This is a genomic window from Streptomyces sp. NBC_00466, assembly GCF_041433995.1.
In the GTDB taxonomy this organism is placed as follows: Bacteria; Actinomycetota; Actinomycetes; order Streptomycetales; family Streptomycetaceae; genus Streptomyces.
In genome coordinates, this window is sequence record NZ_CP107896.1 from 7,141,740 (window position 1) to 7,199,410 (window position 57,671).

Consider the following 57,671-nt stretch of genomic DNA (forward strand, 5'->3'; position numbering starts at 1 on the left):
CGCCGAGCACTTCGGCGCCCTCGCTGAGCTGCGCGAGGCCGGCCTGGTCCGCCACCTCGGGCTCTCCGGTGTCCTCCCTGAGCACGTGGCCGAGGCCCAAACGATCGCGCCGGTGGTCTGCGTGCAGAACTCCTACGGCCTGGACTGGCGCCGCGCTGACGAGAGCGGCCTGGTGGACCTGTGCGGGGAGCAGGGCATCGCCTTCGTTCCGTTCTTCGCGGTCTCTGGCCTGCGGCGTGAGGCAGCCGCAGGCCAGGAGCACGACACGCGAGTCCATTCCGTCGCCCGCGCCCACAATGCGACACCGGCTCAGGTGCGGCTCGCCTGGACCCTCCACCGCGGTCCACACGTGCTGGCCATTCCCGGCACTACGAACCCGGCACATCTGGCAGAGAACATCGCCGCCGGAACCCTGCGTCTGACCGAGGAGGAATTGGCCGTCCTCGACAAGCCGGTCAGCCCCGCGACTTCACCGCGAACCCACGGATAAAACCGGAACTCGTGGGGTGGCTGTGCGACATCCCGCGAGTTCCTCTGAGCCCCGTCGAGTCCCCAACCTCGTGGCCAGTGGGTTCTTCCTCCTTCGGGTGTTACGTGGCTCCATGACCGGCCTCGGGAGCATCGGTACAGCGGTTGGCGCTGAGAACGATCACGACCCGGTCGGTGTGAGCGTGCTGACGCGGTTCTCGTACTCGCGGCGCGCCTTGCGCTGCGCCGGGATCGCGGGGAGGCCGTGGCCGCCGTCGAGCGGCTGGCAGCGGGTGAGGAACTGTCGGTGCAAGGAGAGGACGGCGGTGACGCGCAGGGTGTAGCCCTGGCCGCGTCGTACGGTCACCCCCTGGTCGAGCGCGGCCCGCGCGACGGAGTCCAGTTCGGCGGTGCGGAGGAAGTCGGCGATCTTGCCCGGCATGTCGAGGGTGACCGGCAGCTCCGGCGCCGGGGAGTCCTCCTCAATGCCGGTGTGGTCGGGCAGGAGGTCGGCGACTGCCGTGCGGATCGCGCCGCGGCTGACGCAGTGGTCGCGGGCGAGGGCGGCGATCGAGCGGCCCTCCAGGTACGCGGTGCGTACGTCGCCGGTCTTCGCGGCCGCCACGGCGGGGCGGCGTCCGCCCTTGTTGCCCTTGGCCACGGCGGTGCGCAGTCCGTCGTAGGTCAGTTCCCGCTGGAGGTCGCGTTGGAGTTCGCCGGCGGCGGCGAGGGTCTGCACCATGAACTTCAGGGTGGACAGCAGTTCGCCGAACTTCGGGCGCTGGAGCGGGTGGAGGCGGCTGGAGGTGCCCGCCTCCTCCTCGAAGACGACCGGGTCCTCGATCTGGGCCTCGGCGAGGACGAGGTCCTGCCGGGCGGTCGACTGCTGGTCGGTCGACACCCTTTTGTAGACGAGATTGGCCACGCTGTTCCCCGCTTCTGCCGTCGCATCGGACCTGGGGTGTCATCTGACCCTGTCGTCAGCCGTCATCGGATCTCATTGGATCCGAGGCGCCGTCAGGCCCGGGAAAACCTGGGTCGATTGGACGCCGGGAAGCCCTGTCGTCATTCGATCGTTTGACGACAGGCGCCCACGATGAGCGATGGCAGTCTCAGGCCGCGCGGAGGCAGAAGGGATGTCCGGCGGGACTGGCGTACACGCGGCTGCCGGTGCTGGCGTCTGAGCTGGACTCCTCTGTGGGGCGCAGGCGGGTGGCGCCGGCGTCGATGGCGGCGCGGTCGGCGGTCGCGAGGTCTTCGACGCCGAAGTCGAGGTGCATCTGCTGGGGGGCGCCGTTCGGCCAGCCCGGGGCGGTGTGGCTGGGGGCGGACTGGACGACGATCACGGGCAGGCCGGGGGCCTGGATGAAGTGGTGGGTGGGGGTGGTGGTGGTCGAACCGCCGAGCAGGCGGTGCCAGAAGGAACCTTCCGTCTCGATGTCGGCGGCGTCGATGATCACGGAGGTCAGGGTGAGGGGCATGGTGGTGGACCTGTTCTTGGTGCCGGCTGGTGTTCAGACGGTGGGGAGGATGCCTCCGTCGACGCGGAACTGTGCTCCGGTGAGCCATTTCGCGCGGCTGGAGGCGAGGAAAGCGATCATCTCGGCGACGTCCTCGGGGTCTCCGGGGCGGTCCATGGGGATTTTCAGGTGGTCCACGATCTGGCGGGTGATCTCGTCCGTGGTCACGCCCTGCTGCTCGGCCATGTGCCGCAGGTGGGCGGTGGCGCCGTCGGTGACGACGAAGCCGGGAAGAACGCAGACCACGCGCACTCCGTGTTCGCCGACCTCGGTGGCCAGTTCGCGGCTGTAGGCGTTCAGTGCGGCCTTGGCTGCGGCGTAGGAGGCTTCCGTGCGCTGGGGCAGCTGGCTGGCGATCGAGGAGACGTGCACGACGACGCCGGAGCCCCGCTCGACCATGCCCGGCACCAGGGCCCGGTCCAGGCGCACGGCGCTCAGGAGGTTCATCCCCAGGTCCGCGTGCCAGGACTCGTCCGACCTGCTCAGGGTCGGCGCCGGGGGGCTCGCCGCGCCGGCGTTGTTCACGAGGACATCCACGCCGCCCATGTGGTCGATGACGCGGCGGCCGAGGTCGGCCACCCCCTCCGGGGTGGAGAGGTCCGCCGGCATGAAGGTGGCGCCGCTGTCCGCGGCGGGCCGACTGCGGGAGGCCGTCAGCACGGTCGCGCCCGCGGCAATGAACCGGCGCACGGTCGCCGCACCCAGGCCCCGACTGCCGCCGGTGACCAGGACCCGCAGGCCCTCCAGCCCCTCATCGGTGATCGGCAACGGATAGTCCTTCCGTAAGATGAACCTGACTCCGGAAACGATACAGATAAACGGAACCGGACTCATCTTATGGAGGTTCCTTGCCGTCACCACGCCCGCTGCGCGCCGACGCGCGCCGCAACCGTGAAGCCTTGCTGTCCGCTGCCCGCGAAGCATTCCTCGCCGGTGACACCGACGCGCACGTGGAAGAGATCGCCCGCAGCGCCGGAGTCGCCGTCGGAACGCTCTACCGGCACTTCGAGACCCGCGAGGCACTGATCGAGGAGGTCTACCGCAAGGAAGTCGACGACCTGTGCGCCGCACCCGAGCAGCTGCTGGAGCACCACGCCCCGCAGGAGGCCCTGCGCCGCTTCCTGCTCCTGCTGGTCGACCACGCGGCCGTGGGCAAGGGGATGTCCGTCGCGCTGGAGAGCATCATGGCGAGCGACTCACCGGTCTTCGACGACGCCCGCACCCGCATGGGCGACGCCCTCACCCGCCTCCTCGAGGCCGGATCCGCGGCCGGCACCGTCCGCGGCGATGTCACCGGCCCCACCCTGCTGCGGGCCCTGGGCGGTATCTGCGCCATGCGCGTGAGCGACGGGTGGCTCGACGAAGCCCGCCAGATCACCAACCTCCTCCTCGACGGCCTGCGCCACGGTGCCCCTCACGCGACGTGAGCCGAAGAGGGCGCGGCGTGCTACTCCTGCCCGCCGTCGTCCTCGTCCAGGTCCGGGGCGTCCGCATCACGCAGCGGCCGCAGGGTGCCGGCGACCGGGACGCTCGCGGTGAAGCTGTAGCGTCCGAGCAGGTTCAGGTTCCGGTGCTTGAGCGGGGAGAGCCGGGCGACATCTTCGACGCGGATCTCGTGGCCCTCGGCACGCAGCTGGGCGACGGCCGCGTCGATGTACTTCGTGGTCCACAGCACGATGGCGTTGAGTACCAGGCCGAGCGCGCCGAGCTGGTCCTCCATCCCGTCCCGGTACGCCTGGTGGATGGTGCCGCGCTTGCCGTGGCACACGTCGCGGGCGAGCTTGTGCCGGGACTCCTGCACGGTGAGCTGCCGGTTCATCTGGCGGCGGTAGGTGTCGTCCACCGGGTCGACCACGCGCAGCAGGTGCTCGGTCTTCGCGATCCGCCCGTACTCGGCGAACGCCGCCCCGAGCGGGTTGGGGCGGCCGTCGCGGCCGAACATGCGCAGCAGGTCGTAGGCGCGGACCTGGTTGGTGACCAGGGAACCGGCGACCTTCAGCATGTCCGGCCAGTGCGTGATCACCTTGTTCAGGTTGACCCGGTTACGGGCCAGCTCCTCCACCGGGCCGTACGTACCGGTCTCGACGCCGGGCATCGTGGCCCGCCAGAACCGCTGATCGTCCAGGTCGCGGAAGCGGGGGCTGAAGTTGTAGCCGAGGATCTTGAACAGGCCGAACACCATGTCGGAGTACGAGGCGTTGTCGGTGGCCACCATCTCCGGCTTGACGCCGCCATCGAGGTTCAGCAGGGCGTCCACGATGTGCAGGGAGTCACGCGGGGTGCCGGGCACGACCATCTGCCCGATGCCCGCGACCTGGTCGTTGACGGCGTTGAGCCAGGTGATGCCGTGCTTGAACCCGAAGTACTTCGGCGACGGGGCGGCGTTGATGGTGCGGACCGGCACCTGGAAGCGCAGCCCGGTCGCAAGCGCTGACGACGTACTTCATGTTCCTGGAGCCGCGCCTGCGAGCCCTTGTTCCTGCGCCCCTGGAAACCGAGCCTGAATCTTAAGCGTCAGATGTTCGGCCGGGCGGGCTTCCAACTCCTCCGGAAACGTGTCCTCATGGCCTGACACAGCGTGACCCCACCTATCACGGCACTGCTCCACATCAGTCATGGCAGCACGCATGGGCCGTAGCAACTGGCCTCGATGTCAGTGGCGCCTGTCAGGCTCGGCCCGACCTCGACCAGGAAGGCAGATGATGACCGGTACACCCGCACCCAGGCACTATGCACCTCGATGGACTGGTGACACCCGCTCCGCTCCACCTGCAGCGGGCAGTGAGCGAGAAACGCTGAGCGCGGTTCTGGAGTGGCACCGGACAACGTTCGATCTCAAGTGCGCCGGCCTGCAGAAGGACCACCTCTCTGAACGGTCGGTGCCTCCCTCCACGCTGTCCCTGCACGGCTTGGTGCGACACCTGGCTGGCTGCGAGCGCTGGTGGTTCCGCATCCAGTTCGCTGGCGAGGACGTTCCGATGCTCTACTACTCAGACGAGACCCCAATCAGGACTTCGACTGCCTGGACGGTGACGTTGATGAGGCCTTCGCCGTCTGGCGGGCAGAATGCGAACAATCACGGCACGTCGTCGCCGCCGCAACGTCGCTGGGTCAAACAGGTATCCGCAAGAGCACCGGCGAGCCGATCTCATTGCGAATGATCATGGTGGAAATGATTGCCGAGTACGCGCGGCACAACGGCCACGCTGACCTCCTGCGAGAACGCATCGACGGGTTGATTGGTATGTGACTCGACGCTCCAACCTGGATGATCGACCCGCGCAGACTTCTCCAACTCTGCCGAAACGCCACCCTGCCGGAGACGGCGTCGCCCGGTTTGTTCCGCGCGCCTGGCTCCACAGTGTTGGCGGGCCGCAGCGGGCAGGCCCAATGCTCGACAACGCTGGGCCAAGCCAGCTTCGCCAGGAGTTACCAGGTTCGGCGGTTCGACGCTGCAGCGCCAGGGTTCACCGTGGTGACGACGCTTTCCGGGCGGCGCTATGGCGGAGGTGTGAGATATGGGCGGGGTGGCGAGGTGGATGCCGTTGGCGCGGGCGCACCGCGCAGCCGGATCCGTGGCCCCATGACCATCGTGGATCAACGACTGCAGCTCCGACAGAGGATTGATCGCAGGGCTGGTCGCGGCCAGGTCCGGTGCACGTACCCACCCGGCTGCTCTACCGAATTTGCGTCCTCCGCGGGGCGCAAAGGTGAGCGCGAGAGCGTGTCCGAACGCGACTGCATCGGCCTGATCGGCGAGCCCACTAGCAGCTCAAAGCCCCGATTCTGTCGCACCGTGGCTACTGCTGATCCCACTGCTCCTTGGTGATCTCGTACCGCACGCCCCCGTGCTCGGAGCCCTCGACCATCTCCATGTCGGGGGGAGTGGCGATGGTGTCCGTGAGCGTCATTTCGAGCTTCTCCATGATGTTGCGCGAACCGTGGTTCACGGACATCGTCTCCGCCCAGACATTGCGCACACCGAGCTCCGTGAACGCCTTGCCCAGCAAGGCCCGCGATCCCTCGGTGGCATATCCCTTGCCCCAAGACGCCTGCCGCAGCCGGTAGCCGAGTTCGACTTCGTCCAGCGGGCCCTGTGGCTCGGGGCGCAGGATGAACCAGCCGATGAACGCGCCGCCGTTCTTCTCGTGCGCGGCGAACAGTCCGAGGTCGCCGCCCCACTTCTCGTAGCCGGCGAGGATGTTCGGCAGGTACCGCTCGCGGACCAGCTCCGGCGCGGTCGGATTGCCGCCGGTCAGGTAGCGCATCACCGCTGGGTCGCTGTCCAGCTCGATCAGCAGGTCCGCGTCATCGGCAGTGAAGCGGCGCAGGGCCAGGCGCTCGGTCTCCAGGTAGGTGTCCACGAGCCGATCATGCCTGAAGGCAGGTCGAGCGGCCCAACGGTTTTCCTCGGATGCCCCGGGCGGACCCTGGCCGTACGACATCGGATCGCCGGGCTCAATTCGTCTCCTGCGGCGTGCTGTTCGGCCCGGGTGCGGGCAAGTCGGGTGACACAGCCACGAGGTCCTGTCGTACGGGCATCCTGCCGTGTGGCTGTCCGGCCGGGAGTGTGCTCACCGAAGTTCCTCCCTCGGGGGCAGAGCTGTCACCGATATTCGCTGTGACGGGTGAGGGGTGTCCGTAGGGTTCGTACATGGCAGACGACAGCGAGCGGGCCGTTGAGGCGGCTATTGCGGCGGAGATGCGGCTTCTCGACCCCGATGTGCGTGCCGCGCCGGGGCTGGTCTCGGAGCTGCTGGACCCGGAGTTCACCGAAATCGGAGCGTCGGGACGACGCTGGGACGCAACGTCGATCCTCACGGTGACGAGTGCTGGTTCAGTGGTCCCGGAGTCGCCGGTGGTGGTCAGCGAGATGACGGGGGCCGTCCTGGCTCCCGGCATCGTTCATCTGACGTACTTCTCCGCCAACAGAGGGCGTCGTGCCTGGCGTAGCTCCCTGTGGCGTCTGACGGAAACGGGCTGGCGGATGTACTTCCACCAGGGCACCCTGGCGAGCTGAGCGATCGAGCCCGCCGCCCGTGGGGCAGGCCGCGGGCAGATGTCGGGCGTCCTGGGCCGGCGCTGCCCCCTCGGGAGGCGTCGACGGGCCGGGGCCCGGGTTTGCGCATGGTGTCCGATGCCGGGCGGCCTTCGATACCGGCCGCACCGGAGCTGTCGTGGCGGGCTTGGTGAGGCCGGACAAGCGGGTGGCATGAAAGAGCGAGGCAGCGGGCAGGTGGACGTTCACATGTTCGCCCGCACGGTCGCGAACGACCTGGTGTGCGACGGGCGGTGGATCAGCTTGGAGCGTGCTGCCCCTTGATGCGTGCCGAAGCGTTCGCGCGGTGGATTCGCAGCCGCGTCGGCGGTGTCGCCGGCAGAGTCGCCGTACCTGGCGAGCGCATCGCCACCCGTCATCGTGTCGTGACACCCGGTCACTCGCGGGTGCGGCCGGTGCCGCAGCTGACCCGCCCGTGACCCGCGGGAACAACCGAAGAGCACGAAAGGGCCCGCCCATGAGCACAGCTGCCGCGATTCCGCCGACACCCGCAGGACCCAGCCATCACACCCGCCGCTTTCTGCGCCGGCTGACCGTCGCTACAGGCGGCGGAATGTTCGTCGACGGCTTCGTCTTCGCCTCGGTGGCATCCGCCCTCGCCGGCAGCGCGATGGCTCGCGACATCGGCGTCACCTCGACGTGGAACTCACTGATTTCCTCTTCGACACTGATCGGTACGTTCTTCGGCGGTCTGCTGCTCGGCTATGTCACCGACCGGCTCGGCCGGCGCCCGATGTTCACGATCGATCTCTCGGTCTTCCTGGCGTCCGCCCTGCTGATGCTGTTCGTCACCTCCCCCTGGATGGTTTTCGCGCTCGGTCTCATCATGGGCGTCGCGGTGGGGGCGGACTATTCGATAGGCTCTCCGCTCCTTGCCGAGTTCGCACCCAGCGAGAAACGCGGTCACTATCTGGGGATCCTGGAGATCCTCTGGAACGTCGGCTATGTGGTCGCCTACCTCCTTGGCTACATCATCAACACCACCTGGCCGGGCGCCTGGCACATCACGCTGGCCGCCAGCGCCGTTCCCGCGGTGTTCTGCCTGCTGATCCGCCACGGCCTGCCCGAGTCACCGCGCTGGCTGATCTCCAAGGGCCGCAGGGACGAGGCGGTGGCCGTCATCGAGCGCGACCTCGGGACCACTCTGGACAGCGAGGACTTCGGCTCCGAAGAGATCGAACAGACGCGATACCGCGAGTTGTTCTCGGGCGCGTACCTGCGCCGCACCGTGTTCGTGTGCACATTCTGGATCTGCATCGTGCTGCCGTACTTCGCGCTCACGTTCTTCCAGCCGGCTGTCCTGCGTGCCATCGGCCTGGGCGGCAACGCGCTGGCCGGCGCGCTGATCGGGACGATCGTCGCCCTGACGGGCGCGGCCACCGGCTGGTGGCTCGTCGACCGCGTCGGCCGCCGCACGATCCTGGTCTGGCCGATGTTCGGCTGCGCGCTCGCCCTGTTCCTGGTGAGCCTGGGCCATGTGCTGCCGGTGTGGCTGGCCACCGTGTGCTTCTTCGGCTACCTGTTCTCGTACGGGATCATGAGCATCCTTCCCGGCATCTATCCGGACGAGGTCTTTCCCACCTCGATCCGCACCTCCGGGGTCGGTCTGGCTTCCGCCGCCAGCCGCATCGGCGCGGCGATCGGCACGTTCCTGCTTCCGGTCTCGCTGGACCACCTGGGCCTGAGCTGGTCCATGATCTTCATGGCGGCGGTGTCGCTTGTCGGCGGGATCACGGCCCTGATGTGGGCACCGGAGACGAACGGCCTCCAACTCACCGCCACGGGACACCGCGAGGCGGACACGGGCGGTTGGTGGTCGACCAAACCGGTGCTGGTCCAGGACAGTTGAGGCAGCAGGACTGCGGCACCCGCGACCCGTAGCGCTTGGCCGATCCGGTCTCGCAGTCGACACCCGCGGGCCGGGTCAGTTGCCCGGATGGGAGGCTGCCCAGCCGTGTTCGAGCAGGGCGAATACCTCGTCGGCGGCTCGGTGCGGTTCGGTGTGCCGCAGGATGAGACTGCGGGCCTCAAGGGCGAAACGGGCCAGGGCGGCGCAACTGACATCGTCCTCGGGTGCGCCTGCAGCCTCGGCGATGGCCCTCGCCAGGGCCGCTTCGTGGCGCGTCCACATGTGGTGGGCGTAGTCGCGCAGTGCGGGAGTCCCCTGCACCAGGCGCGTGAAATCGGCGAACCGCGGGTCCGCGGCATGGACGGCGAACTGGGTCTGCGCCAGCAGGAGGTGCTCGCGCAGCGCCTGGGGGATCGACTGGCTCGGGGCGCGCTCGCGCACGGCGGCGACGAGTGCTGCTTCCAGGTCGTCGTCCTGATCGAAGACCAGGGCTTCCTTGCCGGAGAAGTGCTTGAACAGGGTGGTCACCGAGACATCGGCGGAGTCGGCGATGTCTTTGACGCCGACCTGGTCGTAGCCGCGCTCGAGGAAGAGCTCAAGTGCGGCGTCGGCCAGGGACTGGCGGGTCTGGGCCTTCTTGCGCTCGCGGCGCCCGGTCGGTTCGGTCACCCGCACACCGTACCGCAAAGCACATTCGCTAAGAAAATGTAGTCATTGCACTTATTTAGTGAGTGTGCTTTCTTGGTGAGGCCGGGGCTCCCGGCGGCCCACCCACCTCCCGAGGGGCACTCCCATGAACTCTGCTCGTGATCCCCGTATCGCGATTGTCGGCGCCGGTCTCGGTGGCCTCGTCTGCGCGCGAGTCCTGCAGCAACACGGCCGCTCCGTCACCGTCTTCGAGCGCGAGGCATCCGCCGATGCCCGCCCGCAGGGCGGCTCCCTCGACATGCATGCCGAGACCGGTCAGGCCGCCCTGCGTTCGGCGGGGCTCCTCGACCGATTCCACGCACTCGCCCGCCCCGAAGGAGACGAGTGGCGCGTGCTCGACTTCGCCACCGCCGGCCTCCAGGCGCACCAGGGGCCTTCCGCCGCCGGCGGCCGACCGGAGATCGACCGGGGCCAACTGCGCGGTCTGCTTCTGGACTCGATCACCGAGGGCACGGTGCGGTGGGACCGCGCTGTCAGTGGGGTCACCCCACGGACGGACGGCACCTGCCGCCTGCTCTTCGGTGACGGCACCGCCGAGGACTTCGACCTGGTGGTCGGTGCCGACGGCGCCTGGTCACGCGTCCGTCCGGCCCTGTCGCACGCCGCACCCGGCTACACCGGGGTCACCTTCGTCGAGACCGGATTCGACCACTGCGACACCCGCCACCCCGCCCTCGCGCGACTGGTCGGCAACGGGTCGATGCTGGTGAAGGGCGCCGGCAGGTCCTTGGTCGCCCAGCGCAACAGCAACGGCCACATCCGTGCCTACATCGCGCTCCGCGCTCCGGAGGACTGGCACGTGGCGGCCGGTATCGACCTCGGTGACCAGCAAGCCCTGCGGACGCACCTGCTGAGGATGTTCGACGGCTGGGACGAGGGCCTGCGCTACATCCTGCGGAACGGCGACAACGAGTTCATCAACCGGTCCCTGTTCGTCCTGCCGGCCCCGCACACCTGGGAGCATGTTCCCGGCGTCACGCTGCTCGGCGACGCGGCGCACCTGATGCCGCCGGTCGGGCTGGGCGCCAACCTCGCGATGCTCGACGGCTCCGACCTCGCCCATGCCCTCGTCACCGAATCCAGCCTCGGCGACGCGGTCCGCGCCTACGAGGGCATCATGCTGCCGCGCTCGATCGAGGCCGCGACGGGCAGCGCGCAGGGACTCGACCACCTCGTTCCCGTGACGGCATCCTGAGCCGACTCCGTCGTCCCCAACCCCGCGCCCGCGCCCAGCGGCGCGGTGTTGTGGCTCCGGGTCTGGGACCGTCGTCAGGCTCGTAGTCCGGGGTGGACGCGGGGGCGGGCAGGGAGCGTCCGGCCGTGCGGTTCGGTGAAGAGTTCCGGGTGGTTCGCCTGAATCGTCCCGATGTCGTCGAAGACTCCCTGGAGATGTCCGCGCAGCGCCTTCTCCGCACTCGCGGCATCGCGCCGCTCCAGTGCGTCGACCACCGCTGTGTGCTCGGCGATGAGGTCCTCGATGCGGTGGGGGAGAGGGAGGCTGAGACGTCGGGCCCGGTCGAGATGGGCCTTGGCGGTGGTGACCGTGCGCCACAGCGTGCGGTGTCCGCTGGCTTCCATCAGGCGGCGGTGGAACGCCTCGTCCTCTTCGAAGAACGCGTCCGGGTCCGCGGCGGTGAGCGTCGCGCGCTGGGTGTCGAGGATGGTGCGCAGAGCCGCGATGTCCTCGGCGTCGGCGCGTTTCACCGTCTCGCGCAGTGCGGCCAGTTCGAGTGCTTCGCGCATGAACTGGGCTTCCAGTACGGCATCGACGCTGATGCGGGAGACGAACGTGCCGAGTTTCGGGAAGACATCGACCAGTGACTCCTCGCCGAGCAGGATCAGTGCCTCGCGTACAGGGGTGCGGCTGACGTCGAGTTCGGCCGCGAGTTCATTCTCGGAGAGCGGGGCGCCCGGCAGCAGTTCCAGGGAAGTGATCCGGGACCGCAGGAGTGCGTGCACACGGACGCGGACCGACTCCTTCGCGGGCGCCGCCGGGGTGCGGTGCGGGGTGGATCTCGTGGGTCGCTGCGGGGCTGCCATGACGTCACCTTCTCACTTTCAACTGCGGAAATTCTTACATACAAGGCTTGTATGTAAGCCGTCGGGGGAGTAGAAAATGTCGTCGGGAGTCCCCGCACCCCCTTTCGGTCCCCCCAGGCCGCAGCCCACCCCGCTCGTACATCCCGCCTGTACATCCGCCCGTACACCACCCCTGTCCCCGCACGAAGGAGTCGCCGTGTCCGATGTCCACGACGCCTTCGACCGGCCAAGGACGACCGGAGGTCCCCGATGACGACGCGCCCCGTCACCGAAACCGAGGCCACGCAGGCCCCACCAGGAACGGCCCACCCCACCCGGCCCCGGGGCCGGGGCAAGAACGTCCGCTGGAGCATCGCCCTGCTGTGCTTCGGCGGTCTCGCGGTCAACTACCTCGACCGTTCCACGCTCAGCGTCGCGCTGCCCACCATGTCGAAGGACCTGCACATAGGCCCCGAGACCCAGGGCTTCATCCTCAGCGCCTTCTTCCTCACCTACGCGCTGTGCCAACTGCCCGCCGGCGCGCTGCTCGACAGGTTCGGCGTCAAGAGGGTCTTTGCCATCGGCGCCATCTGGTGGTCGGTCGCCACCGTCGGCATGGGCCTGGTGCGCGGCGTCGGCACGCTGGTCGGGGCGCGCCTGCTGCTCGGCGCGGGCGAGGCCGCCGGCTATCCGGCCCCGGCCAAGGCGGTCTCGCGCTGGTTCCCGCGGCACGAGCGGACCCTCGCCAACAGTGTCTGGGACAACGGCGCCCGGGTCGGCACCGCCATCGCGCTGCCGCTCGTCACCCTGCTCGTCTCCGCCTTCCACTGGCGCGTCGCCTTCATCTCCTGCGGTCTGCTCGGCTTCCTGTGGATCATCGGCTGGTGGAGGCTGTACCACGAGCCCGCCGACCACCCGAAGCTGACCGGTGAGGAACGCGCCTACATCGAGGCGGGCGGCGCCCGCGTGGAGGAGACGCCCGCCGGGAGCGCGGTTGCTGCGCAGGTGCGCTGGCGCGACCTGTTCCGGTACCGGACGGTCTGGGGCATGATGCTCGGCTTCTTCTGCCTCAACTACGTCATCTACTTCTTCATCACCTGGTTCCCCAGCTACCTCGTCGACGAGCGCGGATTCGATCTCCTCAAGCTCGGCTTCTTCGGGACGGTCCCGGGTCTCGTCGCCATCGGCGGATCGCTGCTCGGCGGATTCACCGCCGACCGGCTGCTGCGCAAGGGCTGGTCCACCACCAAGGTCCGCAAGACCTGCCTGGTCTCCGGAACGCTGTGCTCATCGGTGATCGCGCTCGCGGTTGTCGTGCCGACCGCGGCCGGCGCCCTCGCACTGCTCTCGCTCAGCTACGCGTCGCTGACCTTCGCCACCGCGTCCGTCGCCTCGCTGCCCGCGGATGTCGCGCCCACCGCCGGGCACGTCGCTTCCCTCGCAGGCATCCAGAACTTCGCCTCGAACGTGGCGGGCGCCCTCGGCCCCATCGTCACCGGATACCTGCTGGTGTGGTCCGGCGGCTCGTACCTCGTGCCGCTGCTCGTCTCCGGCGCCCTGTCGATCGTCGGCGCCCTCACCTACGCGTTCGTGATCAAGAGCGTCGAACCGCTGCCGGCCCGTTAGTCCCGGCCCGCCCCCACCCCGTAGACAGAAAGGTTCGCCCCGTGGCCAGGACCACGCAACGCGCCGCCGTGCTGCACGGACCCAAAGACCTGCGCATCGAGGACCGCCCGGTGCCCGAGCCCGCGGCGGGTGAGGTCCTCGTCGCCGTCCGCGCGGTCGGGCTGTGCGGCTCGGACCTGCACTACTACGCCCACGGGCAGAACGGCCCGAACGTGCTGCGCCAGCCCACCGTGCTCGGTCACGAAGGCGCCGGAGTCGTCATCGGGCACGGCGCGGGCGTGGCCGCTCCGCCGTACGGCACAGCCGTCGCGGTCGAGCCCGCGCACCCCTGCGGACGCTGCGCCCTGTGCCGCGCCGGGCGCTACCACCTCTGCCCCCGGGGCACCTGCTTCGGCTCCCCGCCCACCGATGGCGCCCTCGCCGATTACGTATGCGTTCCGCAGGACTTCGTACACCCGCTGCCGGGGACCATGGACGTACGGCTCGGTGCGCTCGTCGAGCCGCTCGCCGTGGCCGTGCACGCCGTGCGGCGCAGCGGGCTCGAACCGGGCGCGCGGGTCCTGGTCACCGGGGCCGGGCCGATCGGCGCGCTGGTCGCGCAGGTCGCCGCCACGGCAGGGGCCGGATCCGTGACGGTGTCCGATGTGGCCGCCGCCCGGCGGGAGTTCGCCGCCCGGCATGGCGCCGCGACCGTGGATGCCGCCGACCTCACCCCCGACCCGGAGCGTGCATACGCGCTCGCCGACCCGGACGGATACGACCTCGTCCTGGACTGCTCCGGCGTCGGACCCGCCCTGGTCTCAGGGATCCGGGCCCTGCGCCCGGGAGGCACCGCTGTTGTCGTGGGCAACCCGGACCGGCCGCTCACCGACCTCCCGCTGGCCTGGATGCAGCGCCAGGAACTGTCCTTGGTCACCTCCTTCCGGTACGCCGCCGGGGACTTCCCGGCAGCTGTCCGGCTCGCCGCGTCGGGGCGGATCCAGCTGGCCGAACTGGTCACCGCCGCCTTCCCGCTGGAGCGGGCCGCCGAAGCCCTCGACACCGCACTCACTGACCGCACCCAGCTCAAAGTCCTGATCGAGCCGGGCGGGGAGGCCTGACCATGGACACCCGCACCCTGCCCCGCCTCTCCCGGGCACACCTGCCCGTCCCCGGTCTCGCGCTGCCGCCGGGCCCGCCCGAACCGGGCATCGTCCACCTCGGCCTCGGCAACTTCCACCGCGCCCACCAGGCCGTCCACACCGCCGACGCGCTGCGCCACACCGACGGGCCCTGGGGCATCACCGGGGTGTCCACGAGCCCCGGCCGCGGGCCCCGGCCGGTGATCACCGGCATGGCCGAACAGGGCGGCCTGTACACGGTGTTGACGTTGCGCCGCGACGGTGGCGTCGCGGCCGCAGTCCCCGGTGTGCACCGCGCCGGCCTCGCCGCCGACGGGCAGGGCGCCGAAGTCCTCGCCGCGATCGGCAGCACCACGACCCGCATCGTCTCCCTCACGGTGACCGAGAAGGGCTACACCTCCGGCCCCGGCGGACATCTCGACCTCGACGACCCGCTCGTCCGCGCCGACCTGGCAAACACCACCCCCCGAACCGTGCTTGGGATCATCGTGCGCGGACTGCAGCAGCGGCTCCGTACGGGCGCGGCACCCGTCACGGTCCTGTGCTGCGACAACCTGATGGACAACGGCCACCAACTACGCCGACTGCTGGGCGAGTTCATTGCCGCACTGCCCGCGCCCGAACGCGACGACCTCCAGGCCTACCTCGACGCGTCCGTGTCCACACCGAGCACCATGGTCGACCGGATCGCGCCCGCCACCACCGACGAGCACCGCGCCCTGGTCGCCCGCGCGTTCGGCATCCGCGACACCGTGCCGGTGCCCGCCGAGCCGTACAGCCTGTGGGTACTGCAGGACCACTTCCTCGCCGGCCGGCCCGCCTGGGAGGCCGCGGGCGCCGTCTTCACCGAAGACGTGGCCCCGTACGAACTGATGAAGCTGCGCCTGCTCAACGGCGCGCACTCGCTCCTCGCCTACCTGGGCCTGTTGCGCGGCCACCGCTCCATCGAGCAGGCCGTCACCGACGACCTGCTCGGCGCCGCCGTCGAGGCGGCCATGCGGGACGAGATCCTGCCGACCGTCACCGAACCGCAGGGCATGCCCGGCAAGGCGTACATCGCCGAACTCCTCGAACGGTTCGCCAACCCGGCGCTCGGCCACCGCACCGCCCAGGTGGCCTCCGACGGTTCCTCGAAGATCCCGGTGCGCTGGGCGGGTGTCATCGAGGAGTCCCTGGCCGCAGGGCGGGTGCCCCGGATACTCGCCGCCGGTGTCGCCGCGTACACGCGCATCGTCACCGGCGGCGCAGACGCCTACGACGAGCAGGCGCTCGGCACGGTCCACGACGCCGCACGGGCCCGCCTGGCCGAACTGACCCGGCGTACGTCCGAACCCGGCGAGGCAGCAAGACTGATCCTCGCCGATGGCCGACTGCTGCCCCAGCAAGTGGCGCAGCACGAGGCGTTCGTCAGCGCCGTCGCCGAGGCCGCGCGGACGCTGCACACTCACGGAGTCGAAGCCGCCCTGCGCTGGGCCCGCACCTGAACCCCGGTGCCGGCCGCCGAACCCGTGCGACGGCCGGCACCCTGCACCTCCCCACTGTGCACCTCCCCACCCTGCACCTCCCCACGCTGCGTCTTCCCACCAGGCAACTCCGTCCGCCCCACGAAGCGGCTTTCCCGTCCTACGAAGAGAACGGCAACCCATGGCCACGATCACCTCCGCCGAGGTCTCTGTCACCTGCCCCGGCCGCAACTACGTCACCCTGAGGATCACCACGTCCGACGGCGTCACCGGCATCGGCGACGCGACCCTCAACGGCCGCGAGCTGTCCGTCGCCTCCTACCTGCGCGACCACGTCTGCCCGACCCTCATCGGAAAGGACCCGGCCCGCATCGAGCACCTCTGGCAGTACCTGTACAAGGGTGCCTACTGGCGGCGCGGCCCGGTCACCATGACCGCCATCGCCGCCGTCGACGTAGCCCTGTGGGACATCAAGGGCAAGGTCGCGGGCCTGCCCGTGTATCAGCTGCTCGGCGGCGCGGCCCGCGACGGCGTCACCGTCTACGGCCACGCGAGCGGCAACACGATCCCCGAACTCCTCGACGACGTAAGGCGTTTCATCGACAAGGGCTTCCGCGCGGTGCGCGCGCAGGCGGCGGTGCCGGGCCTGGAGCGCGTCTACGGCATGCGCAAGGGAGACGGCGCGACGTACGAGCCTGCCGACGGCGCCCTCCCCACCGAGGAGGTCTGGGACACCGGCGCCTACTTGGACTTCGTGCCGACGTACATGGCCGCCGTCCGCGAGGAGTTCGGCTACGGCTTCCAGCTCCTGCACGACGTGCACCACCGGCTCACCCCGATCGAGGCCGGCAGGCTCGGCAAGTCCCTGGAGCCGTACCGGCTGTTCTGGATCGAGGACCCGACTCCGGCCGAGGACCAGGAGGCGTTCCGCCTGATCCGCCAGCACACCACGACACCGCTCGCGGTCGGCGAGATCTTCAACTCCATCTGGGACTGCCAGCACCTGATCACCAACCGGCTGATCGACTACGTCCGCACCTCCGTCTCCCACGCGGGCGGAATCACCCACCTCCGTAAGATCTTCTCTCTGGCCGAGCTGTACGGGGTGCGCTCCGGCTCGCACGGCGCGGGTGACCTCTCCCCGGCATCGCTCGCCGCCGCACTCCACGTCGACCTGTCCGTACCGAACTTCGGCATGCAGGAGTACATGGCCCATCTGCCCGGCTACGAGGAGGTGTTCCACACTTCCTGGACGTTCGAGGACGGCCTGATGCACCCCGGCGACCAGCCCGGCATCGGCGTCGATTTCGACGAGGCGGCAGCCGCGAAGTTTCCGTACGAGCGCAAGTACCTGCCGGTCAACCGCTTGCGGGACGGGTCCGTTCACGACTGGTGAGCCCCATCCTCTTCATCCAGGAGGGGATCAATGACGTGACGCCGGATCAGTCCGTGGTTCCCGGGTCGTTCGGATGAGCGGTGAGCGGTGTGACTGTGTCGTGTCGCCACACCCGCAGCGGCATCGACGCGAGCACCGTCTCCAGGTCCGCAGCGTCCTGCGCACTGAACAGCCCCCAGGTACGCCACTCGCCAGGGGCGAGGGGCGGGCGCCACAGCCGCCGCAGGTGCCCCTGTGCGGCGAGCTGGCGTGACCGATCCGCCTCCCGGGCCCGCATCTGTGACACGGCCTCGTCGGATGTGCCGTCCGGGACGCTAGTCACCATGTCCACCAGAAATTCCATGGACAGCTCTCCTCCGTGTCCGCATGACCACGCCTTGTGCTCATCTCCGTTCGTTCTGTCCCGCGACAGCCAACGTACGATTGTCGCGACGGCTCGGCATCTCGAGCGCGCATCGACCAGCCTGTGGCGTCGACGACCACCTCGTCCGGCGCGGCGACGGCACCGGCGGTGGCGCGCCACAGGTACAGGTGTGTTCTGGCGCTGCACACCGCTCCGGGCACCGACGCTGAACATCGCCACGGTGCGGGTCATGCGCCCGGCGGGTGATCCGACCGGCCTGTCCGGCTTCCACGCCGGTCAGCCCGCAGGGGTCAGACGGACCGTAAGGATCTGGAAGGGCTGCAGCGACAGAGCCACCCCGGTCCCCGCACAGGTGAGTGTGGGTTCGTCGTCGAGAGGACGCTCCAACAGGTCCGTGATCCGCGCCGCGGCGAGGGAGAAGCCTGCCGAGAGCGTGGTTCGTGCCCGCCCGCCGGCCGACTCGTAGAGCCGGACGACCACATCACCCGAGCGGTCGTCGGCGAGCTTGACCGCCTCGATGACGACACCCTCACCCTCGACCCGTACGAGCGGGTCGACGGCCGAGCTGCCGGGCACGGCACGCTCGGGCAGATTGAAGTGGTAGCCCTCACGGACCGCGTCCTGGATGTCCGCGCCGAGTACCAGTGCGTACCGCAGACGGTGCTCGCCCCGGTCGGAGTCCGGGTCGGGGAACAGCGGAGCACGCAGCAGGGAGATCCGTGCCGTGGTGGTGGTTCCGCCGTCGGGGCGTACGTCCCGGGTGACGTCATGGCCGTAACTGGAGTCGTTGACCAGGGCCGCGCCCCAGCCAGGCTCCGTGAGGTGCAGATAGCGGTGGGCGCAGATCTCGAACCGCGCGCTGTCCCAGCTGGTGTTGGTGTGCGTGGGCCGCCGGACATGGCCGAAGGGGATCTCGGCGCTGGACTCCGCCGCCCGGACGTCGAGCGGGAAGGCCACCTTCAGGATCTTCTCGCACTCCCGCCAGTCGATGACGGTGTCGACGTCGAGCCGGCGGCTGCCCTCGGTGAGGGTGAGCACCTGGGTGATGCGGGAGGCGTTGACGCTCCGTACGACCCTGATGCCGTCCGCTGTCGCGGCGACCTCGTCCGCCTCGGTGAGGTTGCGCACGGTGTTGCGGTAGAACTCGTCGACGTCCCAGGCGTCCCACTGGTTGGGGAAGTCCTGGTGGAGCTGGAGCAGATTGCCGACCGACCCGGGAGCGAGCGCCTCACGGCCGGCCGTCAGATCGCGGGCGGAGGTGACGAGACCGTGGGCGTCGACGGCGATCCGTACGAGTCCGTTGTCCAGGACGAGACCACCGTCCGGTCCGGTCTGTGGGGCGACGGGGCGGGCAGCCCGCCGGCGCGGTGACCCACCGAGCGCCGGGACACCGTCGCGGGCATGCGGTGCGGCGTTGAAGACGATCTCGCCCGCGCGTCCGTCCTGACCGCCCGCGAGGGCGCGCAGCGCCGTGTCGATGACGGCGCCGAGTTCCCTGGCGACCTCCGCGTACGTCTCCTCGGCTTCGCGGTGCACCCAGGCGATGGACGAGCCGGGCAGGATGTCGTGGAACTGATGGAGCAGCACCGTCTTCCACACCCGGTCCAGCAGTTCGTACGGGTAGGGCTCTCCGGTGCGCTGTGCGGCCGTCGCCGACCACAACTCGGCCTCCCGCAACAGGTGTTCACTTCGCCGGTTGCCCTGCTTGGTGGCGAGCTGGCTGGTGAGCGTGCCGCGGTGCAGCTCCAGATAGAGCTCGCCGACCCAGACGGGCGCGTCGGCGTACTCCTCCCGGGCCTTGGTGAAGAACTCGGACGGACCCTCCATCTCCAGGCGGGCTGAGCCCTCCAGATTTTCCAGCCGCTGCGCCCGGGCCAGCATCTCGCGAGTGGGTCCGCCGCCGCCGTCCCCGTAACCGAAGGGGACGAGAGACCGGTTGGCGGCGCCCTTGTCGCGAAAGTTCCGTTCGGTGTGACCGATGTCGGCGCCGGAGAGGTCGCCGTTGTAGGAGTCGACAGGCGGGAAGTGGCTGAAGATCCGGGTGCCGTCGATGCCCTCCCACCAGAAGGTGTGATGAGGGAAGGCGTTGGTGGTGTTCCAGGAGATCTTCTGGGTGAGGAACCACTTGATGCCGGCGAGTTTCATCAGCTGGGGCAGGGACGCGGTGTAGCCGAAGGTGTCCGGCAGCCACATGTCCTCGGTCTCCACCCCGAACTCATCGAGGTAGAAACGCTTCCCGTGGACGAACTGCCGGACCAGGGACTCCCCGCCGGAGAGATTGGTGTCGGGTTCGACCCACAGGCTCCCGGTCGGCAGGAACTGGCCGCTCTTCACCTTCTCCACCACGCGGGCGTACACCTCGGGCCGCTGCTCCTTGAGCCAGGCGAGTTGCTGTGCCTGGGACATCACGAAACGGAAGTCCGGGTGGTCGTCCATCAGCGCGGTGACATTGGAGACGGTGCGTGCGGCCTTGCGGACGGTTTCCCGTACGGGCCACAGCCACGCGGTGTCGATGTGCGCGTGGCCGACGGCGGAGATGCGATGGGCCCCGGCGTTCGCGGGCGAAGCGAGCGCGGGGGCGAGGATCTCACGCGCCGCGGCGGCCGTACGGCTGATGTCCTGGAGATCGACGGCGTCCAGGGCCCGGTCCACCGCGTGCACCAACTGCCAGCGCCTGGTGGAATCTTCGGGCAGCTGGTGCATCAGGCCCGAGAGGACGTCCAGGTCCTGTACGAGTTCCCAGACGGAGGAGTCGAAGACGGCAAGGTCCATCCGGTTCAGCCGGTACAGCGGCTCGCCGGGTGCCTCGCCGCCGCCGAGCCAGGGGGCGAGCCCGCCGGACCTGGTGGGGACGAAGGGGTTGCCCTCGCTGCCGGAGTCGAAGAGCACCGGATTGGCCGCAGCCTCGATGAAGTACGTGAACTCCTCCCCACCGGCGGCCTGTTCGGCGATCGGGAGCCAGGTGTTACGGGGGTTCAGCGCCTTCACCGGGGTGCCGTCCGCGCGGTACACGAGACCCTCGGCCGAGAAGCCGGGCTGGGCTGTGCCGAAGCCGAGGTCGAGAACGGCCTCGACACGCTGCCCTGCCCATTCGGCGGGGACGGTGCCGCTGATCCGGAACCAGCTGGTGGACCAGGCAGGTCCCCACAGCGCCCCGGTGCGGACCGTCTCGTACGGTGCGTCGAGCCCTTCGCGTACGGGCACGGGTTCGCCGGTGACGTTCCATACCGCCACGTCGAGAGGGACACTGCGGCCGTGAACGGCGGGCCGCAAACGCTGGTTGAGCACACGGTCGAGTCGGCGTTCGGTGACGGTGCGGTCGTGATGCATGGGTGCTCCGTGAGGAATTCCGGGAGGCGGAAAAGGGCAGGCCGGTGCTGTAGAAGGGAGCCGCGCACGGCTCTGGTCAGTGCGTCCCGTAGCGGATGACGTGGGTGGGGACGACGGTCCTGCGCGCGGGGATCGGCTCCGCGGACGCATGGTTGATCCGGTCGATGAGCATCTGGCCGGCCCGGCGGCCGATCTCGTCGGCGTCGTACGACACGATCGTCAGGGGCAGTCCGAGGACATCCGCCAGGTCGAAGTCGTCGAAACCGGCCAGGGCCACCGAGGTGTCGAGGGCGCGCACGGCGCGGATGGCGCCCTGGGTGAGGCGGTTGTTGGTGCAGAAGAGCGCGGTCGGGGCGTCAGGTGCCTGCAGGAGGGAGCGTGCGGCGCTTTCGGCGGTGGCCACGTCGGTCAGTCCGCGCCGCACATGGTTCTCGTCCGGTTCGATTCCGGCCGCTTCGTGGGCGGCCCAGTAGCCGCGGAACCGCTCGGCACCGGTGTAGAGCGCGGGCGGGTTGCCGAGGAAGCCGATCCTGCGGTGACCGTCGGCGACGAGTCGACCGGTGGCCTGTTCGGCTCCTCCGAAGTCGTCGACCAGGACACAGTCCGCATCCATGCCGGCCGGGGGACGGGAGGCCAGGACGATGGGCATGCCCCGCAGGGCGGCGGGCGCCAGGTGGCGGTGACTGCTGCCCGCGGGGACGACGATCACGCCGTCGACCTGACGGGACGCCAGGTCCTCCACAAGTCCTCTTTCCCGGTCGGCCTGTTCGCCCGTGTTGCTGAGAAGAACTCGCAGACCGTGCTCGGACGCCACCTCCTGCACACCGAGCGCCAGGCGTGAGTAGAACGGGTTGGCAAGGTTGGTGACGACCAGCCCGATCATCCCGCTGCCACCCAGACGGAGGCTGCGTGCCGTCTCGTTACGCCGGTAGCCCAGTGCCTCGACGGCGGCCAGGACACGCTCCCGGGTGGTGCCGCTGACCCGGGTGTCGTCCTTGAGCACCCGGGAGACGGTCATCGCACTCACCCCTGCGCGGGCGGCGACATCGCGCATCGTCGGCGCACCGGCGTCGCCCGCTCGGTGCTGCGCCATGGGCTTGCCTCCTGCGGAGTCGTCGTACGGCCGGTGGATCAAGGACGCCGTCATTCTAGGTCCGTACGGACGCGGCACCGGCTGACCGGTGCAGGATCCAGTGGGCGGCGCCGATCAGCGGCGCGTCAGCGGGACGCAGGGCGGTGGCGAGCGGTGGTGCCGTCCCGGATCCCGCTGCTTCGAGACCTGCCCGGAGGGCGGGGCCGACGAGGTCCCAGGAGCCGGTCATCGACCCGCCGACGACCATCAGGCTCGCTCCGAACCGCTCGCACCACGGCGCCAAGACCCGGCCCAGGGCGCCGAAGCAGTGCCCGATCGCCCGCTGTGCGTACGGATCGCCGTCGCGAGCCAGTACGGCGATGTCGTGCACGTCCGGTGCACGGCCCTCGTCCGCTCCTCCCACGAGGTCCGTGTAGTACCTGCGGATCGCCCTGCGGGAGACGACCTCTTCCAGGGGGAGCCCGTCGACCGTGAGCCGGTGTGCCCTGCCATAGGGCGGGACATCGGGGCCTTCGACGACCGGCTGCCCGGCGGCCAGGAACGAGGAGCCGACCCCGGTGCCGAGCGTGATGCACACGGCCCTTTCGTGACCGGACGCCGCGCCGGCCCGGTACTCGCCCACGGCGAAGGCATCGGCGTCGTTGATGAAGCTGATGCCGCGTGGGTTAGCCGGGAGCCGTCCCAGCAGTTCCGCGCGCACGTCGACACCGTGCAGCGACTCGAACTTGCCGATGCCCCGGAAGCGGCCGACTCCGGCGGCGTAGTCGAAGGGGCCCGGTATGGCCACACCCCAGTGGGCCCCTTCGCCCACGTCGGCGCGGTCCGCGGCACCCGCGATCGCGTCAAGCAGTTCCCCGGTCGCGGCACCGGCCGCGACCGGCCGCCGTACGACCGTGCGGGGGACGGGCAGCCCGGCGCCGGTGTCGATGACGGCCGCCGTCACATGCGTACCCCCGATCTCCAGGACCGGAATGTGGCTCATACCTGCGTCACCAACGACTTCACGACGTGCACCGGACGGTCGCCCACCGCCCGGAGCCGATAGGCGCCGACAGCGGCGGGCACCGTGAGGGTCTCCGCGAACGCCAGGTCGTGGCGGCGGCCGTCCGCGGTCTCCACCACGACGCCGTCACCGGCCGACACGTTGAGGATGTGGAAGCGTCCCGCGGTGTTGTCCTCGGCGGCCTCCGGTCCCTCGATCACGAAGCGGTGCACGGCGTAGAACATCTCCGGCAGCGCGCCGATGACCTCCTCGCGCCAGCCCTGCCCCGCACGCAGGGTGCGCGGCTGCTGTACCAGGTCCCTGACCACGTCGTCCCCGCGCCGCGCGGTGTCGAGATTGGCGAACCCGTGCTCGTGGGAGAGGGGCCTGGGAGCGCCGGACACCCCCTTGCGCAACCAGTCGTAGAAGCGCAGGGAGTAGAGGTACGGGGTGGCGCTGACCTCCAGGACCAGATTGCCTTCGCCTGAGGCGTGCGGGGTCCCGGCCGGGATCATGAAGAGCTGTCCGGCTTCCGCCGGGTGCTTCTGCACATGGTTCTCCACGTGCAGCGGAACACCGTCCGTGGCCGCAGCTTCGACCTCCTTGCGCATGACCTCCACATCGGTACTGTCCCGCAGCCCGAGGTAGACGTGCGCACCGGGTTCGGTGGCGGTCACGTAGTACGTCTCGTGCTGGGTGTAGGGCCAGCCGAACGTCTCCCGCATGTACTGCTCCCGCGGGTGGAGATGCAGGGAGAGGTTGCCGCCGCCGACGGTGTCGAGGTAGTCGAAGCGGATGGGGAAGGACGTGCCGTAGCGGCGGTGGACCTCCGGGCCCAGGAACTCCCGGGGGTGGAGTTCGCACAGGAGCTGGAAGGGGAGCTCGACCTGGGCGGCCTCGTCCTGCCCGACCAGGACGCCGGCTTCGGGGGCGATGAGTTCGTAGCCGAGCGCGGTACTGCCGTTCTGCGGTACGAACCCCAGCTCGCGCACTCCCCACTGGCCGCCCCACGGTGTGGAGTTGAAGTAGGGCCTGGTACGCACGGGCCCGGTGGCGAGCTCGGCGAGGGTGGCCCGTACCGCGGCCCCGTCCAGTGAGGCGGGGGCCTGCTCGCTCTGCAGGTCGATCCAGCGGTCGATCCGGTGGGCGAGGCTGTCGCGGTGACGGTCGCCGACCGGCCAGTCGGTGTAGAAGAGGCTCCGCAGCTCGCCGGGCACGTCAGGGCGGCCAAGATTGGCGGCGAGGGGCAACTCTCCACGGGTGACGGCCTGTTCGGCGTACCGCTTGGGCAGATCGGCCCACCACAGCAGGTCGGGTCCGCACAGGGCCGCGCCGGGACCGAAGACGAGCAGAACGCCGTCGTGCGGACGCTCCTGGGCGGGGGGCGTTTCGAAGAGGTCGTTCATGGAGAACTCGGCGAGCGGCAGGAAGAACGGGTCGGCGTCCGGGCCGGGCACGCAGAGCCGCTCGACGGCCTTCGCGGACCAGAGCCGGCGGATGTCCAGCACGGCAACCTCAGTGCCCCGGGACCGCAGGGCGGCGGCGAGGCCGTCGGTGGCCGTCGGCCAGTCCAGGGCGGCGGGCCCGTCGAGTGCGAGCACGGTGGGGGCGGTGGGTACGTCCGCGACGGCTGCGGCCCAGCCGGTGACGACGGTGCCACCGGTGGCGGAGTAACGCGGGTCGCGTTCGTAAGGGCGGGGCTGGTGCACAGGTGCTCCTGAAAGACGTAGTCCGGCAACCGGTTGGATGGTATCGATAACATTCCGCGTGAACAAGGTGGCCAGCCCGACTGTGCGGACTTCCTGCTGACGAGAAGCGCTCTGACGTGAATTTCAAGAGCACCTCTTGTTTCGGTCTCATGGTGTCGTTAACATCCAGGCAACCCGGAGCACGGACACGAGTGGTGCGCTCCGTTGCGATCTCCCACACCGCACCCCAGAACCAGGGATCCCCCGCCGGGATCCAGAGGGAAGGGCAGGAGCCCATGAGATCAACCGGCGAGGCGACACAGCCGCCGGCTCACCCGTTCCGTCGCCGAACCGTGCTGGCCGGTCTGGGGGCCGGTGCCGCGGCCGCCCTGGCAGGCGGCTGCGCACGGGGCGACAGCACGGCCGCAATGCCGGGCACCACGTCCCTGGCCAACGACAACGCCACCTGGGACCAGGGGTACGTCGCAGCCGGCCGCGAGCTGAAGAAGCTCACCGGCTACGCACTGCGCCCCTTGTCCAACCCGAACCCCACCGCCTACACGCAGGTCACCCAGATCTCACTGCAGACGACCAAGGCGACGGACCTGATCAAGTGGCAGTCGGGCTACAACCTGAAGCAGCTCGCACGCACGGGCAGCCTCAGCGACCTGACCCGGATGTGGGACGCGTACGAGCGGAAAGGCTGGGTGACGAAGACCCTCCGTGACGCGATGTCCTACCGCGGCGCCGTGTACGGGATACCGCTGTACCAGTCGTACTACGTGCTGTTCTACAACACCGAGGTCTTCGACAAGCACGGACTCCGGGCCCCGGACACCTGGGAGGAGTTGCTGCACAACGCCGAAGTCCTCAAGAAGTCAGGCGTCACGCCGTTCGTCGCCACGCAGAACGGCAACTGGCCCGCGTACGAGTGGTTCGAGGAACTCCTGAGCAAGGTCGACCCGCAGTTCTACGCCGATCTGATCGCGGGCCGGGCCGACTACACCGATCCGCAGGCGAAGAAGGCCGTGCAGATCTGGCAGGACTTCATGAAGAAGGGCTGGATGACACCGGCCGACTTCGACCAGAACAACGGTCCCGCCGCGCTGAAGACCGGCAAGGTCGGGATGTTCCTGCACGGCTCGTGGCAGTCCCAGGGTCTGGCCGCCGCCGGAATGAAGCCCGGCGAAGGCTTCGACGCCTTCGTCCTGCCGCCCGTGGACGCCTCCACCAAGAGGTCCGTCATCACCGAGGCCGGTGTCCTCGCCGTACCGGAGAAGGCCGTGTCGCACGACGCCGCCATGGCCAACGCCGGTCACTGGCTTGATCCTTCGGTCCAGCGAGTTTGGACCGACTTCCTCCAGGACGGCTCGGCCAACCCGAAGGCGGTCACCAGCAACCCGGTACTCGCCCGCATCCAGGAAAAGGCCCGCCGCGAGCACTGGACCGAGCTTCCCCGGTACGGACAGTCCGGGCCACCCAACCTCATTCAGGGAAACACCGACGACCTGGGAGCCTTCATGACGCAGGCCATGTCCCCGGAGGCCCTGCTGCGCAGCATGGCGAGCCGGGCGGCCAAGGAGTGGGCCGCCTGGAACAAGGACGAGTCATGACATCGGCGCTCGACCGGCGGCCCACGGCGCCCGGTTCCCCCACCCTCGGCCTGCCGCCCGCCCGGCCGACCCGCAGGCCTCCCAGCAGACTCAGGGACCGGCTCGCGGGGGCGGGGTTCCTGGCACCCGCCGTTCTGCTCGTCTCCGCACTGCTCCTGGTCCCGTTCGCGGTAACGCTCTACCGGGGGTTCTTCAGCGACGGCCGTGTCTCGGGCTTCACCTGGTTCACCAACTACGGGCTGTTCTTCACCGACCCGGTGCTCGCCAAGTCGATCGAGAACACCCTGATGTGGGTGGTCGGCACGGTCGCCCTTCCGCTGCTCCTCGGCCTGGGGATCGCGATCATGACCGATGGCGCCCGGTGGTCGCGGGTGGCACGCCTGCTGGTGGTCCTTCCCTACGCGATCTCCGGTTCCGCCGTGGCGGTCGTCTGGAACTTCGTCCTCACCACGGACGGCGCCGCCAACCAGGCACTCAGGGCGCTCGGTCTGGGCTCCTTCGCCCAGGGCTGGCTGATCGAATGGCCGGGCAACACCCTGGTGATGATCGTCGCCAACACCTGGCAGTCGACCGGTGTGGCCGTGATCCTCTTTCTGGTCGGCCTGCAGACCATCCCGCCGGAGACCCTGGAGGCGGCGTCCCTGGACGGCGCCACCGGCTGGAGCAAATTCTGGTACGTCATCCTGCCCCAGCTGAGGACGGTCTCCGTGATCGTCGTCGGCAGCAGCCTGGTCAACGGTCTGAAGTCGTTCGACCTGATCTGGGTACTCACCCAGGGCGGTCCGGGCCGCAACTCCGAGACGCTCGCGGTCTCGATGTACCAGGAGACGTTCCTCGCGCTGCGTCCCGGCGCAGGCGCGGCCGTCGCGGTCGTCCTCACCGTCATCGTGCTGCTGGCCTCCTGGCTCTATCTGCGGCGCCAGCTGACCCCGAAAGGCGCCTGACCATGTCCAACCGCCGTATCTCCGCGGGCACCGCCCTCCGCAACACGACCCTGGTGGTCGTCTCCCTGCTCTGGGCCGTGCCGACCTGGCTGCTCGTGGTCAACGCGCTCGTGCCGGCCGCCCAGTACGGCGGCAGCCCCCACTGGTGGCCGCACGGGGGCTTCGGGCTCTTCGACAACATGTCCCAGGCATGGACCCGGGCCAGGCTGGGGCCCGCCATGGGCAACAGCCTGCTGTACGCGGTGACCAGCGCGGCCGCCGCCATCCTCATGGCCACCACCGCCGCCTTCGCGACGGTCATCATGCCGGTGAAACGCAAGACCCTGTGGTTCTGGCTGATCTACTCGGGCACGCTGCTGCCGCTCCAGGTCTTCCTGCGGCCCCTCTTCCTGGCCTATGCGAACACCGGTCTCTACGACGCCCAGATCGGGCTGTTCCTGGTGTATGTCGCGGTGGCGATCCCGTTCGCGTACTTCATCATGCGCAACTTCGCCCGGACCCTTCCCGGTGAAGTGATCGAAGCGGCACGGCTGGACGGCGCGTCCTGGTGGCGGATCTTCTGGCAGATCCACGTACCGCTGTCGAAGTCGGCGATGGTCGCCGCCTTCGTGTTCCAGTTCGTGGCCGTCTGGAACGACCTCCTCTTCGGCATCACCCTCTCCACCAGCCGGAACATCCGCCCCGTGATGGCCGCACTCGCCGAACTCCAGGGCAACTACTCCAACGTCGGCCCTCCGGTCGTCCTCGGCGGCGCCCTCCTCGTCTCGCTGCCGACCGTCGTCCTGTTCTTCTCCGCCCAGCGCTTCTTCGTCAGCAGCCTCAAGCTCGGCTGACCCCGACGCCGAGACGCATCACCACCAGCACCTTTCCCCGCGAGCCGCACGCCATGAGCCGATCCCCCCGAAAGGCACACCCCGGTGAAGATCTCCGCCCGCGCCGCTCTCACCCTCACCGCCGTCCCACTGCTCGCCGCCGCTCTGTGCACCGCGCCGGCCTTCGCCACCGCAGGACCGGCCGCGAACCCGTGGACCGGCCGCGCCGAAGACACGTACGCCGCACTCCAGAAGAACCTCTACCAGGGAGCGGACAACCACGGGCTCTACCAGGAGAGGACCCCGCGGCAGAGTACCGACAACGCCCACTCCTACCTCTGGCCCCTGCGCGAGGCCACGGCGGCCGCCGTCGACATGGCCGGCCTCCCCAAGTCCGGAACCTCCTACACGGCGGACGCAGCCGAACGCTTCCGCACTCTTGAGCTCTACTTCGACCCCCGCGACGGACGGCCCGGTTACGACTCCTACCTCCCCGCGCCCCTCGGCCAGGGCGGGGACGTCTTCTACGACGACAACTCGGTGGTCGGACTCTCCCTCCTGGACCAGTACCGCGCCACGGGGGACGCCACCTACCTCGGCCGGGCCGAGCAGACCTTCGGCATCGTCAGCCGCGGCTGGGACGACGACCCGGCCAAGTCCTGTCCCGGCGGCATGGACTGGGTCGACTCCACCAGCAACACCATGCGCGCCGCCAATGTCACCGGGCTCGCCGCCGAACTGGCCGCGCAGCTCTACCAGGTGACATCCGATGACCGGTATCTGACGAGCGCGAAGAAGTGGTACGAGTGGAACTGGTCATGTCTGCGCCAGTCTCCGGGGCTCTACCAGAACAGCCGTGACGACGACGGGACGGTCAACACCACGCTCTGGACGTACAACTCCGGGGCCATGGTCGGCACTGCCACCACGCTCTACCGAGCCACCGGCGACCGCTCCTACCTCAAGCGCGCCGTCCAGGACGCCGAGGGCTCACTCGCGTACTGGAAGCAGGGAGACCGGCTGCACGACCAGCCGGCGATCTTCAACGCCATCTACTTCGACAACCTGCGGCTCCTGAACGGCGTACGGCCCGACCCCGCCTACCGCAAGGCGGAGAGCGCCTACGCGGAGCAGACCTGGAAGGAGAACCGGGACCCCTCGACCGGGCTCTTCCGGTTCCAGCCATCGGGCGGCGGCGACTACGACGCCACCGCGCCCGCCGAAACCCTGGAGCAGTCCGCCATGGTCCAGATCTTCGCCGGCCTCGCCACCCAGCACTCCTGACCCCTTCATCTCCTGCCGTCCGCACACCCGCACCGCAGCACCGACCGCGTACGCACCGAACCGGCACCACGCACCGAACCGGCACCACGCACCGACCGCCGTACGTACCGAACCGATACCTCCCGACCGACCGCCGTACGCACCGAACCCGGCACCACGCCAGAGCGGAGAACCCTCTCCATGCCCCGCCCAGATCTGTCCCGCCCCTCCTGGTGGGACTCCGGCATAGCCCGCGACATCCTCCGCGACCGCGGTGTCAGCTCCTCGGGAGTCCTCGGCGGACACCCCGTCCGGCTCTCCTGCGAGCCACTGTTGCGCCATGACGGTGACGGCGGTCTGCTCCAGTCCGTACGGGTACGCACCGACCGCCCCGTCACCGTCGCCCGCGTCACCACCGTGTCCGGAAGCGCCCTGCGCTGCGACCTGCTCCCGGGGCCCGACGGCGCCACCCGTCTGCTGGTCCCCGAGGTGCAGTCCCCGGTCCAGATCCTCATCGAACTGCCCGAACTGGCCGAGGGCGAGAGACTCGAAGTACCACTGACTCCGCAGCGCCACTGGACCCTGCATCTGGTCCAGCACGCCCATCTCGACATCGGCTACACCGACCCGCAGGGCACCGTACTCGCCGAAGGACGCAAGTACCTCGACTCCCTCCTGGAGCTGTGCCGCACGACGGACGACTGGCCCCAGGAGTCCAGGTTCCGCTGGGCTGTCGAGGGGTTCTTCAGCTACGAGAACTGGTCGGCCAACCGTCCGGCGGAACAGGTCGCGGAGTTCCTGGAGCGGGTTCGCGAGGGCCGCATAGAGCTCGCCGCGATGCCCTTCAACCTGCACACCGAGACCTGCTCCACCGACGAACTCCACGAACTGCTGCGCCCGGTACGGGACCTGCGTGATCAGCACGGCATCGACATCACCACGGCGATGCAGACGGACGTCCCCGGGCAGGTCGTCGGGCTGCCCGACGTCCTCGCCGACAGCGGCATCCGCTATCTCTCGGTCGCCCACAACTGGGCCGGACGCGCCGTGCCGCACCACGTCGGTGGCGGGCAACTGCCCCGGCTCTTCCGCTGGAAGGCACCCAGCGGGCGCAGCGTGCTGGTGTGGCGCACCGACACCCCGCACGGGCTCGCCTACATGGAGGGCTCGATCCTCGGCTTCGACGAGTCCTTCGCCCGCGTCGACGACCTCCTGCCGAACTACCTCTCGGCGCTGGCCACCCACCAGTACCCGCACGAAGGCCGCGGCATCCCCGGATTCCCCGTACTGGACGAGGAGTTCAAGGGCGACCCCTATCCCTGGGACACACTGCACCTGCGCGTGCTGGGCAAGTTCGCGGACAACGGTCCGCCGCGCCGCATCATCGCGGACACAGTGCGCCGGTGGAACGAGGAATGGGCCTTCCCCGTGCTGCGCACCTCACGCAACGAGGACTTCTTCATCGACGCCGAGGAACGCCTCGGCGACCGCCTGGAGACCTTCGAGGGCGACTGGAGCGACTGGTGGGTGGACGGCGTCGGGGCAGGCGCCGTCCCGCTGGCCGCCACCCGCGACGGTCAGGCGGCACTGGCCGACGCCCAGACGGTGGCCGGGTACGCGGAGATCCTCGGCGCGCACGGCGGCGCGGAGATCACCGCGTCCGCGCCCGCGGTCTACCGGGCCGCCTCGTTGTTCAACGAGCACACCTGGGGAGGCGGCGACCCGTGGACGCACGGCGACCACGGCCATGCCTCCGGCGAGCGGCAGTGGCACTGGAAGTACGCCCAGGCGCTGCGGGCCCATGACGACGCGAAGACTCTCCTCGACGGCGCGGGCGCCGCGCTCGGCACCCGGCTCTCGCCGCGCGAGGGCACCCTCGCCGGCTACTACGTCACCAACACCTGCAGCTGGCAGCGGTCCGAGACGGTCCGGCTGTTCCTTCCGGAGAGCACGGTCCCGCTGGAGGACCATGTCCGCCTGCTCGACGCGCGAGACGACTCACCGCTGGAGCACACCGAGGAGGCCCAGACCAACGAACTGCACCGGGCCGCCGGCCGCTTCCTGCTCTTCCGGCTCGGTGACGTGCCCGCGCACGGTGCGGTACGGGTGGACGTCGTACCCGCCGATGCGGCTCCTCCGACGTCAGCGGACGCGGGGGACGCGGGGGATCCCACCGTCCTGGAGAACGAGTTCCTGCGGGTGCGCATCGATCTGCGCTCGGCCTGGATCGGATCAGTCACCGACAAGCGGACGGGCCGGGAACTGGTCCGCCAGGACGCGACGCTCGGCCTGAACGGTTATGTGTACGACGAGTACGCCACGGCCGGCGGCTTCAACCATCAGTCGAGCAAGACCACGGCCACGGACTCCATGCATCTGCTCGCGTCGCGCACCGCGGCCCCGCCGGCCGCGCTGGTGGACCGCTTCTCCGACGCGACCGGCCAGACACTCGTCTATGAGTGCACACCGGCAGGCACCGAGCGGCTGCGCGTCCGGGTCCATCTCCCGCACGGCGAGGCCCGCATCGATCTGGAGAACCGGATCGCCAAGAGGGCGACCCTGACCAAGGAAAGCGCGTTCTTCGCGTTCCCCTTCGCGATGGAGGCTCCTGTCGTCCGGATGGAGGCCACCGGCGGCATGACGGGTACCGGGCTTGCGACGGTGCCGGGATCTGCGCGGCACATGCGCGCGGTGCGGCGCTGGGTCAGCTTCCAGGAGGGGACGACGGTCGCCGCCGTGGCCACCCAGGACGCCCCGCTGGTGCAGATCGGCGGAATCGCGATTCCCTACGTGCCCTACCCACAGTCACTCGCCCAGGAGGAGCCCGGCACTCTCTTCTCCTGGGTGCACAACAACATCTGGGACACCAACTTCCCCTCGGAGCAGGCCTTCGACCATGTCTTCCGGTACAGCGTGGGCGTGGCATCCTCCATCGAGTGCGCGGGCCCTGAACTGGGCATGCGGACGGCGTCCTCGGGCAGCCGCCCCCTGCTGGCGGTGCGCGCGAAGGGCGAGGTGAACGAGGAGCCGGAGGCCTCGTACGGACTGCTGACCGTCAGCGATCCACGGATCAGGGTCGTGGGTCTCACCGTGCCCGCTCACGGGCGGGTGCTGGTCAGACTCCAGTCGTATGCGCAGGAGCCGGTGACCTGCCGGATCACGCCGGGATTCCCGGTAGCGGAGACGGTGACCGCCGACTACCTGGGCGCCGCGGGCGCGCGGCTGGAGCCTGATCCCGACGGCTCGGTGCCAGTCGCGGTGCCGGCCCAGGGGACCACGGCGGTACTGCTGCGACTCGTGTGACGGACAGCCAGTGTTCGGGGTCGGTTTCGCGACTTGTCGGCCTTTGCCTCCACCAACCCTCCACCCCACTCCGGCCTGCACCGGAACCCCAAAAATCAAAGATCGGACGTAAAATCGGCACACCCCTGAGAGACCTGGGACGGGTGCTGATGGAACTCGAACTCCGACACCTGCGGATGCTGTGCACGATCGCCGACACGATGAGCCTCGGCCGGACGGCCACCGTCCTGGGGTGCTCGCAGCCCGCGGTCAGCAGTCAGCTGAAGCGCATCGAGCGGCTCATGGGCGAGGACCTCTTCGTCCGGGGCAGCGCGGGGGTGACACCGACGCGCTTCGGGGTCGAGGTGGTGGTGCAGGCCCGCGAGGTGGTGGCACTGGCGAGCTCGATAGGGCGCCGGTCCACCGCGGGCCGCCGTGGGACCGATCGGGTGCTGCGGGTGGCCGCGACGAATACGCCCATCCTGCCGGGGCTCCTGCAGCGGGCGTGCAACGTCCTGCCGGCGCTGACCACGCAGGTGAGCAGCGTGTACTCCTCAGCCGAGATCATCGGGCTCCTTGAGGACGACAAGCTGGACGTCGCCGTCGCGGTCGACTATCCCGGACGGGAGCTGGGGCATTCGGAAGCCGTGGTGCACCGCGGCATCGTCACCGAGCCCAGTTTCGTGGCCCTGCCCGCCGCCCACCCGGCGAGCGGGCAACTGGACGTGCCGCTGCCCGATCTGGCGAGGGACGCCTGGTTCCTGACGCCCGACGACGGTGCGGGCTGGCCCGGTGTCTGCTACGACGCCTTCCAGGCGGCCGGCTTCACACCCGCCACCGTGCACGAATACCTCGGTGACCGGGACCAGTTGCAGCGGATGATCGCCTACGGGCTGGGGATCTCCGTCGTCCAGGCGACGTGCAAGCCGAACCTGGGCGTGGTCGTCAAGCCACTGGCCGGGACGCCACTGTGGTGCCGCTATGTGCTGGTGTGGCACCGGGAGAGGGTGTCCGACGAGGTAGCGGAGACGTTCTTCGGCGCGGCCCTGGCCGCCTACGAGGAACTCATCGCCCGGGCACCGCACTTCCGGGCGTGGGCCGCCCGCCACTACTGGACCCCGCAGAGGTAGGTGTACGGGGCCGTACGACGTCGGCACATGCTGAGGCCGTGGCCCGGTCGACCGGAGTCGACCGGGCCACGGCCTCGGGTCATTCAGCCAGCGCCGGTCAGGGGAGGATCAGAACGACGTGGTGACGGTGACCCCGCTGAAGTCGGTCACCGCGTACAGACTGATGTACCGGTAGCCCGCCTCGGTGTTGTTGACGGTGATGCTCTCGGTGTTGTCCGAGTTGGTGGACTTCTGGGTGAAGGTGGACGGGCCGGCCCATGTCGTCGGGTCGTAGTAGAGGTCGGCATTGCCGCTGCCGCCGCTGGTGGTGACCTTCAGAGTCGTGGTGCCGGCCGGCAGCCAGACCCAGAGGTAGTCGGTGTCACCGGCCACCCGGGACTGGTTCGACCGGAAGCAGTTCTGACCCATCGTCTGCGTGTTGGCGTCGGTGCAGGCCTTGGCCGAGCCGGTGCCGCCGCCCAGGGTGTCGAGCCAGGCGTCGAAGTCGGCGTCGTAGCTGGTGCCGATGTTGTGGTAGACGGCGTAGGCACCCTGGTAGTCCCCGGTCCGCATCTTGGCCAGCATGGCCTGGATCTGGTCCGGGTGCTTCTCGGTCATGTACCGGACGGCCAGGTACCCCCACGGGTAGGTGCGGGTCTCGTCGTCGATGGCATAGGTGTTCTCGAAGAGCTGGCTGAGCTTGTAGGTGTGCTTGGCCGCCTCGGTCAGCGCGCCGTCGTCGGTGAGGTTGCGGTAGGAGTAGGAGACGTACTCCGCCTGGCCCTCGATCCACCAGACGTCCGGCACGGTGACCTGGGTGCCGAAGTCGCCCTTCATGTCGTAGATGGACTGCTGGACGTGCGCGAACTCATGGTTGAGGTTCCACGCGTTTGCTGTGAAGCCGTTATCGGTCGGCCACTGGTAGAGGATGGAGTAGGCGATGTTGTTGGGGTCGGTCGGCGTGCCGGTCAGCGTCTCGCCGCCGTTGTCGGTGTCGTTGCCGAAGATCGCCCACGAGTAGGTCGTGTAGTCGGCCCTGCTCCCGAAGATGACCATCTTCAGGTTGAAGTACTCACCGGGGATCGGCGTGGTGGTATTGACCTGTTTCTGGTAGAACGTGACCTCGTTCGACAGGCTCGTGCAGACGTCGGACTGCTCCTTCGCTGTCAGCGCCTGCGCCATGATGGTGAAGTTGCTGCAGGCGTTGTTGATCGGCAGCGCGGCCGCGGTGAGCTGCTTCGGCAGGTCGCAGACGCCGTAGTAGGAGCATTGGCCCGGGTCCCCGGTGCTGGCCCGGTAGGCGACGTGCACCCACAGGTTGTCCGTGGCGCCCGTGATGGACGAGCCGTCGAGCAGCCCCTTGATGAGCGGGCGGATCTTGCTCTGCAGGGCCGGTATCTGGATGAAGTTGGCCAGGTCGTTGCCTGCGTTCGAATCGAGGACGTCGTTGTCCCCGCCGAGCAGGTCGCGGTGCTTGAGGGTGAAGTTGTAAAGCGTGTCGGCGATACCGGAGTTCGCGGTGATCGCGGTGACGAAGTCCGAAAGACCCGGACCGCGCCACAGCGGGGTGTAGATCGCGTTCAGCGCCCGGTCCATCTCCGGGACGGCGTCCCACGAACTGCTGGTGTAGGCGTTGAGGTAGCGGCCGTAGACGTCCAGGTAGTCGGCCTGCACCTGCGCGCTGTCGGTGAGGACGAACGCCTGCTCCAGCACGCTCCCGTTGCCCGCGCTGACGTCGTTCGCGTGGCTGCTGGTGAACAGCGTGTTGAACCCGTTCTCGATGGCGCTGCGGAGCGAGGAGTCGTACGTGCCGACGTCCTGGGGGTCGCCGTACTGCACGTAGTAGCCGGCGCGCATAAAGTACATCAGCTCGTACAGGCCGCCGGAGTCGTCACCGGTGTAGGAGCCTGCCGCGCCGGCGACGCCGTTCGCCACCGCGAGCATCTGGGACTGGTTGAACACGGCGTGCGCGTCCGAACCGGTCAGGCTGAACAGCGGGTTGATGCAGGAGCTCCAGTCCACCGTCTTGATGTACGACACCAGGTCGCTGCCGGACCGGCCCGAGAAGTCCGACGTGGTACACGATGTGACGGCGGCATGGTGGGCGCCACCGGCCGCATTGATCGCCGCGTGTGCTGACAGGTGCGGCTTGGACGGCTTGGCCGAACCCAGGGCGGCCGGCTCCCCGCGCAGTTTCGCGGGCAGCGGCTTGGCCTTGATGGCGGCGGCCTGGGACTGACCGGTCTCGGCTCCGGTCGGCGTGGCTTTTCCGTGCTGTTCAGCGGCCTGCACAGCCGCGGAGGGTGCCGACCGGGCCGGTGCCGAGGCATGCCTCGTGTGGCTGGTGGCCGCGGCCGCCTGGGTGCTCATCAGGCCGGCGACGAGCCCTCCGGCCGCCAGACCGGCGGCCAGAACTCTGGGCAGTAATGATCGAGAGTGCATCGCATCTCCATTGGGGGAGGGGAGCGCAGAGGAAGCCGCCCGAGGAGGCGGGCAGCGGTATGTAACATTGCACTGAGGTGAAGCCTTGGGCAATGCTCCGGGACCCAGCACTGTTTCCCGTTGCCCCATAACACCGGCGCACAGGGCGCCGGCGTCTGCCTGGAAGCGAGATGCGGATGACGAGGACGCAGCCGATCGAGACGATCGACTGGCACACCGGCGGCGAACCGTTCCGGATCGTCGTGGACGGCCCGGCCGAAGTGACGGGGGAGGGGCTGACCGTTGCCGAGCGCAGGGTGGTCGCGACGCGGAGTGAGGGCGTGCAGTGGATGCGGGCCCTGTTGTGCGGCGAGCCGCGCGGCCACGCGGGAATGTACGGCGGGTTCCTGGTTCCGCCCGACGACACCGGCGCCCACCTCGGTGTCCTCTTCTGGCACAACGACGGGTTCTCCACGGCGTGCGGGCACGGAACGATCGCCCTGGGCTCCTGGGCCGTCGCCTCGGGCCGGGTCCCGGCACCTGCCGACGGTCTGACCGATGTGGTGATCGACGTCCCCTCCGGGCGCGTCACGGCGAGCGTGCGGACGAGGAACGGCCTGGTCCAGGACGCCACGTTCACCAATGTGCCCGCCTATGTCCACGCGCGCGGCGTCGGTGTGCCGACCTCCCGCGGGAAGGTCTCCGTCGACATCGCGTTCGGCGGCGCGATGTACGCGGTGGTGCCGGCCGCGTCCGTCGGGCTGCGCGTCCGGCCGCAGGACGTCACCGAACTCACCGCCGTCGGCCGGGAGATCCGCGACGCGCTGAACGCCGCCCGCGCCGCCGAGCACCCTCTCGACCCGCGGCTGTCCGGGATCTACGGGACGATCCTCACCGAGGAGACCGGGCCCACCGAGCCGCGGGCCGACGGCAGCCGGCTGGTGCGGCAGCGCAACATCACGGTGTTCGCGGACGGTCAGGTCGACCGGTCCCCGTGCGGTTCCGGTACGTCGGCCAGGATCGCGGTCCTGGCCGGCGCCGGACAGGTGCGCCCGGGCGACGAGTTGCGGCACGAGTCCGTGGTGGGCTCGGTGTTTCACGCCAGGATCACCGGTCAGACCGCGGTCCACGGGATACCGGCGGTCGTCACGGCGGTGACGGGCACCGCGCACGCGGTCGGCACGTGCCGGTTCACCGTCGATCCGCGCGACGCGCTCCTGCCCGGGTTCGTGCTGCGATGACCGAACTCCTCGACGCGGAGCAGGTCTTCGCCCTGGGGCCGGTCGCCGCCGTCCGGGCCATCCGCGAAGCGCCGGCCGCGGGCCTCGATCCGGAAAGCGACATGCCGCGGGTCATCACCCCGGTGGCCAACGGGCAGGGGCTGCTGATGCCGTCCGAGGCCGGCGGATGGTTCGGGGTGAAGGTCGCGACCGTCGCCCCGGGCAACGCCGCCCTCGGCCTGAACCGCATCAACGCGACGTATCTCCTGCACGACAGCCGGACCCTGACGCCGGCCGCGATCCTCGACGGTGTCGCGCTGACGACGCTGCGCACCCCCGCGGTCTCGGTCGCCGCCTGCCTCGACCGGCTGTACGAGGTCGCGGCGGGCACCGCGGACGGGCTGCGACTCGTGGTCTTCGGCGCGGGCCCGCAGGCCGAGTGGCACGTCCGGACGATCCGGGCGCATGTGCGGGCCGCCCACGTCACGGTGGTCACCCGCCGCGGCAGCGCGACGACGGCCTGGGCGGACCGCCACCTGGCCGCGGGCAGCGCGGCTGTCGCCGACAGCGTCCGCGCCGCGGATGTCATAGTCGCCGCGACCTCGGCCCGCGAGCCGGTCCTCGACGGGCGTCTCGTCCGCGACACGGCACTCGTGCTGGCCGTCGGCTCCCACGAGCCGTCGGCGCGTGAACTCGACGGCACGCTCATGGAACGCGCCACGGTCGTCGTCGAAAGCCGGGCGAGCGCGCTGCGCGAGGCCGGCGACGTCGTCATGGCGGTGGCGGAGGGCGGGCTCGACCCTCGCACGCTGGTGACGATGGCCGACCTGCTCACCTCGAAGGCCACTCTGCCCGGCGACCGTCCGGTGGTCGTCAAGACCACCGGGATGGGATGGGAGGACCTGGTGGTCGCTGTCGCGGCGTACCAGCAGGGAGCACGGACGGAGTGACATCCCTCTATTTTTGTACCATGTGAAATGGTACTGTCCCCGCAAAGGGATTCCGGCGGACGGAGCATACGGTGATGCGAGACGACATGCAGCCGGGCGGGGGCGCGAGCCACGATCGCGCTGTTCCGCCAACGCTTGCGGAGTGCTTCACGCAAGGGTGGGCCGAGACGGCTCCGGCGGTGCCGGTACTGCCCGGAGCGGCGTACGCGGCCAAACGCCGCGCGCTGCTGTCCGCGCGCTTTCCGGGTGAGCGGATCGTGGTCCCGGCCGGTGGCCTGAAGGTCCGGAGCAACGACTTCGACTACGTCTTCCGGCCGCACTCCGCGTTCCTCCACCTCACCGCGGACGAGGGCGCCGGCGCCGTCCCGGACAGCGTCCTCGTCCTGGAGCCGACGGGCACCGGCCACGACGCCACGGTGTTCGCCCGGCCGCGCTCCCCGCGCGACGGTGGGCCGAACGGCACCGAGTTCTACCGCGACCGCCGCTACGGGGAGTTCTGGACCGGCCGGCGCCGCACCCTGGCGGAGACCTCCGACGCCCTGGGCCTTACGGCTCTCCCTCGCGATGACCTCGCACGCGCCCTCGCCTCGGACGTCCCGACCCGGGTGGTGCGCGGCCAGGACCCGGTGGTCGACGCGGCGGCGCCGCCGGCCACCGGGGCCGAGTCCGAACTCCTCGCGTTCCTGTCGGAGTTGCGGCTGGTCAAGGACGAGTGGGAGATCGAGCAGATGCGTGCGGCCGTGGGTCACACCGTGGCCGCCTTCCACGACGTGGCGGGCGAACTGCCCACCGCGATGCGGCTCGCGCGCGGCGAGCGCTGGATCGAGGGCACGTTCAACCGGCGGGCCCGGCTGGAGGGTTACGGCCTCGGCTTCGAGACGATCGCGGCGGCCGGCGCGCACGCGTGCGTCCTGCACTGGATGCGCAACGACGGTCCCGTCCGCGACGGCGAACTCCTCCTGCTGGACGCCGGCGTGGAGACCGACACCTGCTACACCGGCGACGTGACCCGTACCCTGCCGGTCGGCGGGCACTTCACCGACGAGCAGCGGCAGGTGTACGACCTGGTGTACGCGGCCCAGTCGGCGGGCATCGCCGCGCTGCGGCCCGGCGCGCGGTTCGGCGACTTCCACGACGCCGCGACGCGCGTCATCGCCGAGGGCCTGGACTCCTGGGGTCTGCGCCCGGGCGGCGCCGGCCTCCACGACCGGTCCCTGTACGGCCGTTACACCGTCTGCGGCACAGGGCACATGCTGGGCCTGGACTGCCATGACTGCGCCGACGCCCGGAGCAGCGCCTACCTGGCTGGTGTCCTGGAGCCGGGCCACGTCCTGACCGTCGAGCCCGGCCTGTACTTCCAGCCCGACGACCTCACGATTCCCGCGCACCTGCGCGGCATCGGCGTGCGGATCGAGGACGACTTCCTCATCACCGCCGACGGCGCCGTCTGCCTGTCGTCGGCCCTGCCGCGGTCCGCCGACGACATCGAGGCGTGGGTGACCGCCGCCCGCTGATGTCGCACGGTCCGGGAAAGCAGACCACCACCACGACGATCCGGAGCGCCTGTCAGGCCGTCTGTTCGGGCCGCCCGTCAGTCCGGTGGACCGTCAGCTCGCGCCGCGGTCGAGCCCGGCGGGCGGGGCCGACTCCGAGGAGTCGGCCCACAGGGAGCGGACGTTGCCGAGGTGGCGCCGCATGCACGCCTGCGCGCCCTCGGCGTCGCCGGCCAGCATCAAGTCGAGCAGTTCGAGGTGCTCCTCGGCGGACTCCACCAGGCGGCCGTTGGCGTCCAGCGCGGTGAGCCCGTACAGCCGGGACCGCTTGCGGAGATCGCCCACCACGTGGACCAGGTGCGCGTTGCCGGCGAGGCCCAGCAGACCGAGGTGGAAGCGGCGGTCGGACTCCAGGTACGCGATCAGGTCGTGCCGCCGGGCGCCCTGGACGATCTCCTCGGCGAGCGGGCGCAGCGCCTCCAACTGCTCGGCGCCGGCGACGGCCATGACGCGTCCGATCGTCGGGACCTCGATCATCTCGCGGATCTCCGTGTACTCGTCCAGCTCTCGCTCGGTGACCTCGGTGATCCGGAAACCCTTGTTCCGTACCGCCTCGACCAGGCCCTCCCGGGCCAGGTCGAGCATGGCCTCGCGCACCGGGGTGGCGGACACCCCGAGGTCGGCGGCCAGGGTGGGCGCGGAGTAGACGACGCCGGGCCGCAGCTCGCCCGCGATGAGGGCGGCGCGCAGGGCGTTGGCCACCTGGTCGCGCAGGTGCTCCCGCACGGGAACACTGCGGGACGAGAGATGGCCCATGATCGATCCTCCAGGCATAAGTGGACGCCAGTATACAATGTCACGTTGTTCGGAAGCGCCTTCGGCTTCCGTGCGCAACGTCAGACACCCGCCCGCCTGCGCGTCCGGTCAGCACCACACCGAAGGCCTCTGCCGGGCCCTGCAACCCCGCTCCGCCCTCCGGCGTTTCGGGAGAAGCTCGCCGAAGCGGCTGAGCAACTCCGGTTCGAGCGGGGCGCCTTGGTGCCCTTGGCGGTGCTCCGGGATCCGTAACGGCATGGTCCGAGCGGACGGGCCGCGCCCGGTGGGAGCGGACAGCGCAGCCGTCAGGCGGCGGGCGGCGTCCTCGGCGGCGGGCGGCGTCCCCGGTGACGGGCTTGAGGGCGCCCTGGCAGGTCAGGGCGGCCGCCGTGGCGGGGCGAGGCTCTGGACGCCGGTGCGCTCGCCCTCGCGCGGAAGCCGTCGGGTGCCCGCCCGGGCAGGGCGGCCCCTCCACGAAATATACCCCCGGGGGTACGGTGTTACGGTGGAGTACATACCCCCCGGGGTAATTTCGCAGGAGAGGAGTATCCGCGTGTTCTTCGTTGACACCATCGAGCTCGAAGGCCTCGGTAACCGCAGCTATCTGGCCGGCGGTGAGCACACGGCGGTGGCCGTGGACCCACCGCGCGACATCGATCAGGTCCTGGCGGCAGCCGCCCGGCGCGGCGTGCGGATCTCGCATGTGGTGGAGACCCACATCCACAACGACTACGTCACTGGCGGCCTGGAACTCACCCGGATCACCGGCGCCCAGTACCTCGTGCCGGCCGGTGCGAACGTTCCGTTCGCGCGGGTGGCTGTCGCCGACGGCGACACCGTGGAGGTCGATGCCGGCAGTGAGCTGACGCTGGCCGCGATCGCGACCCCCGGCCACACCCCACACCACACCTCCTACGCGTTGCGCGAGGCGGGGCGGCCGGTGGTCGTCTTCACCGGCGGGTCGCTGCTGATCGGCACAGTGGGCCGCCCCGATCTGGTCGAGCCGCGGCTGACCGAAGAGCTCGCCCGCGCCCAGCACGCCTCCGCCCACCGTCTGGCCTCCGGCCTTCCGGACGAGACGGCCGTGCTGCCCACGCACGGCTTCGGCAGCTTCTGCTCCTCGGCCCAGTCCGATGGAGAGGAGACCACGATCGGCAAGGAGAAGAGCGCCAACACGGCGCTCACCGTCGATGTGGACACCTTCGTCGCCGACCTGCTGGCCGGGCTTGAGGATGTGCCCGCCTACTACGCGCACATGGGCCCGGCCAATGCCGCAGGACCCGCCCCGGTCGATCTGACCCCGCCCGCGATCGCGGACCCCACCGAGATCGCTGCGCGACTCGCGGCCGGCGAGTGGGTAGTCGACCTGCGCAACCGCGTGGCCTTCGCCGACGGGCACGTGGCCGGGTCCTTCAACTTCGAGGCCGATGGCAAGATCGCCACCTACCTCGCCTGGATGATCCCCTGGGGCAAGCCGGTCACCCTGCTCGCCGAATCGGCCGGGCAACTCGCCGAAGCCCAGCGTGAACTGGTGCGGGTGGGCATCGACCGGCCGGCCGCCGCCGCGACCGGTGGCCCCGCCGCCTGGCTGCCCACCGGGGTAACGCCCGCCTCCTTCCCTCGCTCCACGTTCGCCGGCCTCGCCGCCCACGGCATCGACGGCGTGGTGGTCCTGGACGTGCGCCGCGACTCCGAGCGGGCGAACGGCTGGATCGAGGGATCGGTACACATCCCTATCCACGAGCTCCACGGCCGCCTTGCCGAGGTACCGCAGGGGACGGTGTGGGTGCACTGCGCCGGCGGCATGCGTGCCGCGATCGCCGCGTCCCTGCTGGATGCGACAGGCCGGGATGTCGTCGCCGTCGACGACGGCTTCGACGCCGCCACCGAGGCCGGCCTGCTCCTGACCACCGGCTGACCCCGCCCCCGACACAGCACGAGAAAGGAGGAGGACACGATGTTCCCCTTCCGCCGTAGTCAGCCCCGTCCAGGCGTGGACCAGGCCAGCGGCCGCACTAGCGGTCAGGCCCCGGACGCGATCCTGCCCAATGTCCGCGAAAGGCCGGAGTGCAACGCCGGCCACGCCCCCGGTACGGTGCACGCCCCGCTGCCGAAACCCGTCGGCAACAGTGAACTGCCGCCCGGGGCATGGGGTCGGCCGCCGGCGGTCATCTGCCGCAGCGGACACCGCGCCCAGCAGGCGGCCGGACTCCTCACCCGGCGTGGAGAACGAGCGGTGGACGTAGCGGGCGGCATGAGCGCGTGGGCCGCCTGCCGATACCCGGTCAGCGACGAACGCGGGAACAGCGGCCGGATAGCGTGACCGCCCTCGTTCTCGCCCTCATCGCCGGAGCCGTCATCGGCGTCACCCTCGGAGCCCTGGGAGGCGGCGGCAGCGTCCTGGCCGTGCCCGCCCTGATCTACCTGCTCGGCTTCACCCCGGCAGCGGCCACCACCGCCGCCCTGATCATCGTGGCCGCCACCTCCGCCACCGCCCTCTATGCCCACGCACGCGACGGCCACGTCGCCTGGAAAGCCGGATCACTCTTCGCAGCCGCGGGCATCATCCCCGCCTACCTCGCCGGAGCAGCCTCCGGACACGTACCCGAGGCGGCCCTGACCATCGCGTTCGCGGTGATTGCCGCGCTGGCGGCCCTGCGCATGTTCCGCCCCTCCAACTCCGAACCGGCAGGCCGGATCCGGCCGGGCAAGGCGGCCGGGGCAGGTGCCGGACTCGGTGCGGTGACCGGATTCCTCGGCGTCGGAGGCGGATTCCTCGCCGTCCCGGCCCTGGTGAGCGTGCTCGGGCTGACGATGCGGAGGGCGGTAGGTACCAGCCTGCTCGTCATCACCGTCAACTCACTCGCCGCCCTGACCGCCCGCACCGGAACGGGCGGCGGCATCCAGTGGGAGGTCGTCGGACCGTTCACCGGAGCCGCGATCCTCGGCGCCTGGGACGGCAAACGCCTCGCCGCCAAGATCTCCGGCCGCACACTTCAGCGAAGCTTCGCCGGCGTACTCCTGGCGGTGGCCGCGTTCATGCTCATCGACGTGATCACATGAATGCGGCAGCCACTGCGCCCGTCAGGCCAGGGACAGGAACAGCTTCTCCAGCCGGGCCCGCATCTGGTCCCGATCGCCGGCCGCCTGCCCGCCGTCGGCCATGCAGTGCTGCAGCCCGGTCGCGATGATCGCGAACCCAGCCCGGTCCAACGCGCGGGAGACCGCCGCGAACTGCGTGATCACATCCTCACAGTCCCGGCCCTCCTCGATCATCTTGATGATCCCCGCGATCTGCCCCTGCGCCCGCCGCAGCCGGTTCAGCACCGACTTCAGCTCATCGGCCGCCATCTCGAGCTCCACCATCCACCTCCACTGAATGAATACCCCTACGGGTATTATACCGGGGTGTGAACACCCGCCCCCGGAACACCGCGAAAGGACCACCCCGCACATGAGCACCCCCACCGCACTCATCCCCGCCCAGGCCGCCGCCCGCCTGCAGGACTACACCGTCATCGACGTACGCACCCCCGGCGAATACGCGGTCGGCCACCTCCCCGGTGCTCACAACATCCCCCTCGACCACCTCCACACCGCCCTGCCCGCCCTGAGGGCAGCGGCCACCCGCAGCAACCTCCTCATGGTCTGCGCCTCCGGCAACCGCTCCACCACCGCCTGCACCGAACTCGCCGCAGCCGGCATCCCCGCCACCACCCTCACCGGCGGCACCACCGCCTGGGCCGGCGAGGGCCACACCCTCCACCGCCCCGAAAACGCACAGGCACCCTGGCCCATGGAACGCCAGGTCCGCCTCGCCGCGGGATCCCTCGTCGTCCTCGGCCTCGCCGCCGGCACCCGCTGGCGTCCCGCGCGCTGGCTGTCCGCCGCCATCGGCACCGGCCTGGTGTTCTCCGCCGTCAGCAACACCTGCGGTATGGCCGCCGCCCTCGCCAAACTTCCCCACAACCAGCCCCGCCCCACTGACGTCGAGGCCACCCTGCGAGCCCTGCAGGGCTGATATGCCTGTCGGCAATCAAGCCCCGGGCGGCCGTCGCCGAAGGTCGGAGGGCTTCTCCGGCCTGGACCTCGTCGCGCGTGCTTCGTCCTTCAGCACGCCGAGCGGGATGGCAGGCGCATCGCCCGCCTGTCCGGGCATGAGCACGGAGGCGAGTCGGTCCGACGGCGTCAGACGCGCGTAGCCGCACGGTCGTCCCCCGCCGGACGCAGGTTCCCGTGGAGCTCCCTCTCGATCTCCTCCAGGCTTCTGCTCTTGGTCTCGGGTACAAGAGTGAGAGTGAAGAGCAGTGCGAGCAGGGAGATGCCGGAAAAGATGAAGAAGGTGCTGGAGGACCCGATGCCCTCGACGAGCATCGGGAAGAACTGGGAGACCAGGTAGTTGCCACCCCAGAGGGCGAAGGTGGCGATGGAGGCGGCCACCCCGCGGATGTGCGTCGGGAAGATTTCGGAAATGATCACATAGGTGATGGTGCCGAAGGAGACCGCGAAGAACGCCACATACCCGAGGATCAGTGCCAGCAGCAGAGGTGCGCTGGGGTGGCTGCTGCGGAACAGCAGGCCGATGCAGGCCAGCAGGACGGTCATTGCGGTCGCCCCGGTCAGAAGGAGCGTGCGGCGCCCGATCCGGTCGATGAGCCACATCGACACGAGTGTGGCGGCCACGAGCGTCACGCCGATCAGGACGGTGCTCGACATGGCGTCGTTCGTCTCCAGGCCTGCCGACTTGAACACCTCAGGGGCGTAATAGAAGATCGCGTTGATTCCGGTGATCTGTTGGAACAACGCGACTCCGAAGCCGATGACGAGCGTCTTGCGGAAGCGTGACGCGAGCACGTCGCTGACGCCGGCCCGGCTGCCCTCGGTCGCCATCGCGGCCTCGATTCCGGCGAGTTCGGCTTCGGCGTCCGCCGGGGTGGGGCTGATCCGCCGAAGTACCTTCAGGCCCTCGGCCGTCCGGCCCTGGCGTATCAGCCAGCGGGGGCTCTCCGGTACGAGGAAGAGCAGGCCGAAGAAGACAGTGGCCGGGATGATGCCGATGACGAATATGTAGCGCCAGCCTTGTTCGATGTTCCACGCGTCGGTGGAGGCGCGCGCGATGACTGCGCTCACCGAGAACACCACAAGATTTCCCACAGTGTTGAAGAGCTGGTTGAAGGAGACGAGCCGTCCCCGAAGATGCGCCGGTGCCACCTCGGCGATATACAGCGGCGCGATCGTGGTCTCCGTACCGACGCCGATACCGACGAGAATGCGAGCGGCCACGAGCAGTCCGGCGTTGGGTGCGAGCCCCTCGCCGAGCGCCCCCACGAGGAAGACGACGGCGGTACCCAGCATGACCTTCTTGCGGCCGACGGCATCGCTGAGACGGCCCGCCACGACCACACCGATGATGCAGCCCACGATGATGCTCGACGTCACCCACCCGAGACCGCCGGCGCTGAGGCCGAAGCGGTCCTGGATGAATCCGGCCGTGCCGGATATCGCGCCGTTGTCGAAACCGAACAGAAAGCCACCGACGGCAGTGACGCAGGTGATAACGATGACACTTCTCATGTGACCGGCGGAGGGCCGGGTAGCGCTTTCCAACAGAACCTCCGTGGTTAATGGCCAGAACGGCGTTGTTCTGGGCCGGTTCCCGGTGTCCGGCGGGGCCCCGCCCTGGGGGAGCTCTGCCGACGTCGGATCAGCCGCGGGCGTCTTCCGGCCGGGGGACCGGTGGCCGGGCGGACCGAAGTGCGGATTCGCGTACGGTCACCCGGGGCACGAGCGCGGCGGGTGAGTGACTTGCGGCCAAGCCGGCCGTGATGTTTGCGGCGTTTGACGCACCACATGCCGCAGCCGTACGGAGATGAGCCGCCCAGCCGGCCTGCGGCGTGCCGAGCAGACTCCGCACGAGACCCGCACAGAAGGCGTCACCGGACCCGACCGCACTGCGCACAGGGACCTCGGGCGCCAGCACCTCGTACGCGGCCTCGGCGGTGAACGCACGGGCGGGACGGCCGCCGTCCGTGATGATGACGCAGCGAATGCCTGCGTCCAGCCAGTCCAGGGCCCGGGCGGCCGGATCGCCGGTGCCGAGGGACGACAGCTCCTCACGGTTGACCTTGACGACATCGGGCAGAGCCGCGGCGCCCAGGGCGAGGGCCTCGCCGTGTGCGTCCAGCACCGACAGGATCCCCCTGTTCCGCGCTCGGGCGATCCAACGTGCGTACTGGTCGGCGGGAACGCCGGGCGGGAGACTGCCCGTGCACACGAGTGCCTCGCTCTTGGCCATATGGCCGGCGAACAAGCCTTCCAGAGCTTCGAGTTCGGGACGCTCCACGTGCGGGCCACTCGCGTTGTAGACGGTCGCTCCAGCAGGGTCCGACAGGTCGACGAGCACCTCGCAGACCCGGGTGGCACCCGAGGTCGTGACCAGAGAGGTGGCCAGATGCTCGGCGGCGAGAAGGTCCTCGAAGAGCCGGCCGGTGGGGCCGCCGGAGAAGCCGAGGAGCAGGGGCTCGGGCACCGGCTCGGAGGTCTCCGGCCGGCCGGCCGCCAGCTGGGTCAGGACCCGGGCCACGTTGACGCCCTTGCCGCCCGCGAGCGTCTCGCTGCGCGTCAGGCGGTGGACAGAGCCGGGCCGGTGACTATGCACGGCCAGGAGCCGTTCGATGGCGCTGTTGAGCGAGGTAATGGCGATGCTCACGATGTCTCCTTGCCGTCGACGCGCGGGCCGCCGGGTGATGTCAGGGCGTCCCTGGCGATGGCCGCCGCGCCGGAGGCGACGGGCTCGGCCAGCGGGCTGATGTGCAGTGGAAGGTCCCAGCGCGCACGCCGGTGCGCGGCCATCTCGGGCCGTCTGAAGAGGGAACCCATCAGGGCGACCTGGCCGGGCTGCCTCTCCGCCAGTTCACACATCTCGCCGATGGTGGTGCGCGCCAGGTCGGATAGGTGATCGAGGGTGCCTCTCACGACCTCCGCAGGCCGCGCCCCGGCCGGTACGCCGGCCAGTGTCAGCAGCCCCTCGGCTCCGTCGGCCGCCTCTCCGGTGGACCCGACTGTCACGTGCAGCGACGGCAGGCGGCTGGAGGCAGTGGTGGCGAGACCGGAGAACAGCCTGTCGAAGTCGCCGTCGTGGAAGAGCTCGGCCAGCAGCTGAACGACCTTGCCCGAGGGAATCGGGCAGCCGAGCAGAAAGCCGTCGTCGTTCCACGCGCGCTCGTGGTCGAGGCCGAGTTCGTACGAGCGCGTCCGCGGGGCGAACGTACCGGTGGCGACCATGAGGTACTCGGACGTACCGATGGAGTCGAATACCTCCGCGCCGCTCATGGAGTGCACTTGACGGGCGGCGACGACCTGGTCGTGGCCGCCGATGACGACCCGGGCGCCGGGGGCAACGGCCACCCCCGGCAGGGCTGCGGACAACATTTCTCCCGCATCCGCACCGGTGGGCAGCGCGGGCGCGAAATGTCCTGGCGTGAGCCCGAGCCGCTCCATCACCGGTGCATGGGGAGCCAGCGTGGCCAGTTCGAAGCACTGGCTGTGAGTGATCTGGCTGGTCGCAGAGACCCATTCACCTGTCATCCGATGGGTGGCGAACGTGCAGAAGTCCACCCAGCGGGTCGTCGACCGCCACAGCTGCGGCTCCTGGACCCGCAGATGGGCCGTGCGCTCCGGAGTCTGGTCGGGCCGGTGGCGCAGCCCGGAGACCTGGAACTGCTCGAAGGAGTCGAGCAGTTCGGCCGTCTCGGTCGCGAGTGCACACATCGGGCGCCGCTCCCACCAGGCCAGCGACGGGTAGAGCATCCGGCCGGCGCTGTCAACGGCGACGGACTCTTCCTGCCCGAAGGACGCCACGGCGGCTCCGCCCAGCGACCCGTGCGGCGCGGCCGTCGTCCTCGCGTACTCGCCGATCAACTCCGCAGTAGCACGCCAGATTGCCTCGGCGTCGTGGAACGCAAGCTTGTCGACATCGAGCGTGGGCGTGCGGATGCGGCCCGCAGGGAGAGGCGTGCCGTCCTGGTCGACGCCCGCCACCTTGATGTGGGTGGTGCCGATGTCGATGCCGAGAAACCACATGGGTCGGGTGCCTTTCCTCGGAGCGGGGGAATCAGAGTCCGAGCTTGCCGGGGTTGAGTACGCCGTTCGGATCGAGGGCGTTCTTCAAGCGGCGCAGCAGCAGGTGCGAAGAGCCGAGGGAGCGCCTGGTGTAAGGCGACCTGGCCAGGCCGCCACCGTGGTGATGGGAGAGCTCGGCGCCGTGTTCGAGGGCCACCCGCATCGCGGTGGACCACACCTGTTCCAGCCGGCTTACGGCTTCTTCGTCGTTCTCGGCTTTGCCGCGCAGGATCAGATAGAGGGAGGTGCCTTGGGTGTAGACGTGCGAGAAGTGGGCGAGGACTTCGTCCGCCAGCGGCGCGAGCGCCTCGGTGAGTGCGTGGTAGAGGGGGAGGATGCCGGTCCAGGTGTGAGCTACCTCCACGGTTTCCGCGTATCCGCCGTCCTCGGCGAGCAGATTTTCCACGCCGGAGAAGTCGAAGCGCCTGGCCATCCACTTCTCTGTGCCGCCGGGCCCGGTGGGCGTACCGCCGTGTTCGGCGACGATCGAGTTGAGAGCGTCGAGCTCGGCTCGGGCGACAGCTTCGAGCCCCTGGGCGCCCGCGAACATCACAGGGCAGTCAGCTGTGTCGTCCTGGAGCGCGTGCCGGGCCTCGGCCGTGTCGTACAGCCGCAGCACGAAGGGCCGCAGCCCGGCCGCGGCCTGGGCCCGCATCACGGCCACACCTGCTTCGACCGACGGCAGCCGGTACGTCTCCAGGAGCCGGACGGGCGGCACCGGGAAGATCTTCAGCGTGACGGACGTGATGACGCCGAGCGTGCCCTCGGAGCCGAGGAACAGCTGGCGCAGGTCCGGCCCCATCGCGGCGCGGGGCGCTGCGGAGAGCGTCAGCGTCTCGCCGGTCGCGAGAATCACGGTGTAGCCGACGACGAGGTCCTCGATGCCTCCGTAGTACGAGGAGAACTGGCCGGTGGCGAGAGTGGCGAGCCAGCCGCCGACGCTTGAACGGTGCAGCGACTGCGGTGAGTGGCCCAACGTCCAGCCCCGCTCCTGCAGTTCCGCTTCCAGCTGCCCGCCGTTGTAGCCGGCGGATGCCTCGACGGTGAGGTTCTCGGTGTTCACGGTGTACCTGGCCGGCAGGGCGGAGACGTCCAGCACGATGCCACCTCGCACCGGAAGCGGCTGGCCGGTCACGGACGAAGCGAGCGCGCGGACGGTGACGGGGACATCGTGGTCCGCTGCCACAGCGAGCACCGCGCGTATGCCGGCCTCCGAGTCGACCGTGACCACGACATCGGCGCGATGGGTGTGCCGGCCGATCTTGTCGAGCTTGGCGGAGAGCGGCCATGAGTCATGGCTGGAGGCGGAGAGGGACACCTCATCGGTATGGACCGCATCCGGGCCGAGATCGTGGGACAGGGCGGTAAGCACGGCGGAGAGGTCTGTCATGGGTGCTCCAGATCTTGCTGGTTCCGGGGGAGGAGCGGCTTGCGCCGTGTGGGCGCCGGCCGGAGCCGGTGCGCCGGGCGGCTCGATTGACAGCCGCTAGGTGAGATCCTAAGGTCACAATGCAATTCTCTGCAAGCTGCATATTGGAGCGATTTCATGGACGCGCGAACCGGTAAGAAGATCCGCCTCGGGCGACTGGTCAGGCCCGCAAGCGGGAGGGCGGTCGTGGTCGCCGCCTCCCACGGGGTGACGAGCGGGCCGCCCGCCGGACTGCGCAGCACAGCGGAGATCCGGTCGGTCTTCACCAAGCTGACTACGGCCGACGGCATCATGGTGACGCCCGGAATGGTCCCTCTCCTGGAAGACACGTTCACCGGGCGCGACAAGCCGGGGCTGATCCTCCATCTGGACTGGAAGAACCACGCCCGGGGCATCTACACCCCCGGGGCCGAAGGCCGTGGGGAGGGGGTGCTCGCCCAGCTCGCCGACCTGGAGGCGGTCGCCGCCGCCGGTGTTGACGCCGTCATGACGTACCTCTACCTGGGGCAGCGCGACACGCGGCTCGAGCGTGCCGAGGTGGAACGCAACGCCCGCATCGCCCGCGACTGCGAGCGCTTCGGACTCGGCCTGATCATTGAGCCGCGCTCCGCTCTGGAGGGCGTCGACCCGGATGCCCTCAGTGCCGAGGTCATGAGCATGTACTGCCGGATCTCCGCCGATATCGGTGCCGACCTCGTGAAGGCGCTGTGGCCCGGCTCCGCGGAAGCCTTCGCCGAGGTGACCGAGAGCTGCTACGCGCCCATCCTGCTGGCCGGCGGTAAGGGCGGCGACGACCCGCTCGACACGCTCGCGCTGGCGCATGACGCCGTCACCGCGGGCGGTGGCGGAGTGATGTTCGGCCGACGGGTATTCCGGGCAGAGCGGCCCGAACGCGTGTTGTCGGCCCTGCACGCGGTCGTCCATGATGGTGACTCGGTCGAACGTGCCAGGACATTCCTGGCCTGAACACGTGTCAGCCCGTTGACGCGCCGATCAGCCGCAGCACAGCATGTCCTCACATCCGCCACACAGTCCGAAAGCGCCGCGTGACCATGGCAGCCTTGAGTTCCACCACCCGAGTCGGCCCAGCCCCGAGGGAGGTCATCGCCCGGGACGTGCTCCGTGCGGGGGTCGGGGGGCGGCTGCCGACGACCGTCCACTACCAGGAGTCGCTGGGTGTCGGCTCCGGTACGGTCCAGAAGGCGCTGAAGGACCTCAGGAATGAGGGGGCGATGTCCCTGGTCGCCCGGGGCCACCAGGGGACCTACATCACCGAACTCGACGCGGCCCTGCTGTGGTCGGCGGCGCGACTCAGCCCAGTACACCTGCTGCTTCCGCCGAACGCCCCGCCGGAGTCGATGCGCGTCGCCACGGCGGTGGCGGAGCGCTTCGCCCCGGTGGGCGCGTACACGACGGCCGGTCACCTGCGCGGCGCGGAAGCCCGGTTGCGGGCGGTCGAGGCCAACAGGGCGGACATCGCCCTCATGTCCGCCGGAGCCGCCAGAGACCTGCTGACCGCGGGAGCCGGCCACCGCACGCTCACCCTGGGGAGCGGCACCTACTACGCGCCGGGAAGCCTCGTCGTCGTAACCCGCACCCCCGGGCCCGGGCGTGTCGCAGAGGGGGCGGAACTCCGCATCGGCATCGACCTGGATTCCGACGACCACCAACGGCTCACCCATGCCGAGTTCCCGGAGGGCGCGGGCCGCTATGTGCCGACCGACTTCACGTCCGTGCCGCGGGCGGTCCTGCTCGGCCGGATCGACGTGGGCATCTGGCACACCGTCGACTCGCTGATTCCCCTCGACGCGGCAGGCTTGACCGTCGCCCCCCTCACGCGCCCCGACGCGGTGGAACTCGCCCGGGCCCTCTCCGCCGCGGTCCTGGTGGCAACCCGGGACAACATCCCGGGCGTCCTGCTCTCCCGCGCCACGGAGGAGGGCCGCGACCTCCTCACCGCGCCGCCCGCCCCACTCCAGGCAGTCCTTCCCGGCGACGACCCCCTGCGGCTGCGGGTGTGAGGGACAGATCGCCGGTGCGGAAGCGACGCGACCATCAGGAACTGAATCGGCGAACTGACTCTTTGCTTACCATGTCGAGCCGTGGCCACCGCCGTTGTGGCCCAGGGCGAGGATGGCGGTCGTCAGGATCAGCCAACGGACCAGCGGACCGCCGCGGGGGATCAGAGCCGCTGTGCTCCAGACTATCGCCGTGTACCAGGGCATCGACCAAGGTGCCACCAGGATCCACGCGAATGCCAGCGCGAAGGGTACTGAGACGGTCAGCGGGGCCTCCGGGGGGATCCTGCGGTGAATCAGCCAGGCGAGGGCGAACATCAGAAGGGGCCAGCTGACGCTGATGACGGTGCTGGTCGTGGCTTGGCCGACAGTTGCCTGGCCCAACTGCTGGAGGGGAGCCCAGAGGGTGGGGGCGGAGACCATGTGGGAGGCCGCCGAGAGCGGGGCGAGCGCATGGACCCCGTAGAAGCCGTAGCCGCAGAGCAGGACGAGCAGGCAGGCGGCGCTCTGCCGGGCGATCCGGCCCCAGGCGTGTGCGCGCAGCAGTGGCCAGAGCAGCGCCAGCCCCAGCAGGGCTGCGCTGATCTTGATGCTGCAGGCCAGGCCAATGAGCAGTCCGATGAGCAAGTCGGTGCGTGGGCGGGCGGGTTGAGCGGTCAGGGCGACGGCGCAGACCGCGAGTGCGGCGACGGAGGTATCCAGGTGCCCGCCCGCGACCAGTTCCACGATCAGGACGGGATTGGCGACCCAGATCAGGCCGGCCTTGACCGGATCGGGAGCCGTTTTCAGCAGGACGTATCCCGCAGCCAGGAACGCCGCACCGTTGGCGAGCATCAGCAGCCAGATGGTCAACCACGGTCTGTGCCCACCGATCTGGGCCGCCGTGGTCTGCAGCCAGGTTGCGACCGGTCCGTACACGGAAGGGCTGTGGAGCCAGGCGGTGCCGACCCAGTGTGCGTATGCTCCGCCGAGTTGAGCGGGTGTGGTCGTGTAGGGGTCACCGCCGAGGGCGGCGATCCGGCCGTATGCGGCGTAACTGGCCGAATCGGAGGAGCCGACCGGTGTCAGATTGACGACTACCGCCACTGCCAGGGCGCCGAGGCCGAACAGCTTTCGTGGACTGGGGTTCCAGCCGCGTCGGTGGGCTCCGAGCATGCCGACCAGCCCGAGGGACGACAGAGTGATGGAGGCGACGGTGGCCAGGGTCGCGGCAAGGCCTGGCATGGGGGCGAGCAGCGGGAACGGCAGAGGCAGCCTGAGCGTGTTGTTGTTGGGCGCGCCGGCACCTACGAGGATCACGAGGACTATGCCGGTCACCGATACGGAGACCGCGACCCCCGGGCGGGTGAGCAGGCCGTCCTGGAGCCGGCGGCGTGAGGCAGTCGCCGGCCCGGGCCCACCATCGTGAGCTGTGAGCAACCCCGGCATATCCGCGGCATCGCTCTGCCGCGTACCGACCGTCACTCTCATCGAACGGCTGCTCCGCATCCCTCCCGCAGTCCGAGAGGCGGCCACTGTCTGCTCATCGGTTGTCACGCTCGTTCTCTCATGTACGTGGACGGCATCAGAAGCGGGGCGAGTCCGGTGGCCTTCGGCGCCGGGTCGTGCGCACTGTCCCCTGCCACGTGCCTGTCGACTACAAGATCGGGATGGCCCGGCCCCCTTGCGATGCAAGCTACTACACGCATGTAGACAACAGGGAAACACGACGCAATGATCGAACTGTGCGGCAGTGCTCCTGCCCTCTCCGGGACGGCAATGAACCATCGGCCACCATGATCTGCAGCCTTCCTCGTCGCTGTCGCTGTCGCTGTGCTCTTCGAACGCCTGGTCACCGGCGCCACCCTGTTGCTGCGCCGATCGGCGTACAGCCGGCCGCCGTGCTGCCCGCAGATGGACGCTCTGCGTTCGTGGGGTCATTCGTGCCGGTCCACGATGGTCCCGACGCACACGGCGGGCAGGGAGTATCGATGGACGAGGGCAGGGAGCGCGACGGCCACCGCCAGGACGGCGGAGCGGACGGCACCCGGACATGCCTGGACCGCAGACATTTCCTCGGCGCCGCCGCAGCGGGTGCCACCGGCCTCGCGACGGCGCTGGTGGCCGGATGCGACTCGTCGGGCCAGCACGCCGGTGCCTCGCCCCGCCCCAACGCTTCCAGCTCCGCAGGTGAAGCCCGGGCCGCAGCCGACGCGGAGCGGGCCAGGCCCGGCAGCCCCGACTGGCGGATCCGATCCCAGGGCCCGTCCGAGGCGGTCCAGGGCTACACCGACAAGGTCAGCGTGGTGCCGGGCGAGGAGTTCGGGCTGCACGTCTCCAGCACCGCACCCGGCTTCCGGGTCTCGGCCTACCGGGTCGGCTGGTACGGCGGGGCGCAGGCCCGGCTGGTCTGGAGATCGGACCGGGTGGCCGGAGAGCACCAGCCGCCACCGCGGCTGGTCTCCGGCACCCGCAGCGTACGGGCTGACTGGCGGCGCACCCTGGGCGTCCGCACCGAAGGCTGGCCCGCTGGTGCGTATCTGCTCAGACTCGACGCGGAGAACGGACACCAGCGATACGTCCCACTGGTCGTCCGCTCGGAGAGCGCCTCGGGCACGACCCTGCTGATGCACGCGCCCGCGACCTGGCAGGCGTACAACGCATGGGGCGGGTACAGCCTCTACCAGGGCGAGGACGGCGCCTACACCACACGCTCGCTGGCCGTCGGCTTCGACCGGCCGTACGACCTGAACGGCGCCGAGAAGTTCATGGTCTACGAGCGGGCGGCGGTGGTCCTCGCGGAGCGGCTCGGTATCCCGCTCGCCTACACCACGGGACTGGACATCCACTCCGCCCCGTCCGTGCTGCACGGGGCCACGACGGCCGTCTCGCTCGGCCACGACGAGTACTGGACCGCGGAACAGAGGCGGCACGTGACCCGGGCGCGCGACGCGGGCACCAATCTGGTCTTCCTGGGCGCCAACACCTGTTTCCGCCGGGTCAGAGTGGAGCCCGGGCCGTCCGGCACCGCCCGCACCGTGGTCTGTTACAAGACGGCCTACCAGGACGACCCCGATTTCGCGAACCACCACGGCCTGCCGACCCAGGACTTCCGCCAGCCACCCGCCGCGGACCCGGAGTCCTCGCTGACCGGCGTCTTCTACGAGGGGTATCCCACGGACGCGCCGTATGTCGTCCACAGCGCGGACCACTGGCTCTTCGAGGGGACCGGGGTGAAGAAGGGCGACTCCTTCAAACACCTGGTGGGTGTGGAGTACGACCGGGTCACCCCGGGCGCGCCCACCCCCGCGCCCCTGGAGATCCTGGCCCACTCCCCACTCGACTGCAAGGGCCGGAGCAGCCACTCGGACTCGGCCTACTACACCGTGCCGAGCGGCGCCGGTGTCTTCGCCTCCGGGACGATGCGGTGGGTCGAGGGCCTGACTGCCGGGACCCGGGACGGCGGCCGTGACCACGGTATGGACGCCCGGACGAGGGCCTTCGTCACCCGTACCACCGAGAACCTCCTGCGGGGCTTCGCCACCGGGCCGGCGGCGAAGGCACGGCCGGTTCCGAGGGACAACGTACGGAGGGTGTACGCGACCTGACCGACGCCGCCCCGTACCGGTGGCCGGTATCGGCTCGTCGCTCGGTGGCTCCAGGTCATGGGCACCGCCCCCCGCCCTGCGGGAGCATCTCCCTGATCGTGCTCCATCCAGCTCGGAGGCGCAGCATAGAAGGAAAGGCCCTCGCGGGCGTAGCTGTCGGGGCTGCATCAGGAGGGAGCTGTCAGGCATGGGTGCCGACAAGCCGCCACCGGGTGAGGAGTGGGAGCGCCGGTTCGACGGGCCGTCGCCGCCGGGCGGACTGCTCGATCTGCTCAGTGTGGCCGCGGTCGTCCTGGACCCCAAGGGGCGGATCGTGTTCTGGAGCCCCCAGGCGGATGAGGTGTTCGGCTACACCGCGAAGGAGGCCCTGGGGCAGGACGCGCCCCGGCTGCTGGTCCGCGAGGAGCACCGCGACCTGGTGACCAAGCTGTTCGCCGAGGTGATGGCGACCGGCGCCGGCTGGGCCGGCGCCTTCCCGATCAGGCACAAGGACGGCAGCACACGCCTGGTGGAGTTCCGCAACATGCGGCTGATGGACGACCTCGGCGATGTCTACGCCCTGGGCATCGCCGCCGACCAGAGCACACTGCAGCGGGTGGAGACCGATCTGGCGCTGTCCCAGCGCCTCGTCTCCCAGGCCCCCATCGGCATCGCACTCCTGGACAACGATCTGCGCTACATCATGGTCAACGGCGCCCTGGAACGGATCAACGGCCTGAGCGCGGCCGACCACATCGGCCGCCATCCCCACGACATCCTGCCGTTCCTCGACGTCGACACCATCGAATCCGCGCTCCGGCAGGTCCTGATCACGGGCACGCCCGTGATCGACCAGTACGCCGTCGGCCGCACCCCGGCAGACCCGGATCACGATCACGCCTGGTCGGCCTCCTACTACCGGCTTGAGGGCCCCAGCGGGCGGGTGACCGGGGTGGCGCTCTCAGTCGTCGACGTCAGCGAACGCCACCGGGCCACCGCCGAGGCGGACCGGGCCCGGCGCCGCCTGACACTGATCGCCGACGCCTCCGCCCGCGTCGGCACCACCCTGGAGGTCGAGAAGACCGCCCAGGAACTGGCGGACGTCGCCGTCCCCGAACTCGCCGACGTGGCCGCGGTCGACGTCCTCGACGCCGTGCTGGCCTTCCGCCGCACCGCGGGCTCCCACGAGGGCACGGAGCTGTTCCGCGCCCTCGCCGTAGCAGCCGCCTATCCCACCGAAGCCACCACCGCCGCGGACAAGGTCGGTGACCTGGCGGCCTACGGCCCCGACCGTCTGATCACCCAGTGCGTCCACACCGGCCGGCCCGTCATCGTCGCCCGTACCGATCGGGACGATCTGCTGCGCATCGCCCGCGACCCCGACGCCGCAGCACGGTTCGTGCGGGCGGGGGTGCACTCCTACCTGGCAGTGCCGTTGATCGCGCACAACGAGGTCCTCGGCGCCTTCGACCTGCTGCGTGCCCGCAACCCGCTGCCCTTCGACGAGGACGACGTGATCCTCGCCGGGGAACTCGCCGCCCGAGCCGCCGTGGCCATCGACAACGCGCGCTGGCACCAGAGCATCCGCAACACCGCCATCACCCTCCAGCGCAGCCTCCTGCCGGGCCGCCCGCCCGAGCTCGCGGGCTTGGAGGTCGCCTCGCTCTACCAGCCGGCCGAGGCATCCAGCGAGGTCGGAGGAGACTGGTACGACGTCATCCCCCTCACCGGCGACAAAACCGCCCTGGTGGTCGGGGACGTCATGGGCAACGGCATCGCAGCAGCCGCCGCCATGGGACGCCTGCGCACCGCCACCTGCGCCTTCGCCGACCTCGACCTGGCACCCGACGAAGTCCTCCAGCACCTCGACAAGATCACCCGCGGTCTTGAGCACTACATTGCCACCTGTATCTACGCCGTCTACGACC

Annotated in this window: 46 protein-coding genes and 2 pseudogenes (2 of these 48 cut by a window edge); 27 read left to right on the plus strand and 21 right to left on the minus strand. The window is 69.8% G+C overall.

The genetic code is table 11. The features are described 5' to 3' along the window. Positions 1–490, plus strand: partial view of an oxidoreductase gene (locus OG210_RS31980; protein ID WP_371540013.1) — the 3' portion only. Its footprint begins 434 nt before the window's first position; only the last 490 of its 924 coding nucleotides appear in the window; its start codon lies off the left edge, out of view; the stop codon is at positions 488–490. A gap of 159 nt (positions 491–649) precedes the next feature. Here OG210_RS31980 and OG210_RS31985 read toward each other — a convergent pair whose 3' ends face one another. From OG210_RS31985 to OG210_RS31995, 3 genes are all read right to left on the minus strand, one after another. Then, a complete protein-coding gene (locus tag OG210_RS31985; RefSeq protein WP_328323179.1) occupies positions 650–1,393 on the minus strand; it encodes a hypothetical protein in 744 nt (247 codons plus the stop codon). A gap of 187 nt (positions 1,394–1,580) precedes the next feature. Continuing rightward, positions 1,581–1,949: a VOC family protein gene (locus OG210_RS31990; RefSeq protein ID WP_328323177.1), complete on the minus strand. Its 369-nt coding sequence runs from the start codon at positions 1,947–1,949 to the stop codon at positions 1,581–1,583. Between the two features lie 33 nt (positions 1,950–1,982). After that, positions 1,983–2,756, minus strand: a complete 774-nt coding sequence (locus tag OG210_RS31995) for an oxidoreductase (RefSeq protein WP_328323175.1) — start codon at positions 2,754–2,756, stop codon at positions 1,983–1,985. An 80-nt stretch (positions 2,757–2,836) separates the two neighbouring features. Here OG210_RS31995 and OG210_RS32000 point away from each other — a divergent pair, with 80 nt between their 5' ends. Next, complete coding sequence (locus OG210_RS32000) at positions 2,837–3,415, plus strand: TetR family transcriptional regulator (RefSeq protein WP_328323173.1); 579 nt, start codon at positions 2,837–2,839, stop codon at positions 3,413–3,415. A gap of 20 nt (positions 3,416–3,435) precedes the next feature. Here OG210_RS32000 and OG210_RS32005 read toward each other — a convergent pair. Further along, positions 3,436–4,419, minus strand: a pseudogene (locus OG210_RS32005) (Tn3 family transposase); the annotation flags it as partial. Positions 4,420–4,687: 268 nt separating this feature from the next. Between OG210_RS32005 and OG210_RS32010 the strand changes: the two are divergent. Continuing rightward, positions 4,688–5,238, plus strand: a pseudogene (locus tag OG210_RS32010) (DinB family protein). 550 nt (positions 5,239–5,788) lie between these two features. On the opposite strand, the gene OG210_RS32015 reads toward OG210_RS32010, so the two are convergent. Further along, the gene (locus OG210_RS32015; RefSeq protein ID WP_371540017.1) at positions 5,789–6,352 is read right to left on the minus strand and encodes a GNAT family N-acetyltransferase; all 564 of its coding nucleotides are present in this window, start codon (positions 6,350–6,352) and stop codon (positions 5,789–5,791) included. A 290-nt stretch (positions 6,353–6,642) separates the two neighbouring features. Here OG210_RS32015 and OG210_RS32020 point away from each other — a divergent pair, with 290 nt between their 5' ends. After that, the gene (locus OG210_RS32020; RefSeq protein ID WP_328323169.1) at positions 6,643–7,008 is read left to right on the plus strand and encodes a DUF4440 domain-containing protein; all 366 of its coding nucleotides are present in this window, start codon (positions 6,643–6,645) and stop codon (positions 7,006–7,008) included. Positions 7,009–7,232: 224 nt separating this feature from the next. Here OG210_RS32020 and OG210_RS32025 read toward each other — a convergent pair whose 3' ends face one another. After that, entirely contained in the window at positions 7,233–7,406 is a 174-nt protein-coding gene (locus OG210_RS32025) for a hypothetical protein (RefSeq protein WP_328323167.1), read from the minus strand. Positions 7,407–7,504: 98 nt separating this feature from the next. Here OG210_RS32025 and OG210_RS32030 point away from each other — a divergent pair, with 98 nt between their 5' ends. Next, the gene (locus OG210_RS32030; RefSeq protein WP_371540019.1) at positions 7,505–8,896 is read left to right on the plus strand and encodes an MFS transporter; all 1,392 of its coding nucleotides are present in this window, start codon (positions 7,505–7,507) and stop codon (positions 8,894–8,896) included. A 75-nt stretch (positions 8,897–8,971) separates the two neighbouring features. Here OG210_RS32030 and OG210_RS32035 read toward each other — a convergent pair whose 3' ends face one another. After that, complete coding sequence (locus OG210_RS32035; RefSeq protein WP_328323163.1) at positions 8,972–9,565, minus strand: helix-turn-helix domain-containing protein; 594 nt, start codon at positions 9,563–9,565, stop codon at positions 8,972–8,974. Between the two features lie 124 nt (positions 9,566–9,689). Here OG210_RS32035 and OG210_RS32040 point away from each other — a divergent pair, with 124 nt between their 5' ends. Next, positions 9,690–10,799, plus strand: coding sequence for an FAD-dependent oxidoreductase (locus tag OG210_RS32040; protein ID WP_371540023.1), 1,110 nt, complete (start codon positions 9,690–9,692; stop codon positions 10,797–10,799). A 74-nt stretch (positions 10,800–10,873) separates the two neighbouring features. Here OG210_RS32040 and OG210_RS32045 read toward each other — a convergent pair whose 3' ends face one another. Next, positions 10,874–11,644, minus strand: coding sequence for a GntR family transcriptional regulator (locus tag OG210_RS32045; RefSeq protein ID WP_371540025.1), 771 nt, complete (start codon positions 11,642–11,644; stop codon positions 10,874–10,876). Positions 11,645–11,893: 249 nt separating this feature from the next. Here OG210_RS32045 and OG210_RS32050 point away from each other — a divergent pair, with 249 nt between their 5' ends. From OG210_RS32050 to manD, 4 genes are all read left to right on the plus strand, one after another. Next, positions 11,894–13,249, plus strand: coding sequence for an MFS transporter (locus OG210_RS32050; RefSeq protein ID WP_371540028.1), 1,356 nt, complete (start codon positions 11,894–11,896; stop codon positions 13,247–13,249). 41 nt (positions 13,250–13,290) lie between these two features. Then, positions 13,291–14,349 carry an NAD(P)-dependent alcohol dehydrogenase gene (locus tag OG210_RS32055; protein ID WP_371540029.1) on the plus strand — a complete coding sequence of 353 codons (1,059 nt, stop codon included), beginning with the start codon at positions 13,291–13,293 and terminating at the stop codon, positions 14,347–14,349. 2 nt (positions 14,350–14,351) lie between these two features. Further along, on the plus strand, positions 14,352–15,854 hold the full coding sequence (locus tag OG210_RS32060) for a mannitol dehydrogenase family protein (RefSeq protein ID WP_371540031.1): 1,503 nt from the start codon (positions 14,352–14,354) through the stop codon (positions 15,852–15,854). A 160-nt stretch (positions 15,855–16,014) separates the two neighbouring features. Beyond that, entirely contained in the window at positions 16,015–17,229 is a 1,215-nt protein-coding gene (gene manD, locus OG210_RS32065) for a D-mannonate dehydratase ManD (RefSeq protein ID WP_328323151.1), read from the plus strand. A 46-nt stretch (positions 17,230–17,275) separates the two neighbouring features. Here manD and OG210_RS32070 read toward each other — a convergent pair whose 3' ends face one another. From OG210_RS32070 to OG210_RS32090, 5 genes are all read right to left on the minus strand, one after another. Beyond that, positions 17,276–17,572 (minus strand): muconolactone Delta-isomerase family protein, encoded by a 297-nt coding sequence (locus OG210_RS32070; protein WP_328323149.1) that lies wholly within the window; start codon positions 17,570–17,572, stop codon positions 17,276–17,278. Between the two features lie 297 nt (positions 17,573–17,869). Beyond that, complete coding sequence (locus tag OG210_RS32075) at positions 17,870–20,923, minus strand: glycoside hydrolase family 38 C-terminal domain-containing protein (protein WP_328323147.1); 3,054 nt, start codon at positions 20,921–20,923, stop codon at positions 17,870–17,872. Positions 20,924–20,999: 76 nt separating this feature from the next. After that, on the minus strand, positions 21,000–22,016 hold the full coding sequence (locus OG210_RS32080) for a LacI family DNA-binding transcriptional regulator (protein ID WP_328323145.1): 1,017 nt from the start codon (positions 22,014–22,016) through the stop codon (positions 21,000–21,002). 55 nt (positions 22,017–22,071) lie between these two features. Then, the gene (locus OG210_RS32085; protein ID WP_328323143.1) at positions 22,072–22,998 is read right to left on the minus strand and encodes an ROK family protein; all 927 of its coding nucleotides are present in this window, start codon (positions 22,996–22,998) and stop codon (positions 22,072–22,074) included. Further along, entirely contained in the window at positions 22,995–24,707 is a 1,713-nt protein-coding gene (locus tag OG210_RS32090; protein WP_328323141.1) for a hypothetical protein, read from the minus strand. Before OG210_RS32090 ends, OG210_RS32085 begins: the two co-directional genes overlap by 4 nt. A 275-nt stretch (positions 24,708–24,982) precedes the next feature. On the opposite strand from OG210_RS32090, the gene OG210_RS32095 reads away from it, so the two are divergent. The 6 genes from OG210_RS32095 to OG210_RS32120 all read left to right on the plus strand — a co-directional run bounded on the left by OG210_RS32095 (position 24,983) and on the right by OG210_RS32120 (position 33,730). Further along, positions 24,983–26,299: an extracellular solute-binding protein gene (locus tag OG210_RS32095; RefSeq protein ID WP_328323139.1), complete on the plus strand. Its 1,317-nt coding sequence runs from the start codon at positions 24,983–24,985 to the stop codon at positions 26,297–26,299. Further along, entirely contained in the window at positions 26,296–27,243 is a 948-nt protein-coding gene (locus tag OG210_RS32100; protein WP_328323137.1) for a sugar ABC transporter permease, read from the plus strand. The genes OG210_RS32095 and OG210_RS32100 overlap by 4 nt, the downstream gene beginning before the upstream one ends. Before the next feature lie 2 nt (positions 27,244–27,245). Beyond that, positions 27,246–28,076: a carbohydrate ABC transporter permease gene (locus tag OG210_RS32105; protein WP_328323135.1), complete on the plus strand. Its 831-nt coding sequence runs from the start codon at positions 27,246–27,248 to the stop codon at positions 28,074–28,076. A gap of 84 nt (positions 28,077–28,160) precedes the next feature. Next, positions 28,161–29,339, plus strand: coding sequence for a glycoside hydrolase family 76 protein (locus tag OG210_RS32110; RefSeq protein ID WP_328323133.1), 1,179 nt, complete (start codon positions 28,161–28,163; stop codon positions 29,337–29,339). 180 nt (positions 29,340–29,519) lie between these two features. Continuing rightward, positions 29,520–32,621, plus strand: a complete 3,102-nt coding sequence (locus OG210_RS32115; protein ID WP_328323131.1) for an alpha-mannosidase — start codon at positions 29,520–29,522, stop codon at positions 32,619–32,621. A gap of 149 nt (positions 32,622–32,770) precedes the next feature. Beyond that, positions 32,771–33,730: a LysR family transcriptional regulator gene (locus tag OG210_RS32120; RefSeq protein WP_328323129.1), complete on the plus strand. Its 960-nt coding sequence runs from the start codon at positions 32,771–32,773 to the stop codon at positions 33,728–33,730. 108 nt (positions 33,731–33,838) lie between these two features. Here OG210_RS32120 and OG210_RS32125 read toward each other — a convergent pair whose 3' ends face one another. Then, positions 33,839–36,151 carry a M9 family metallopeptidase gene (locus OG210_RS32125; protein ID WP_328323127.1) on the minus strand — a complete coding sequence of 771 codons (2,313 nt, stop codon included), beginning with the start codon at positions 36,149–36,151 and terminating at the stop codon, positions 33,839–33,841. A 170-nt stretch (positions 36,152–36,321) separates the two neighbouring features. Here OG210_RS32125 and OG210_RS32130 point away from each other — a divergent pair, with 170 nt between their 5' ends. The 3 genes from OG210_RS32130 (at position 36,322) to OG210_RS32140 (ending at position 39,814) form a co-directional block, all read left to right on the plus strand. Further along, entirely contained in the window at positions 36,322–37,371 is a 1,050-nt protein-coding gene (locus OG210_RS32130; protein ID WP_328323125.1) for a proline racemase family protein, read from the plus strand. Beyond that, complete coding sequence (locus OG210_RS32135) at positions 37,368–38,300, plus strand: ornithine cyclodeaminase family protein (RefSeq protein ID WP_328323123.1); 933 nt, start codon at positions 37,368–37,370, stop codon at positions 38,298–38,300. The genes OG210_RS32130 and OG210_RS32135 overlap by 4 nt, the downstream gene beginning before the upstream one ends. A gap of 86 nt (positions 38,301–38,386) precedes the next feature. After that, entirely contained in the window at positions 38,387–39,814 is a 1,428-nt protein-coding gene (locus OG210_RS32140; RefSeq protein ID WP_371540571.1) for an aminopeptidase P family protein, read from the plus strand. A gap of 93 nt (positions 39,815–39,907) precedes the next feature. Here the strand turns inward: OG210_RS32140 and OG210_RS32145 are convergent, their stop codons facing one another. Then, on the minus strand, positions 39,908–40,609 hold the full coding sequence (locus OG210_RS32145) for a GntR family transcriptional regulator (RefSeq protein WP_328323119.1): 702 nt from the start codon (positions 40,607–40,609) through the stop codon (positions 39,908–39,910). Between the two features lie 553 nt (positions 40,610–41,162). Between OG210_RS32145 and OG210_RS32150 the strand changes: the two genes are divergently transcribed. From OG210_RS32150 to OG210_RS32160, 3 genes are all read left to right on the plus strand, one after another. After that, positions 41,163–42,527, plus strand: a complete 1,365-nt coding sequence (locus OG210_RS32150; RefSeq protein WP_328323117.1) for an MBL fold metallo-hydrolase — start codon at positions 41,163–41,165, stop codon at positions 42,525–42,527. 75 nt (positions 42,528–42,602) lie between these two features. Further along, positions 42,603–42,932 (plus strand): rhodanese-like domain-containing protein, encoded by a 330-nt coding sequence (locus OG210_RS32155; protein WP_371540039.1) that lies wholly within the window; start codon positions 42,603–42,605, stop codon positions 42,930–42,932. Then, positions 42,929–43,672: a sulfite exporter TauE/SafE family protein gene (locus OG210_RS32160; RefSeq protein ID WP_328323112.1), complete on the plus strand. Its 744-nt coding sequence runs from the start codon at positions 42,929–42,931 to the stop codon at positions 43,670–43,672. The genes OG210_RS32155 and OG210_RS32160 overlap by 4 nt, the downstream gene beginning before the upstream one ends. Positions 43,673–43,693: 21 nt before the next feature. Here OG210_RS32160 and OG210_RS32165 read toward each other — a convergent pair whose 3' ends face one another. After that, complete coding sequence (locus OG210_RS32165) at positions 43,694–43,972, minus strand: metal-sensitive transcriptional regulator (protein WP_328335268.1); 279 nt, start codon at positions 43,970–43,972, stop codon at positions 43,694–43,696. 91 nt (positions 43,973–44,063) lie between these two features. Between OG210_RS32165 and OG210_RS32170 the strand changes: the two genes are divergently transcribed. After that, entirely contained in the window at positions 44,064–44,630 is a 567-nt protein-coding gene (locus OG210_RS32170) for a rhodanese-like domain-containing protein (protein ID WP_328323110.1), read from the plus strand. A 167-nt stretch (positions 44,631–44,797) separates the two neighbouring features. On the opposite strand, the gene OG210_RS32175 is transcribed toward OG210_RS32170, so the two are convergent. From OG210_RS32175 to OG210_RS32190, 4 genes are all read right to left on the minus strand, one after another. Further along, the gene (locus tag OG210_RS32175) at positions 44,798–46,183 is read right to left on the minus strand and encodes a sugar porter family MFS transporter (RefSeq protein ID WP_328323108.1); all 1,386 of its coding nucleotides are present in this window, start codon (positions 46,181–46,183) and stop codon (positions 44,798–44,800) included. Between the two features lie 130 nt (positions 46,184–46,313). Beyond that, complete coding sequence (locus tag OG210_RS32180) at positions 46,314–47,318, minus strand: PfkB family carbohydrate kinase (RefSeq protein ID WP_328323106.1); 1,005 nt, start codon at positions 47,316–47,318, stop codon at positions 46,314–46,316. Beyond that, entirely contained in the window at positions 47,315–48,691 is a 1,377-nt protein-coding gene (locus OG210_RS32185) for an FGGY family carbohydrate kinase (RefSeq protein ID WP_328323104.1), read from the minus strand. Before OG210_RS32185 ends, OG210_RS32180 begins: the two co-directional genes overlap by 4 nt. A 31-nt stretch (positions 48,692–48,722) precedes the next feature. After that, positions 48,723–50,120 (minus strand): FAD-binding oxidoreductase, encoded by a 1,398-nt coding sequence (locus OG210_RS32190; protein ID WP_328323103.1) that lies wholly within the window; start codon positions 50,118–50,120, stop codon positions 48,723–48,725. Positions 50,121–50,276: 156 nt separating this feature from the next. Between OG210_RS32190 and OG210_RS32195 the strand changes: the two genes are divergently transcribed. Both OG210_RS32195 and OG210_RS32200 read left to right on the plus strand, forming a co-directional pair. Next, positions 50,277–51,125 carry a hypothetical protein gene (locus OG210_RS32195; protein WP_328323102.1) on the plus strand — a complete coding sequence of 283 codons (849 nt, stop codon included), beginning with the start codon at positions 50,277–50,279 and terminating at the stop codon, positions 51,123–51,125. A gap of 95 nt (positions 51,126–51,220) precedes the next feature. Then, positions 51,221–52,180, plus strand: a complete 960-nt coding sequence (locus OG210_RS32200; protein ID WP_328323101.1) for a YhfZ family protein — start codon at positions 51,221–51,223, stop codon at positions 52,178–52,180. 66 nt (positions 52,181–52,246) lie between these two features. Here OG210_RS32200 and OG210_RS32205 read toward each other — a convergent pair whose 3' ends face one another. Continuing rightward, a complete protein-coding gene (locus tag OG210_RS32205) occupies positions 52,247–53,647 on the minus strand; it encodes a hypothetical protein (protein WP_328323099.1) in 1,401 nt (466 codons plus the stop codon). 500 nt (positions 53,648–54,147) lie between these two features. On the opposite strand from OG210_RS32205, the gene OG210_RS32210 reads away from it, so the two are divergent. Continuing rightward, positions 54,148–55,764 (plus strand): N,N-dimethylformamidase beta subunit family domain-containing protein, encoded by a 1,617-nt coding sequence (locus OG210_RS32210; protein WP_371540045.1) that lies wholly within the window; start codon positions 54,148–54,150, stop codon positions 55,762–55,764. Positions 55,765–55,951: 187 nt separating this feature from the next. Continuing rightward, positions 55,952–57,671 carry the 5' portion of a SpoIIE family protein phosphatase gene (locus OG210_RS32215; RefSeq protein ID WP_371540046.1) on the plus strand. It continues 377 nt past the right edge of the window, so the window shows 1,720 of its 2,097 coding nt (coding positions 1–1,720); its start codon is at positions 55,952–55,954; the stop codon falls past the right edge of the window.

Coding starts and splice junctions, on each gene's coding strand:
- OG210_RS32030 (WP_371540019.1), top strand. CDS start 7,505: ATGAGCACAGCTGCCGCGATTCCGCCGACACCCGCAGGACCCAGCCAT.
- OG210_RS32120 (WP_328323129.1), top strand. CDS start 32,771: ATGGAACTCGAACTCCGACACCTGCGGATGCTGTGCACGATCGCCGAC.
- OG210_RS32070 (WP_328323149.1), bottom strand. CDS start 17,572: ATGGAATTTCTGGTGGACATGGTGACTAGCGTCCCGGACGGCACATCC.
- OG210_RS32020 (WP_328323169.1), top strand. CDS start 6,643: ATGGCAGACGACAGCGAGCGGGCCGTTGAGGCGGCTATTGCGGCGGAG.
- OG210_RS32045 (WP_371540025.1), bottom strand. CDS start 11,644: ATGGCAGCCCCGCAGCGACCCACGAGATCCACCCCGCACCGCACCCCG.
- OG210_RS32085 (WP_328323143.1), bottom strand. CDS start 22,998: ATGAGCCACATTCCGGTCCTGGAGATCGGGGGTACGCATGTGACGGCG.
- OG210_RS32205 (WP_328323099.1), bottom strand. CDS start 53,647: ATGAGAGTGACGGTCGGTACGCGGCAGAGCGATGCCGCGGATATGCCG.
- OG210_RS32050 (WP_371540028.1), top strand. CDS start 11,894: ATGACGACGCGCCCCGTCACCGAAACCGAGGCCACGCAGGCCCCACCA.
- OG210_RS32040 (WP_371540023.1), top strand. CDS start 9,690: ATGAACTCTGCTCGTGATCCCCGTATCGCGATTGTCGGCGCCGGTCTC.
- OG210_RS31990 (WP_328323177.1), bottom strand. CDS start 1,949: ATGCCCCTCACCCTGACCTCCGTGATCATCGACGCCGCCGACATCGAG.
- OG210_RS32105 (WP_328323135.1), top strand. CDS start 27,246: ATGTCCAACCGCCGTATCTCCGCGGGCACCGCCCTCCGCAACACGACC.
- OG210_RS32125 (WP_328323127.1), bottom strand. CDS start 36,151: ATGCACTCTCGATCATTACTGCCCAGAGTTCTGGCCGCCGGTCTGGCG.
- OG210_RS32130 (WP_328323125.1), top strand. CDS start 36,322: ATGCGGATGACGAGGACGCAGCCGATCGAGACGATCGACTGGCACACC.
- OG210_RS32100 (WP_328323137.1), top strand. CDS start 26,296: ATGACATCGGCGCTCGACCGGCGGCCCACGGCGCCCGGTTCCCCCACC.
- OG210_RS32210 (WP_371540045.1), top strand. CDS start 54,148: ATGGACGAGGGCAGGGAGCGCGACGGCCACCGCCAGGACGGCGGAGCG.
- OG210_RS32080 (WP_328323145.1), bottom strand. CDS start 22,016: ATGGCGCAGCACCGAGCGGGCGACGCCGGTGCGCCGACGATGCGCGAT.
- OG210_RS32175 (WP_328323108.1), bottom strand. CDS start 46,183: ATGAGAAGTGTCATCGTTATCACCTGCGTCACTGCCGTCGGTGGCTTT.
- manD (WP_328323151.1), top strand. CDS start 16,015: ATGGCCACGATCACCTCCGCCGAGGTCTCTGTCACCTGCCCCGGCCGC.
- OG210_RS32075 (WP_328323147.1), bottom strand. CDS start 20,923: ATGCATCACGACCGCACCGTCACCGAACGCCGACTCGACCGTGTGCTC.
- OG210_RS32145 (WP_328323119.1), bottom strand. CDS start 40,609: ATGGGCCATCTCTCGTCCCGCAGTGTTCCCGTGCGGGAGCACCTGCGC.
- OG210_RS32135 (WP_328323123.1), top strand. CDS start 37,368: ATGACCGAACTCCTCGACGCGGAGCAGGTCTTCGCCCTGGGGCCGGTC.
- OG210_RS32095 (WP_328323139.1), top strand. CDS start 24,983: ATGAGATCAACCGGCGAGGCGACACAGCCGCCGGCTCACCCGTTCCGT.
- OG210_RS32140 (WP_371540571.1), top strand. CDS start 38,387: ATGCAGCCGGGCGGGGGCGCGAGCCACGATCGCGCTGTTCCGCCAACG.
- OG210_RS32190 (WP_328323103.1), bottom strand. CDS start 50,120: ATGACAGACCTCTCCGCCGTGCTTACCGCCCTGTCCCACGATCTCGGC.
- OG210_RS32195 (WP_328323102.1), top strand. CDS start 50,277: ATGGACGCGCGAACCGGTAAGAAGATCCGCCTCGGGCGACTGGTCAGG.
- OG210_RS32115 (WP_328323131.1), top strand. CDS start 29,520: ATGCCCCGCCCAGATCTGTCCCGCCCCTCCTGGTGGGACTCCGGCATA.
- OG210_RS32025 (WP_328323167.1), bottom strand. CDS start 7,406: ATGACGGGTGGCGATGCGCTCGCCAGGTACGGCGACTCTGCCGGCGAC.
- OG210_RS32170 (WP_328323110.1), top strand. CDS start 44,064: ATGAGCACCCCCACCGCACTCATCCCCGCCCAGGCCGCCGCCCGCCTG.
- OG210_RS32060 (WP_371540031.1), top strand. CDS start 14,352: ATGGACACCCGCACCCTGCCCCGCCTCTCCCGGGCACACCTGCCCGTC.
- OG210_RS32185 (WP_328323104.1), bottom strand. CDS start 48,691: ATGTGGTTTCTCGGCATCGACATCGGCACCACCCACATCAAGGTGGCG.